The organism is Actinocorallia populi, assembly GCF_002995495.1.
Classification (GTDB): domain Bacteria; phylum Actinomycetota; class Actinomycetes; order Streptosporangiales; family Streptosporangiaceae; genus Actinocorallia; species Actinocorallia populi.
On sequence record NZ_PVZV01000001.1, the window covers coordinates 501,050 to 554,883 of the forward strand.

At 71.2% G+C, this 53,834-nt stretch carries 58 protein-coding genes, 2 tRNA genes and 1 pseudogene (2 of these 61 running past the window's edge); 25 read left to right on the forward strand and 36 right to left on the reverse strand.

Annotated features, from left to right (window positions below; translation table 11 throughout):
* The 3 genes from C2865_RS40460 to C2865_RS02515 form a co-directional block, all read right to left on the reverse strand.
* Positions 1 to 163 carry the 5' portion of a serine/threonine-protein kinase gene (locus C2865_RS40460; protein WP_232835303.1) on the reverse strand. It extends 1,286 nt beyond the left edge of the window, so 163 of the gene's 1,449 nt are visible here — the first part of the coding sequence; it begins with the start codon at positions 161 to 163; the stop codon falls past the left edge of the window.
* A 152-nt stretch (positions 164 to 315) separates the two neighbouring features.
* Positions 316 to 492: a hypothetical protein gene (locus tag C2865_RS39870; RefSeq protein ID WP_198652833.1), complete on the reverse strand. Its 177-nt coding sequence runs from the start codon at positions 490 to 492 to the stop codon at positions 316 to 318.
* Positions 493 to 578: 86 nt separating this feature from the next.
* Positions 579 to 1,310, reverse strand: coding sequence for a phosphotransferase family protein (locus C2865_RS02515; protein WP_157963528.1), 732 nt, complete (start codon positions 1,308 to 1,310; stop codon positions 579 to 581).
* Positions 1,311 to 1,458: 148 nt separating this feature from the next.
* Between C2865_RS02515 and C2865_RS02520 the strand changes: the two genes are divergently transcribed.
* Positions 1,459 to 2,544 carry a helix-turn-helix transcriptional regulator gene (locus tag C2865_RS02520; RefSeq protein WP_106396630.1) on the forward strand — a complete coding sequence of 362 codons (1,086 nt, stop codon included), beginning with the start codon at positions 1,459 to 1,461 and terminating at the stop codon, positions 2,542 to 2,544.
* A 7-nt stretch (positions 2,545 to 2,551) separates the two neighbouring features.
* Here the strand turns inward: C2865_RS02520 and C2865_RS02525 are convergent, their stop codons facing one another.
* The 4 genes from C2865_RS02525 to C2865_RS02540 are packed head-to-tail and all read right to left on the reverse strand — an operon-like array spanning position 2,552 to position 6,253.
* A complete protein-coding gene (locus tag C2865_RS02525; protein WP_232835304.1) occupies positions 2,552 to 3,787 on the reverse strand; it encodes an ABC transporter permease in 1,236 nt (411 codons plus the stop codon).
* The gene (locus C2865_RS02530) at positions 3,784 to 4,503 is read right to left on the reverse strand and encodes an ABC transporter ATP-binding protein (RefSeq protein ID WP_106396631.1); all 720 of its coding nucleotides are present in this window, start codon (positions 4,501 to 4,503) and stop codon (positions 3,784 to 3,786) included. The genes C2865_RS02525 and C2865_RS02530 overlap by 4 nt, the downstream gene beginning before the upstream one ends.
* Entirely contained in the window at positions 4,500 to 5,699 is a 1,200-nt protein-coding gene (locus tag C2865_RS02535) for a peptidoglycan-binding protein (protein WP_106396632.1), read from the reverse strand. Before C2865_RS02535 ends, C2865_RS02530 begins: the two co-directional genes overlap by 4 nt.
* A 38-nt stretch (positions 5,700 to 5,737) precedes the next feature.
* Positions 5,738 to 6,253: a hypothetical protein gene (locus C2865_RS02540; protein ID WP_106396633.1), complete on the reverse strand. Its 516-nt coding sequence runs from the start codon at positions 6,251 to 6,253 to the stop codon at positions 5,738 to 5,740.
* A 164-nt stretch (positions 6,254 to 6,417) separates the two neighbouring features.
* On the opposite strand from C2865_RS02540, the gene C2865_RS02545 reads away from it, so the two are divergent.
* Positions 6,418 to 7,071: a response regulator transcription factor gene (locus tag C2865_RS02545; protein WP_106396634.1), complete on the forward strand. Its 654-nt coding sequence runs from the start codon at positions 6,418 to 6,420 to the stop codon at positions 7,069 to 7,071.
* Between the two features lie 6 nt (positions 7,072 to 7,077).
* The gene (locus C2865_RS02550) at positions 7,078 to 8,241 is read left to right on the forward strand and encodes a sensor histidine kinase (RefSeq protein ID WP_106396635.1); all 1,164 of its coding nucleotides are present in this window, start codon (positions 7,078 to 7,080) and stop codon (positions 8,239 to 8,241) included.
* 75 nt (positions 8,242 to 8,316) lie between these two features.
* Here C2865_RS02550 and C2865_RS02555 read toward each other — a convergent pair whose 3' ends face one another.
* Complete coding sequence (locus C2865_RS02555; RefSeq protein WP_106396636.1) at positions 8,317 to 8,883, reverse strand: TetR/AcrR family transcriptional regulator; 567 nt, start codon at positions 8,881 to 8,883, stop codon at positions 8,317 to 8,319.
* 258 nt (positions 8,884 to 9,141) lie between these two features.
* Between C2865_RS02555 and C2865_RS02560 the strand changes: the two genes are divergently transcribed.
* A complete protein-coding gene (locus tag C2865_RS02560; RefSeq protein WP_106397445.1) occupies positions 9,142 to 10,080 on the forward strand; it encodes a MerR family transcriptional regulator in 939 nt (312 codons plus the stop codon).
* 280 nt (positions 10,081 to 10,360) lie between these two features.
* Here C2865_RS02560 and leuC read toward each other — a convergent pair whose 3' ends face one another.
* The 4 genes from leuC to C2865_RS02580 form a co-directional block, all read right to left on the reverse strand.
* The gene (gene leuC, locus C2865_RS02565) at positions 10,361 to 11,761 is read right to left on the reverse strand and encodes a 3-isopropylmalate dehydratase large subunit (RefSeq protein WP_106396637.1); all 1,401 of its coding nucleotides are present in this window, start codon (positions 11,759 to 11,761) and stop codon (positions 10,361 to 10,363) included.
* A gap of 144 nt (positions 11,762 to 11,905) precedes the next feature.
* Complete coding sequence (locus tag C2865_RS02570) at positions 11,906 to 13,729, reverse strand: ABC transporter ATP-binding protein (protein WP_106396638.1); 1,824 nt, start codon at positions 13,727 to 13,729, stop codon at positions 11,906 to 11,908.
* The gene (locus C2865_RS02575; protein ID WP_106396639.1) at positions 13,726 to 15,459 is read right to left on the reverse strand and encodes an ABC transporter ATP-binding protein; all 1,734 of its coding nucleotides are present in this window, start codon (positions 15,457 to 15,459) and stop codon (positions 13,726 to 13,728) included. Before C2865_RS02575 ends, C2865_RS02570 begins: the two co-directional genes overlap by 4 nt.
* A gap of 15 nt (positions 15,460 to 15,474) precedes the next feature.
* A complete protein-coding gene (locus tag C2865_RS02580; RefSeq protein ID WP_106396640.1) occupies positions 15,475 to 16,044 on the reverse strand; it encodes an NADPH-dependent FMN reductase in 570 nt (189 codons plus the stop codon).
* Positions 16,045 to 16,202: 158 nt separating this feature from the next.
* Here C2865_RS02580 and C2865_RS02585 point away from each other — a divergent pair, with 158 nt between their 5' ends.
* A complete protein-coding gene (locus C2865_RS02585; RefSeq protein ID WP_106396641.1) occupies positions 16,203 to 17,012 on the forward strand; it encodes an NmrA family NAD(P)-binding protein in 810 nt (269 codons plus the stop codon).
* Positions 17,013 to 17,018: 6 nt separating this feature from the next.
* Here C2865_RS02585 and C2865_RS02590 read toward each other — a convergent pair whose 3' ends face one another.
* The 3 genes from C2865_RS02590 to C2865_RS02600 all read right to left on the reverse strand — a co-directional run bounded on the left by C2865_RS02590 (position 17,019) and on the right by C2865_RS02600 (position 19,374).
* Positions 17,019 to 17,594 (reverse strand): P-loop nucleotide/nucleoside kinase family protein, encoded by a 576-nt coding sequence (locus C2865_RS02590; RefSeq protein ID WP_106396642.1) that lies wholly within the window; start codon positions 17,592 to 17,594, stop codon positions 17,019 to 17,021.
* Between the two features lie 56 nt (positions 17,595 to 17,650).
* Positions 17,651 to 18,586 carry a L,D-transpeptidase gene (locus C2865_RS02595; RefSeq protein WP_106396643.1) on the reverse strand — a complete coding sequence of 312 codons (936 nt, stop codon included), beginning with the start codon at positions 18,584 to 18,586 and terminating at the stop codon, positions 17,651 to 17,653.
* Between the two features lie 281 nt (positions 18,587 to 18,867).
* The gene (locus C2865_RS02600) at positions 18,868 to 19,374 is read right to left on the reverse strand and encodes a DinB family protein (RefSeq protein WP_106397446.1); all 507 of its coding nucleotides are present in this window, start codon (positions 19,372 to 19,374) and stop codon (positions 18,868 to 18,870) included.
* A 210-nt stretch (positions 19,375 to 19,584) separates the two neighbouring features.
* Between C2865_RS02600 and C2865_RS02605 the strand changes: the two genes are divergently transcribed.
* The 4 genes from C2865_RS02605 to C2865_RS02620 all read left to right on the forward strand — a co-directional run bounded on the left by C2865_RS02605 (position 19,585) and on the right by C2865_RS02620 (position 24,222).
* Positions 19,585 to 20,733 (forward strand): serine hydrolase domain-containing protein, encoded by a 1,149-nt coding sequence (locus tag C2865_RS02605; RefSeq protein ID WP_106396644.1) that lies wholly within the window; start codon positions 19,585 to 19,587, stop codon positions 20,731 to 20,733.
* Positions 20,734 to 20,752: 19 nt separating this feature from the next.
* Positions 20,753 to 21,169, forward strand: a complete 417-nt coding sequence (locus C2865_RS02610; RefSeq protein ID WP_106396645.1) for a VOC family protein — start codon at positions 20,753 to 20,755, stop codon at positions 21,167 to 21,169.
* Between the two features lie 475 nt (positions 21,170 to 21,644).
* Positions 21,645 to 22,481, forward strand: coding sequence for a VIT1/CCC1 transporter family protein (locus C2865_RS02615; protein WP_106396646.1), 837 nt, complete (start codon positions 21,645 to 21,647; stop codon positions 22,479 to 22,481).
* A gap of 136 nt (positions 22,482 to 22,617) precedes the next feature.
* Entirely contained in the window at positions 22,618 to 24,222 is a 1,605-nt protein-coding gene (locus C2865_RS02620) for an acyl-CoA synthetase (protein ID WP_106396647.1), read from the forward strand.
* 33 nt (positions 24,223 to 24,255) lie between these two features.
* On the opposite strand, the gene C2865_RS02625 is transcribed toward C2865_RS02620, so the two are convergent.
* Positions 24,256 to 25,170, reverse strand: coding sequence for an SDR family NAD(P)-dependent oxidoreductase (locus C2865_RS02625; protein WP_106396648.1), 915 nt, complete (start codon positions 25,168 to 25,170; stop codon positions 24,256 to 24,258).
* A 140-nt stretch (positions 25,171 to 25,310) separates the two neighbouring features.
* Between C2865_RS02625 and C2865_RS02630 the strand changes: the two genes are divergently transcribed.
* Positions 25,311 to 26,174: a helix-turn-helix transcriptional regulator gene (locus C2865_RS02630; protein WP_106396649.1), complete on the forward strand. Its 864-nt coding sequence runs from the start codon at positions 25,311 to 25,313 to the stop codon at positions 26,172 to 26,174.
* A 37-nt stretch (positions 26,175 to 26,211) separates the two neighbouring features.
* Here C2865_RS02630 and C2865_RS02635 read toward each other — a convergent pair whose 3' ends face one another.
* A complete protein-coding gene (locus C2865_RS02635) occupies positions 26,212 to 26,703 on the reverse strand; it encodes a hypothetical protein (RefSeq protein WP_106396650.1) in 492 nt (163 codons plus the stop codon).
* A gap of 224 nt (positions 26,704 to 26,927) precedes the next feature.
* Between C2865_RS02635 and C2865_RS40465 the strand changes: the two are divergent.
* Positions 26,928 to 27,068, forward strand: a pseudogene (locus C2865_RS40465) (helix-turn-helix domain-containing protein); the annotation flags it as partial.
* Here C2865_RS40465 and C2865_RS40470 read toward each other — a convergent pair.
* Positions 27,033 to 27,308, reverse strand: a complete 276-nt coding sequence (locus tag C2865_RS40470) for a hypothetical protein (protein ID WP_232835434.1) — start codon at positions 27,306 to 27,308, stop codon at positions 27,033 to 27,035. The pseudogene C2865_RS40465 and the gene C2865_RS40470 sit on opposite strands and share 36 nt — an antisense overlap.
* A gap of 27 nt (positions 27,309 to 27,335) precedes the next feature.
* On the opposite strand from C2865_RS40470, the gene C2865_RS02640 reads away from it, so the two are divergent.
* Entirely contained in the window at positions 27,336 to 28,118 is a 783-nt protein-coding gene (locus C2865_RS02640; protein WP_232835435.1) for a hypothetical protein, read from the forward strand.
* A gap of 59 nt (positions 28,119 to 28,177) precedes the next feature.
* Positions 28,178 to 28,648, forward strand: coding sequence for a hypothetical protein (locus C2865_RS02645; RefSeq protein ID WP_106396652.1), 471 nt, complete (start codon positions 28,178 to 28,180; stop codon positions 28,646 to 28,648).
* A gap of 123 nt (positions 28,649 to 28,771) precedes the next feature.
* Here C2865_RS02645 and C2865_RS02650 read toward each other — a convergent pair whose 3' ends face one another.
* The 3 genes from C2865_RS02650 to C2865_RS02660 form a co-directional block, all read right to left on the reverse strand.
* Positions 28,772 to 29,590, reverse strand: a complete 819-nt coding sequence (locus C2865_RS02650; RefSeq protein WP_106396653.1) for an NmrA family NAD(P)-binding protein — start codon at positions 29,588 to 29,590, stop codon at positions 28,772 to 28,774.
* Between the two features lie 203 nt (positions 29,591 to 29,793).
* A complete protein-coding gene (locus tag C2865_RS02655) occupies positions 29,794 to 30,777 on the reverse strand; it encodes a hypothetical protein (RefSeq protein WP_157963529.1) in 984 nt (327 codons plus the stop codon).
* On the reverse strand, positions 30,774 to 31,295 hold the full coding sequence (locus C2865_RS02660) for a SigE family RNA polymerase sigma factor (RefSeq protein ID WP_106396655.1): 522 nt from the start codon (positions 31,293 to 31,295) through the stop codon (positions 30,774 to 30,776). The genes C2865_RS02655 and C2865_RS02660 overlap by 4 nt, the downstream gene beginning before the upstream one ends.
* A 349-nt stretch (positions 31,296 to 31,644) precedes the next feature.
* Here C2865_RS02660 and C2865_RS02665 point away from each other — a divergent pair, with 349 nt between their 5' ends.
* Entirely contained in the window at positions 31,645 to 32,421 is a 777-nt protein-coding gene (locus C2865_RS02665; protein WP_198652835.1) for a protein kinase, read from the forward strand.
* 91 nt (positions 32,422 to 32,512) lie between these two features.
* On the opposite strand, the gene C2865_RS02670 is transcribed toward C2865_RS02665, so the two are convergent.
* The 3 genes from C2865_RS02670 to C2865_RS02680 form a co-directional block, all read right to left on the reverse strand.
* Positions 32,513 to 32,601 (reverse strand) — tRNA-Ser (locus tag C2865_RS02670).
* Positions 32,602 to 32,657: 56 nt separating this feature from the next.
* Positions 32,658 to 33,053, reverse strand: coding sequence for a hypothetical protein (locus C2865_RS02675; RefSeq protein WP_106396657.1), 396 nt, complete (start codon positions 33,051 to 33,053; stop codon positions 32,658 to 32,660).
* A gap of 39 nt (positions 33,054 to 33,092) precedes the next feature.
* Entirely contained in the window at positions 33,093 to 33,635 is a 543-nt protein-coding gene (locus C2865_RS02680) for a SigE family RNA polymerase sigma factor (protein ID WP_106396658.1), read from the reverse strand.
* 323 nt (positions 33,636 to 33,958) lie between these two features.
* Between C2865_RS02680 and C2865_RS02685 the strand changes: the two genes are divergently transcribed.
* Both C2865_RS02685 and C2865_RS02690 read left to right on the forward strand, forming a co-directional pair.
* Positions 33,959 to 34,816 carry a hypothetical protein gene (locus C2865_RS02685; RefSeq protein WP_106397447.1) on the forward strand — a complete coding sequence of 286 codons (858 nt, stop codon included), beginning with the start codon at positions 33,959 to 33,961 and terminating at the stop codon, positions 34,814 to 34,816.
* Positions 34,813 to 35,568: a hypothetical protein gene (locus C2865_RS02690; protein WP_106396659.1), complete on the forward strand. Its 756-nt coding sequence runs from the start codon at positions 34,813 to 34,815 to the stop codon at positions 35,566 to 35,568. Before C2865_RS02685 ends, C2865_RS02690 begins: the two co-directional genes overlap by 4 nt.
* 124 nt (positions 35,569 to 35,692) lie before the next feature.
* On the opposite strand, the gene C2865_RS02695 is transcribed toward C2865_RS02690, so the two are convergent.
* On the reverse strand, positions 35,693 to 36,889 hold the full coding sequence (locus C2865_RS02695; RefSeq protein ID WP_198652837.1) for an ATP-binding protein: 1,197 nt from the start codon (positions 36,887 to 36,889) through the stop codon (positions 35,693 to 35,695).
* Positions 36,890 to 37,092: 203 nt separating this feature from the next.
* On the opposite strand from C2865_RS02695, the gene C2865_RS02700 reads away from it, so the two are divergent.
* On the forward strand, positions 37,093 to 37,545 hold the full coding sequence (locus C2865_RS02700; RefSeq protein ID WP_106396661.1) for a MarR family winged helix-turn-helix transcriptional regulator: 453 nt from the start codon (positions 37,093 to 37,095) through the stop codon (positions 37,543 to 37,545).
* A 130-nt stretch (positions 37,546 to 37,675) separates the two neighbouring features.
* Here the strand turns inward: C2865_RS02700 and C2865_RS02705 are convergent, their stop codons facing one another.
* A complete protein-coding gene (locus C2865_RS02705; protein WP_106396662.1) occupies positions 37,676 to 38,062 on the reverse strand; it encodes a hypothetical protein in 387 nt (128 codons plus the stop codon).
* Positions 38,063 to 38,330: 268 nt separating this feature from the next.
* Here C2865_RS02705 and C2865_RS02710 point away from each other — a divergent pair, with 268 nt between their 5' ends.
* The 4 genes from C2865_RS02710 (at position 38,331) to C2865_RS02725 (ending at position 40,079) form a co-directional block, all read left to right on the forward strand.
* Entirely contained in the window at positions 38,331 to 38,807 is a 477-nt protein-coding gene (locus C2865_RS02710) for a M15 family metallopeptidase (RefSeq protein ID WP_232835305.1), read from the forward strand.
* 260 nt (positions 38,808 to 39,067) lie between these two features.
* Positions 39,068 to 39,313 carry an RNA polymerase subunit sigma-70 gene (locus tag C2865_RS02715; RefSeq protein ID WP_106396663.1) on the forward strand — a complete coding sequence of 82 codons (246 nt, stop codon included), beginning with the start codon at positions 39,068 to 39,070 and terminating at the stop codon, positions 39,311 to 39,313.
* Between the two features lie 2 nt (positions 39,314 to 39,315).
* On the forward strand, positions 39,316 to 39,849 hold the full coding sequence (locus tag C2865_RS02720; protein ID WP_106396664.1) for a Clp protease N-terminal domain-containing protein: 534 nt from the start codon (positions 39,316 to 39,318) through the stop codon (positions 39,847 to 39,849).
* A gap of 50 nt (positions 39,850 to 39,899) precedes the next feature.
* Positions 39,900 to 40,079 carry a hypothetical protein gene (locus tag C2865_RS02725; RefSeq protein WP_106396665.1) on the forward strand — a complete coding sequence of 60 codons (180 nt, stop codon included), beginning with the start codon at positions 39,900 to 39,902 and terminating at the stop codon, positions 40,077 to 40,079.
* A 1-nt stretch (position 40,080) separates the two neighbouring features.
* On the opposite strand, the gene C2865_RS02730 is transcribed toward C2865_RS02725, so the two are convergent.
* Positions 40,081 to 40,167, reverse strand: a tRNA-Ser gene (locus C2865_RS02730).
* A gap of 63 nt (positions 40,168 to 40,230) precedes the next feature.
* Between C2865_RS02730 and C2865_RS02735 the strand changes: the two genes are divergently transcribed.
* Positions 40,231 to 41,196, forward strand: a complete 966-nt coding sequence (locus C2865_RS02735) for an NAD(P)H-quinone oxidoreductase (RefSeq protein WP_106396666.1) — start codon at positions 40,231 to 40,233, stop codon at positions 41,194 to 41,196.
* A complete protein-coding gene (locus C2865_RS02740) occupies positions 41,193 to 41,711 on the forward strand; it encodes a bacterial proteasome activator family protein (RefSeq protein WP_106396667.1) in 519 nt (172 codons plus the stop codon). The genes C2865_RS02735 and C2865_RS02740 overlap by 4 nt, the downstream gene beginning before the upstream one ends.
* A gap of 72 nt (positions 41,712 to 41,783) precedes the next feature.
* Here C2865_RS02740 and C2865_RS02745 read toward each other — a convergent pair whose 3' ends face one another.
* Entirely contained in the window at positions 41,784 to 42,620 is an 837-nt protein-coding gene (locus C2865_RS02745) for a tyrosine-protein phosphatase (protein ID WP_106396668.1), read from the reverse strand.
* 76 nt (positions 42,621 to 42,696) lie between these two features.
* Here C2865_RS02745 and C2865_RS02750 point away from each other — a divergent pair, with 76 nt between their 5' ends.
* Positions 42,697 to 43,500, forward strand: a complete 804-nt coding sequence (locus C2865_RS02750) for a Cof-type HAD-IIB family hydrolase (protein ID WP_106396669.1) — start codon at positions 42,697 to 42,699, stop codon at positions 43,498 to 43,500.
* A 50-nt stretch (positions 43,501 to 43,550) separates the two neighbouring features.
* Here C2865_RS02750 and C2865_RS02755 read toward each other — a convergent pair whose 3' ends face one another.
* The 8 genes from C2865_RS02755 to C2865_RS02790 all read right to left on the reverse strand — a co-directional run bounded on the left by C2865_RS02755 (position 43,551) and on the right by C2865_RS02790 (position 52,150).
* Entirely contained in the window at positions 43,551 to 43,886 is a 336-nt protein-coding gene (locus C2865_RS02755) for a cupin domain-containing protein (protein ID WP_106396670.1), read from the reverse strand.
* A gap of 254 nt (positions 43,887 to 44,140) precedes the next feature.
* Positions 44,141 to 45,340: a Cmx/CmrA family chloramphenicol efflux MFS transporter gene (locus C2865_RS02760; protein WP_106396671.1), complete on the reverse strand. Its 1,200-nt coding sequence runs from the start codon at positions 45,338 to 45,340 to the stop codon at positions 44,141 to 44,143.
* Between the two features lie 565 nt (positions 45,341 to 45,905).
* A complete protein-coding gene (gene serS / locus C2865_RS02765; protein WP_106396672.1) occupies positions 45,906 to 47,162 on the reverse strand; it encodes a serine--tRNA ligase in 1,257 nt (418 codons plus the stop codon).
* A 319-nt stretch (positions 47,163 to 47,481) separates the two neighbouring features.
* Positions 47,482 to 48,465, reverse strand: coding sequence for a hypothetical protein (locus C2865_RS02770; RefSeq protein ID WP_106396673.1), 984 nt, complete (start codon positions 48,463 to 48,465; stop codon positions 47,482 to 47,484).
* Positions 48,466 to 48,687: 222 nt separating this feature from the next.
* Positions 48,688 to 49,443 (reverse strand): enoyl-CoA hydratase/isomerase family protein, encoded by a 756-nt coding sequence (locus C2865_RS02775; protein ID WP_106396674.1) that lies wholly within the window; start codon positions 49,441 to 49,443, stop codon positions 48,688 to 48,690.
* 39 nt (positions 49,444 to 49,482) lie between these two features.
* On the reverse strand, positions 49,483 to 50,397 hold the full coding sequence (gene pheA, locus C2865_RS02780) for a prephenate dehydratase (RefSeq protein ID WP_106396675.1): 915 nt from the start codon (positions 50,395 to 50,397) through the stop codon (positions 49,483 to 49,485).
* A gap of 32 nt (positions 50,398 to 50,429) precedes the next feature.
* The gene (locus C2865_RS02785) at positions 50,430 to 50,870 is read right to left on the reverse strand and encodes a DUF4446 family protein (protein ID WP_106396676.1); all 441 of its coding nucleotides are present in this window, start codon (positions 50,868 to 50,870) and stop codon (positions 50,430 to 50,432) included.
* On the reverse strand, positions 50,870 to 52,150 hold the full coding sequence (locus tag C2865_RS02790; RefSeq protein WP_106396677.1) for a glycosyltransferase 87 family protein: 1,281 nt from the start codon (positions 52,148 to 52,150) through the stop codon (positions 50,870 to 50,872). The genes C2865_RS02785 and C2865_RS02790 overlap by 1 nt, the downstream gene beginning before the upstream one ends.
* A gap of 71 nt (positions 52,151 to 52,221) precedes the next feature.
* Here C2865_RS02790 and C2865_RS02795 point away from each other — a divergent pair, with 71 nt between their 5' ends.
* A protein-coding gene (locus tag C2865_RS02795; protein WP_157963530.1) for a hypothetical protein crosses the window boundary here: on the forward strand, positions 52,222 to 53,834 show its 5' portion. The gene runs 535 nt beyond the window's last position; the window shows 1,613 of its 2,148 coding nt (coding positions 1–1,613); its start codon is at positions 52,222 to 52,224; the stop codon falls past the right edge of the window.

Consider the following 53,834-nt stretch of genomic DNA (forward strand, 5'->3'; position numbering starts at 1 on the left):
CGTGCGCGTAGTCCGGCCGGATGACCTTGATGGCGAGCCTGCGCCCGCTCCGCGTGGCGCCCAGGAACACCTGCCCCATGCCCCCGGCGCCGAGCCGTGCCGCGATCCGGTACCCGCCGATCTCCCGCGGATCCCCTGCCTCCAGAGGCTGAAAAGGCACCACGGCAGGGAGCCTATTGCAGGAGATATCAGAAAAAGGATCTTTATCCGAAAGCGGACTCTGACGGTCCGCGCCCGGCCAGGGACGGGCGAAGGCGAGGACGGCGTTGTGCCCCCGAAGCCGACCACATCGGCCAGGACCGGCCGGAGGGGTGTTCAGTCGCTGCCGGTGAGGTCCTCGCGGTTCAGGTCGGCGTCCTTCATGGCCTCCTTGAGCTTGGCGCCCATCTCCGTCTCCTCCTTCGGCCTGGGGCGGCGGGCCTGCTCGTCGGGCTGGGGGAGGACCTGGTCGGTGTCGTGGGTCTTGGGGGCGTTCTCTTCCGGCGTGGACATCGGGTGTCAGCTCCCTGTTTCGGATGCGAGTGTCGTTTGGGACATACCCGAATAAGGGTGACGAAACAGGAAAAGAGTGACGATCTTTAAGGGGTTGACCGGGAGTTGCCCGCGGGGCGCACGACCGCCCCGGCCTGGGGCAGGAGGGACTTGAGGGCCGGGCCGCGGGAGTCCATCCAGGAGCAGAGGTCGGCGAAGACGGCCTCCGCCGCCACGCGGCCCGCGGCGTGGTGATCGTCGCGGGCCCGGCGGAAGCGGGCTCCGAGCTCGTCGACGACCGCGGCGGGGTCGTCCCAGCCGTAGGCGGCGCAGAACAGGGCGACGCGGCGGGCCTGCTCGTCGAGGTCGAAGAGCGGCTCGGCCACGGCCGCGAAGCACCAGACGGCGTGGCCGAGATCGGACAGGCGGGTGCCGGGGGCCAGGGTGTCGTCCCAGTCGATGAGGCCCACCGCCTCCCCGCCGGCGAACACCGTGTTGTGCGGGCCGAGGTCGCCGTGGCAGACGACCTCGCCGTCCCCGGCCACCGGGGTGCCGGCCGTGGCGTCGTGGAAGGCCCTGATCAGGCGGGCGGCCGAGGCGATCTGCGCGTCCGCGAGCCGCGCGGCGTCCGGGATCGCCTCGCCCGGCAGGAAGGTGAGGATCTCCCGGTCGTGCTCGTCGGTGCCCAGAAAGCGCGGCGACCCGGCGAATCCGGCGCGCTCCAGGTGGAGCAGCACCTCGCGGGTGTAGGGGCCTGTCGCGTGGGCGGGCCTGCGCACCGTGTCCCCCACCCGGACCAGGCCCAGGGTCTCGCCGCCGCTCAGGGTCTGCTCGCTCATCCCGCCCACCCAACACTCCGCCGCACGGGCCGGGCAAGGGAAGTGATCCAAGAGTGATCAACTTCCGCCGGCGCGGCGGGCTGACAGGCACTTGACCGTATTTTCCGTTTCTGAGATTTCCCGTCAACCCCGGCCTACTGTGGCGTACATGCGACTCGATCTCGCGGCGTTCGAGCAGAGCCTCGCCGCCCAGCACACCGTGCTGGACGTGCTCAAGACGACCTGTTCCCACCTGCTGGACCGGGTGCCCGCCGACGTGTGGTGCTCCGTGCTGCTCGATCCGGCCACGCTCCTGGACGTCGGCGGGTACGTCGAGGCGGGCTTCCCGCCGGAGTACGTGATGAAGATCTTCGAGATCGAGCACTTCGCCGCCGACGAGCCCGGCGACCTGCGCGACCTGGCCGCCGGGTCGGCCACCTCCCGGCTGCTCAGCCGGGCCATGGGCGGGCGGATCGAGGACAGCGCCTTCTACCAGGCGATCCTGCGGCCGCAGGGCCTCGGCGACGAACTGCGCGTCGTCCTGCGCGACGGCCCCTTCCTCTGGGGCGTGCTGGTGTGGTGCCGCGCCGAGGGGGGAGCACCGTTCACCCCGGCGGAGGAGGAGGTCGCCGTCCGCCTCGGCGCCGCCGCCACCGACGCGCTGCGGCGCGTCCTCCTCCTGCACGGCGTCGACACCGGCGCCGTCCCCGACGCCCCGGGCCGCCTCGTCGTCGGCGTCGACGGCGCCGTCCGCTCGGCGAGCCCGACGGCGCGCGCCTGGCTGGACGTCCTGGAGGCCGACGAGGATCACGACCGGCAGTTGCGGGGCACGATCGACGCCGCGCTCTTCTCCGGCGCGGCGCGGGCCGCGATCCGCGTCCGCGACGGAGGCCGCCTGTCCGTCCGGGCGTGGTCGACGCGCCTGCAGGACGACGATCAGGTCGTCGCCGTCTCCCTCGGCCCCGCCCCGACGGGCGCGCCGAGCGCCGTCGTCCTCAGCGCGTACGGCCTGACCGGCCAGGAGGAGGAGATCGCCCGGCGCACCCTGCGCGGCTACGCGCCGGAACGCATCGCCGAGCACCTCCGCCTCCCTCCCGAGACCGTCGAACGGCACCTGGCGAGCGTCCTGCGCAAGACCGGCCTGGAGAACCGGCAGGCCTTCATCGCGGACATCCTCTGCCGCCACTACCTGCCCTTCTTCGGCCGGGACCCGCTGACCACCGACGGCCGCCGGCTCCCCGAAACATCCGGCTGAACCCCGGTCAGACGCTCCGCAGCGCCTCCGTCGGGGAGAGGCGGGCGGCCCGGACGGCGGGCAGCAGGCCGGCCAGGGCGCCGATGAGCAGAGCCGAGGCGATGCCCCCGGCCCAGGCCTCCACGGGGATGACGACGGCCCAGCCCCTGCTCCCGGCGTAGAGGGCCGTCGCCAGGGCGCCCGCGGCGACGCCCGCCGCTCCGCCGAGCAGGGCCAGCACGATCGCCTCGGCGAGGAACTGGGTGCGGATCTGGCCCCGGGTCGCGCCGAGGGCGCGGCGCAGGCCGATCTCGGAGCGGCGCTCCAGCACCGAGATGATCATGATGTTGGCGACGCCCACCGCGCCGACGATCAGCGCCACCGCGCCGAGCCCGAGGAACAGGCTGTTGAAGGCGCCCTCGGCGGCGGCCCGCGCGGTCAGCGCGTCCGACGGCTGGCTGACGTCGACCTCGTTGGCGGCCTCCGGGTTGGCCGTCTGCGCGAGCACCGCCTGCACGTCGGCGACCCTGCCGGTCTCCGCCCGTACGTACACCTTGCTCGGCGGTCCGGTCACCGCTTCCCCCCGCACCACGCTGGTGTGCTCGAGGAGCTCCTGCGCGGCCGGATACCCGACCAGGGCGCTGGCGTCGACCTCGCTCGCCAGCACGGACGGCTCCAAAATCCCCGCTACGTAGAACCAGCGGCCGCCCAGCCAGACCCGCTGGCCCGGGTGCACGCCGGTGATCCCCATCCGGGCGGCCGCGGTCGCGCCGAGCACGGTGACCGGCGCGCGCATCGTCGCCTCGTCGAGCCACCGGCCCTGCGCGATCCCGGTGGCGAGCACCTCCGGCAGGTTCAGGCTGGCGGCCTGCACCTTGAGCGCGTTGGTCTTCATCTCCGGGACCAGTGGGCTGCGGTAGACCTTGGCGTCCTCGACGATCCCGGTGTGCGCGACCGCCTCGACGCCCCCGAGCCGCCCGAGGCGGTCCGGGGCCTGCCTGGGCAGCTGCGCCACGGCGCCGCTGAAGGACTGCCCGTTGGACGCCGTCAGCAGGTTGGTGCCCAGCCGGTCGATCTCGGCGAGCAGGCCCGCCTGCGAGGAGGACGACAGGCCGAGCACCGCGACGATCGCCGCGACGCCGATCGCGATGCCCAGACCCGACAGGGCCGCCCGCAACTTGCGCGACCGGATGCCGATGCCCGCCAGCCGGAGCTGGTCGGCCGCGCGCAGCCGGGGCGGGGCGGTCGTGTCCGTGCCGTTCACGGCCTCCCCTCCCCGGCGGGCGAGGCGCTGTCGGAGACGATCCCGCCGTCGAGCACGTCCACCCGGCGGGGCAGCCGCGCCGCCAGCTCGCCGTCATGGGTGATGACGATGATCGTCGCGCCGCCCTCGTGCAGCTCGTGGAGCAGCTCCACGATGGACGCCCCCGTCGCGCTGTCGAGATTGCCGGTCGGTTCGTCCGCCAGCACGATCGCCGGCCTGCCGACGAGGGCGCGGGCGATCGCCACCCGCTGCCGCTCGCCGCCGGACATCCTGCCCGGCCTGAACCCCGCGCGGTGGGAGAGCCCGACGCGGTCGAGCGCCTCGCGTGCCCGTTCGCGCCGCTCCTTCGCCGCGACGCCCGCGTACAGCAGCCCGTCGGCGACGTTCTCCAGCGCGGTCGAGTAGGCGGCCAGGAAGAACTGCTGGAAGACGAAACCGATGTTCCGCGCCCGCAGCGCCGCCAGCCGCCGGTCGTCGAGCCCGGCGATGTCGACGCCGCCGACCCGGACGGTCCCGGCGCTGGGCCGGTCCAGGGTCCCCATGACGTGCAGGAGCGTCGTCTTCCCCGAGCCGGACGGCCCCGCGATCGCGACCAGCTCGCCCTTCCGCACGGTCAGGTCCACCCCGCGCAGCGCGGAGACCGGCGGTCGCGACCCGTACAGTTTGGTGACGCCCGCCAGCTCCAGGACGGCATCCGCTTCCCTCGGCGCGCTCATGAGGCCGGCACCACCACTCGGTCTCCGGGCGCGAGACCGCCTTCGACCTGCACGACGCCGCCCGCGTCGTCGAAGAGCCCCAGGGTCACCGGCACCATCTCCTTCGCCCCGGACGGGCCGACCCGCTCGACCGCGTACCCGTTCCCCGCGACGCCGACGATCGCGGTCACCGGAACGGTCAGCGCGTCCTCGACGCCGTCCACGGTGATCTCCACCTGGACGGGCGCCTCGTCGAGGCCTCCGGCGTCCTCGGGTTCGTCGAGCTCGATGTGGACGGGGAGTTCCGCGTTCGACGCGCCGGACTGCGAGGTCTGCTCGTCCTCGTTCCCGGCGGTCGACCGGGCGACGGCGCCGATCCGGGTGACCTTCCCCTTCGTCGTCTTGTTACTGGGAAGGGTGATCTGCACCTTGTCCCCGACCTCGACACCCGTCTGCTGGGACGCGCTCAGCGCGACCGTCACCTGGCGTCCCGTCCCGGTGGCCTCCAGCACGGGCGCGTCGGGCACGGCGGCCGTCCCGGCCTTGACGAGGGTGCCGCTCACCCGCAGCGGGCCGGGCAGCGCGACCACGTCGCCCACCTCCAGGACCCCGGTCACCTCGGCGCCAACGTCGTCCTGGAACTCCTCCAGCGCCAGCTCGGTCCGGTAGCCGAAGTAGTTCGCATCCTCGTCGATCTCCCCCTCGTCGGCATAACCGAGCTCCAGGAGCCCGTTGTTGAGCTGGCGGACGTCCCAGCCGTAGTCGCCCTGCGAGAGCGACCGGTAGAAGGGCCGGTTCGCGCACAACAACGCCACCGGGTCGTCATCGACCGTGTAGAGGCGCTTCCCGCACCTGATGACGTCACCGGCGCTCGGCAGCCGCGTGTACGAACCGGCGGCCTTGTTGATCGCGGTGTGCGGCGATCCGTCCGGACGCGCCTTGTAGGTCAACGTCCCGTGGGTGTTGACCTGCGCGGACAGCGGGCCCCTGCGGACCTCCGCCGTCGCCGTGTCCGCCCCTACGGCGGAGGCGACGGGTTCCTCACCGCCGAACGACCCGCCGTTCAACGCGGCGGCGCCCACCGCGACGGCCGCGGCGACCACGAGGCCGCCGCCCAGGAACCGCCACCGGGGCCTGCGGCGCCGGCGCGGCGCCCTTTCCTCCTCGCGGGCGGCGGCAGCCGTTTCCTCACCGGTCGCCGGGATGTGCGTGTCCATCTCAGATCACCGTTCTCTCGGAGGTCATCGGGCTTCCGTCAGCTCCCGCCGCCCGGCATGCGGGCCTTGCACGCCTCCTCGGCCTGCTTGAACGCCGGGGATTCCGGGTCGAAACCCATGTCCGGGCTGATCCGGATCCGGCCGCCGTCAGGGTCGGGGAAGTTCGGGACGCCGTTCTCCCGCATGCAGGAGACGTACTTGAGCATCTGCTCCTGCATCTTGGGATCGCCGCCGTCCGGGCCCGTACCGCCCGGCGCCAGGTCCTGGCACTTCTTCTGGGCGGCATCGAACGCGCTGCCCTCCATGGCGCCGCCCTCACCGGGACCGCGCTTGATCGTGAACCGTCCGTCCACCGGGTCGGGGAAGTCGGGGACGCCGTTCTCGCGCATGCACTGGGCGTACTTGACGCCCTGGTCCTCGCCCTGCGAGGTGCCGCCGTCACCCGCGTTCCGCGGGGCGGCCCGGTCGGCGCCGTCATCGCCGCAACCGCTGAGCACGAGCCCCAGGAACAGGGCCATGGCCGGCAGGAGGCGGGAGGTCTTCAGGATCGGCATCACGTGGTCTCCTTGATCGGAATCGCTCCGTGGAGGTTTCTACGCGGCGGCCGGTCACAGGCCGGTCCGCCCGGCCATGACCCCGCTGTGACCGGGGGCTGTGACCGCGCTGCGACCGCCTCTCGGGCAGTCTGTCGGGGAGGAGAGCGGCGAAGGGCGGGGCGATGCGGGTCCTGGTGGTCGAGGACCAGGTGGAACTGGCCGACTCGGTGGCGCGGGTGCTGCGCCGCGAGGGCATGGCCGTGGACGTGGCGTACGACGGCGCGGACGCGCTGGAACGGGCGGTCACCGTCGACTACGACGTGGTCGTCCTGGACCGCGACCTGCCGGGCATCCACGGCGACGACGTCTGCCGCTCGCTCGTCGGGCGGGCGTCCGGGACGCGGGTGCTGATGCTCACCGCCTCCGCCACGATCGGCGACCGGGTCGAGGGCCTCAACCTGGGCGCGGACGACTACCTGCCCAAGCCCTTCGCCTACGCGGAGCTGATCGCCCGGATCCGCGCGGTCGGCCGCCGCCCGCCCGTCGCGACCCCGCCCGTCCTGACGCACGGCGACCTGGCGCTCGACCCGGCCAGGCGGGTGGTGTTCCGGGGCGGGGTGCGGCTGGCGCTCAGCCCGAAGGAGTTCTCCCTGCTGGAGTACCTGCTGGCGGCGCGGGGCCGGGCGGTGCCGGCCGAGGAGCTGCTCGAACGGGTCTGGGACGAGGCGGCCGACCCGTTCACCACGACCGTCAAGTCGACCGTCAACCGGCTGCGGCAGAAACTCGGCGAACCCGCGCTCATCGAGACCGTCCCCCGCGGCGGCTACCGGATCTGAGGCATCATGCGCGTCTCCGTCCGCACCCGGCTCACCCTGCTCCACGCGGTGCTGTTCACCGTCTCGGGCGCGGTCCTGCTCGGCATCCTCTACCTGCTGGTGCTCCGCTCCCGCCGACCCTTCAGAATCCTCCTCAACAGGCCGCCGGCCGAGCTGGAACCGTTCCCGACGCTGCCCTCCCTGCCGTCGATCGCCGCGCAGCAGGCCGAGCACGACGCGCAGCGCCAGGAGGAGCTGACGCAGCTGCTCACCCAGTCCGGGATCGCGCTGGCGATCACGGCGGTGCTCTCGCTCGTGCTGAGCTGGGTGCTCGCGGGACGCATCCTGCGCCCGCTGCGCGCCATGACCGCGACCGTCCAGCGGATCTCGGCCCGCAACCTGCACGAGCGGCTCGCCGCCGACGGCCCCGCCGACGAGCTGAAGGACCTGTCCGACACGATCGACGGGCTGCTCGTCCGGCTGGAGGCCGCGCTGGACGCGCACAAGCGTTTCGTCGCCAACGCCGCGCACGAGCTGCGCACCCCGCTCACCCTCGAACACGCCCTGATCGAGGAGACGCTGCTGGACCGGGAGGCCGGCGTCCCCGAGTTCCGCGCGTCGTTCGAACGCGTCCTGGAGATCTGCCGCCAGCAGGGCAGACTGCTGGAATCGCTGCTCACCCTGACCACCGGCGAACGCGGCCTCGACCGCAAGGAACCCGTCGATCTCGCCGACCGCGCCGAACGCGCCCTGCTCCCGGCCCGTCTGGAGGCCGAGCGGCGCGGCCTGCGCCTGGACGCCCGGCTCGCCGCCGCACCGGTCTCCGGCGATCCCGAACTGGTCGAGCGGCTCGTCGCCAACCTCCTGGACAACGCCGTCGCCTACAACGTCCCCGACGGCCGGGTGCGGATCACGACCGGGACCAGGGACGGCAGGGCGCTCGTGACCGTCGTCAACACCGGCGCCCCCGTGCCCCCCGACCGCGTCGGCCTGCTCTTCGAACCCTTCCAGCGCCTCGACCGCGCCCGCGGCCGGGACGGCCACCACGGCCTCGGCCTGTCGATCGTCCGCGCCATCGCCGCCGCCCACGACGCGACCGCCGCCGCGCGGGCCCGCCCGGACGGCGGCCTGTCCGTGGAGGTCTCCTTCCCGGCGACCCCTCCCGCGAGCCGACCGTCCTGGTCGGCCTGACCACCCTGGTCGACCTGACCGGTTGGCACGTCCGGCACGTCCGGTGCGCCGGGCACGTTCGGTGTGCGTCCGGGCTCAGACGAGGCGGTCGACCAGAGAGTGCATCTGGTCGCGGAAGTACCGGCGGGTGTCGGGGTCGTCCGCGCGCCGCTGCTCTCCGGCCCGGTCCGGCAGCCCGCCGTGCACGAAACCGCGCGCCGACCACATGAGCAGCCAGCCGAGGAACCGGAGGTCGAGGTCCAGCCGCACGCCCTCCCACGCCTGGGCGGTCAGCACCGTCAGCAGCGGAGGCACGAACTCCTCCTCGGGAAAGGTGAGGTCCACCGCGTCCTTGAGCGCCCGCTGCTCCCACAGCCCCGGGACCTCCGGGTGGCTGAAGACGAAGTCGAGAAAGGCGTCCACAAGGTGATGCAGCCCCGCCACGTCGTGCGGAGTCTCCTTCATCGCCTCCTGCAGGTGGGCCAGATCCCTGTCGGAGAACCGGGCGATCACGGCGCGGTAGATCTTCTCCTTCCCCTCCCGCATCAGGGAGGACTCCTGGCTTCCCCGCCCCACGGCGGCGGCGATCAGCTCGAGGTCCGTCCCGTCGTATCCCAGCTCCGCGAACAGCCTCCCCGCCGTCTCCAGAACCCGCTCGTCCATTTCCTTCGTCCAAGGGTCCACAGCACCCCTCCGCTCTTCACCCCTTCAACACCGCCCCGGCGCCCGTTTCCTCCGGCGCGAAATCAAAAGAACGCCCCATTTGAGTCATGTCCCGGTACGGGCCGAATCCCGCTACCGCCCACCCGCACGCCGGAAAAGAATCGGTGGGCCGGTCTCCCGCGCCCTCCTCTCCGCCTGAACAGGTGCCGGAAAAATGGACTTGAGTCTCCAGTGAGGGGAGAGCCCAGGGTGGAGGACATGGACGGCGAGCACCTGTACACGATCGGAGAGCTGGCCCGGCGGACCGGGCTGACGGTCAAGACGATCCGGTTCTACTCCGACAGCGGTGTGGTGCCGCCGGCCGACCGCAGTCCCGCCGGCTACCGGCTCTACGGCCTGGACGCCCTGGCGCGCCTGGACCTGGTGCGGACGCTGCGCGAACTCGGGTTCGACCTGGCGACGGTCCGGCGGGTGCTGGACCGCCGGGTCTCGGTACCCGAGATCGCCGCGGCGCACGCCGAGGCCCTGGACGTGCAGATCCGCACGTTGCGCACGCGCAGGGCGGTGCTGAGGACGGTGGCCCGACGCGGGTCCGACCCCGAGGAGATGAAACTGATGCACAGACTGGCCCGGTTGTCCGCCGAGGAACGCGAGCGGATCATCCACGAGTTCGTCGACGAGGCCTTCGCGGACCTCGACGCCAACCCCGAGTTCGTGGCGATGCTGCGCTCGGCCGTGCCGGAACTGCCCGACGACCCCGCCCCCGAGCAGGTCGAGGCCTGGGTGGAGCTGGCCGAACTCGTCCAGGACCCCGGCTTCCGCGCCTCCGTCCGGCGCATGGCCGAACACCAGGCCGCCGCCCGCGCCGAAGGCGACCGGACCGGCCTCCACCACGAGCTCACCGAGCAGATCCGCGAACGCGTCACATCCGCCCGCGCCTCCGGCATCGACCCCGCCTCCGCCGCGGCCCGCGCTCCCCTCGCCGAGATCATCGCCCTCTACGGCGCCACCTTCGGCAAGCCCGACTCCCCCGAGTACCGCGCCGACCTCCTGACCCGCGTGGAAACCGCCAACGACCCCCGTACCGAGCGCTACTTCCAGCTCCTCGCCACCATCAACGGCCGCCCCCCGGTCCCCACCCTGGTCCCCGTCTTCGACTGGCTCGTCCAAGCCCTCCGCCACCACCCCGCCCCGTAACCCCGGAGCGGCGGAATCCCACCCCGAAGCGTCCCGAAACCGTAGAACCGACCCCGCCGCCCTCCGGAGTCGCGGAGCCCGCGAAGCATCCCGGAGCGGCGGGGCCTCCACCTCGTAGCCGTGGAGCGCCTCGGAGCGGCAGAGCCGCTGCTTCGCGGCATTCCCGGAGCGGTAGAGCCTTCGTGCCGCGGTGCCGCGGTGCCGCGGAACCGTGGAGGCTCTGCTTCGCCGCTCCTTTTCGTCACGGGCGGGTGCTCGGACGGCGGGTGGTGCCGGCCGGTCAGGCGGGGAGGTCGGAGGGGGCGGAGAGGCGGCCGGTGACGGCGGTGGCGGCGGCCACCTGGGGGGAGACGAGGTGGGTGCGGGCGCCTTTGCCCTGGCGGCCTTCGAAGTTGCGGTTGGAGGTGGAGGCGCTGCGGTGGCCGGCGGGGAGCTTGTCGGGATTCATGCCCTGGCACATGGAGCAGCCGGGGTGGCGCCACTCGGCGCCCGCGGCGGTGAAGACGCGGTCCAGGCCCTCCTGTTCGGCCTGGAGCTTGATCTTGACGGAGCCGGGGACGACCAGCATGCGGACGTGGTCGGCGACGCGGCGGCCGCGCAGGAGGGCGGCGGCGGCGCGGAGGTCCTCGATGCGGCCGTTGGTGCAGGAGCCGAGGAAGACCGTGTCGATCCGGATGTCCTTCAGAGGGGTGCCGGGGGCCAGGTCCATGTAGGCGAGCGCCTTCTCGGCGGCGTCGCGTTCGGCCGGGTCGGAGAGGTCCGCCGGGTCGGGGACGTTCGCGTGGAGGGGGACGCCCTGGGCGGGATTGGTGCCCCATGTCGCGAACGGGGTCAGGGAGGCGGCGTCGATGACGACCTCCCGGTCGAAGACGGCGTCGCCGTCGGTGCGCAACGTCTTCCAGTACGCCAGTGCCTCGTCCCACGCGGCGCCTTCGGGAGCGTGCGGGCGTCCCCGGAGGTAGGCGAAGGTCGTCTCGTCGGGGGCGATCATCCCGGCACGTGCGCCCGCTTCGACGGACATGTTGCAGACCGTCATGCGGCCTTCCATCGACAGGGTGCGGATCGCCTCGCCGCGGTACTCGATGACGTGGCCCTGGCCGCCGCCGGTGCCGATCTCGGCGATGACCGCCAGGATGACGTCCTTGGCCGTGACGCCCGGTCCGAGCTCACCCTCGACCGTCACGGACATCGTCCTGAAGGGCGTTCCGGAGAGCGTCTGGGTGGCCAGGACGTGCTGGACCTCGCTGGTCCCGATGCCGAAGGCCAGCGCGCCGAACGCGCCGAGGGTGGCGGTGTGCGAGTCGCCGCAGACGATCGCCATGCCGGGCTGGACCAGGCCGAGCTGCGGCGCCATGACGTGCACGATGCCCTGGTCGGGATCCTTCAGCGAGTGGATGCGGATCCCTGACCCGGCGCAGTTGGCGCGGAGCGTCTCCAGCTGGACGCGGGAGAGCGGGTCGGCGATGACGTCGACGTCGTCGGTGGGGACGTTGTGGTCCTCCGTCGCGATCGTCAGGTCGGGCCGCCGCACGGGCAGGCCCGCCGTGCGCAGCCCTTCGAAGGCCTGCGGGCTGCTCACCTCGTGCAGGAGATGGAGGTCGATGTAGACCAGGTCGGGTCGTCCCGCGGCGCGGTGGACGACGTGCCGTTCCCAGATCTTGTGTGCGAGGGTCTGGCCCACGGGCTTCCTCCTGCCGAGGTGTCTCATGGAATGAGACGCCGGTCCCGGATCGCGGCCATCTTACGAGAAAAGTCTGATCTTTGATAGAGAGGCTTCGACCCCGCTTGCCCTCCTTGAAGGACGAGCGGGGATCGAAGCCTCTGATCAATGGATGGCAGGGGCGAACTGGGCGTGGTGCAGCGCGGCGTAGGCACCATTGCGGGCGAGAAGCTCCGCGTGGGAGCCCTGCTCGACGACACGGCCGGAGTCCAGGACGAGGATGAGGTCGGCTTCCCGGATCGTGGACAGCCGGTGCGCGATGACGAAGCTGGTGCGGCCCCGGCGCAGCTCGTTCATCGCCCGCTGGACGAGCAGCTCGGTGCGGGTGTCGACGGAGCTGGTCGCCTCGTCGAGGATGAGGATCTGCGGGTCGGCCAGGAAGGCGCGGGCGATCGTGATCAGCTGCCGCTCCCCCGAGCTGACCCCGGACGCCTCGTCGTCCAGCACGGTGTCGTACCCGTCGGCGAGGGTCGCGGCGAAGCGGTCGACGTGCGCGGCGCGGGCGGCCCGCTCGATCTGCTCCCGTGTCGCGTCCTCCTTCCCGTAGGCGATGTTCTCGGCGATCGTGCCCTGGAAGAGCCAGGCGTCCTGCAGCACCATCCCGGTGGCCGAGCGCAGCTCCCGCCGCGGCATCCCCGCCACGTCGGCCCCGTCCAGCGTGATGCGTCCGGCGTCCGGCTCGTAGAACCGCATCAGCAGGTTGACCAGGGTCGTCTTCCCCGCCCCCGTCGGCCCGACGATCGCCACGGTCCGCCCCGGCTCGGCCACCAGCGACACGTTCTCCAGCAGCGGCCTGCCCGGCTCGTAACCGAACGAGACGCCCTGGAACTCCACCCTGCCCCGCACCTTTGCGGACCGGCCCGACCCCTCGGGATCGGGGGACTGCTCCGGTTCGTCGAGGAGGGTGAAGACGCGTTCGGCGGAGGCCAGGCCGGACTGGAGGAGGTTGACCAGGCCGGCCACCTGGCTCACGCCCTGGGTGGCCTGCTGGGAGTACTGGATGAAGGCCTGGACGTCGCCGAGCGTCAGCGAGCCGGACGCCACGCGGTAGGCGCCGACGACCGCGATCAGCAGGAATCCGACGTTGCCCAGCAGCATCGTCGCCGGGCGGGCCAGGCCCGAGACGAACTGCGCCTTGAAGGACGCCTGGTAGAGGCCCTCGTTGTACTCGGCGAAGCGCCGGGCCGCCTCCTCGCTCCGGCCGGACAGGCGGACGACCGCGTGCCCGGTGAACACCTCCTCCACATGTCCGTTGAGCTTGCCCGTCGTCCCCCACTGTTCCAGGAACCGGGGCTTGGCGCGCCGGGCCATCCACCGGGCTGTGGACAACGACACCGGGATCGCCACGAGGGTGATGACGCTCAGCAGGGGCGAGATCCAGAACATCATCGCCAGCACGCCGACCAGGGTCAGCACCGAGTTGAGCATCTGGCCGAGGGTCTGGGAGAGCGTCTGGGAGAGGTTGTCGATGTCGTTGGTGACGCGGCTGAGCAGGTCTCCGCGCGGCTGCTCGTCGAAGTAGCCCAGCGGAAGGCGGGGGAGTTTGGCCTGCGCCTGGTCGCGCAACCGGTACATCGAGCGCTGCACCAGCCTGCTCAGCACCCGCCCCTGGACCAGCAGGAAGAAGGACGACACCAGGTAGAGGGCCACAAGCCAGAACAGCACGTCGCGGATGCCCGCGAAATCCATCGAACGGCCGCCGGTCACCCCGTCGTAGATGAGGTCGGTGGCCTGGCCCAGGACCTTCGGAGCCGCCACCGCGCATACGACGCCGGCCAGGGTGGAGAGCACGGCCAGTGTGATCAGTCTGCTCTCGGGGCGCAGCAGCTCCAGCAAACGGCGGCCGGTACGCGCCGCATCGCGGGACTTCTCGGCGGGCGCGTTCAGGAAAGCCGCCGGACCGCGGAAGACGGGCTCCTTGTCGGTCATGCCGCCTCGCTCTCGGTCAGCTGGGACAGGACGATCTCGCGGTAAGTGGAATTGCCGGCCATCAACTCGTGATGGGTGCCCGTACCGACGACCGTGCCGCGGTCCAGAACGACGATCCGGTCGGCGTGACGGATCGTGTTGACGCGCTGCGCGACGATCAGGATCGTCGCACCGGACGTGTACTCGGGTAGAGCCGCACGCAATGCGGCGTCCGTGGCGTAGTCGAGTGCGGAGAAGGAGTCGTCGAAGAGGTAGACGTCGGGCCGGGCGACGAGCGTGCGCGCAATCGCCAGCCGCTGTCTCTGCCCTCCGGAGAAGTTTCCCCCACCCTGGCTGACGGGTGCGCTCAGCTTTTCGGGGAGTTCTTCCACGAATTCTCGGGCTTGGGCGACCTCCAGTGCCTGCCAGAGTTCGTCGTCGGTCGCGTCCGGATGTCCGTAACGCAGGTTGGAGGCGATGGTCCCGGAGAACAGGAAGGGCTTCTGCAGGATGTAGCCGACTGTTCTGGAGAGCAAAGATGGGTCGAGTTCCCTGACGTCGACGCCGCCGACGAGCACGTTGCCGGCCGTCGCATCGAACAGCCTCGGGATGAGGTCGAGCAGGGTCGTCTTACCGCTTCCCGTGCTGCCCACGATCGCGATGACCTCGCCCGGCTCGGCCACCAGATCGATGTCGTGCAGGACCGGCTGTTCCGCTCCGGGATAGCCGAAACCCACTCCACGCAGCTCCACACGTCCCCGTACCGGGAGCTTCCGAACGGGCCGGACGGGCGGTACGACGCTCGAGGAGGTGTCGAGCACCTCGCGGATGCGCTGTGCGGAGACCTCCGCACGCGGCATCGTCAGCACCATGAAGGCCGCGAACATCACCGCCATCAAGATCATCATCAGGTAGGAGAGGAAGGCCATCAGCGAGCCGACGCCCATCTCCCCGGCGTCCACCCGGCGGGCGCCGAACCAGAGCACTCCTACGCTGAAGAGGTTCGCGATCAGCATGAGCAGGGGGAACATCATCGCGATGAGGAAACCGACGCGTGTAGAGACGCCGCGCAGCCGCCGGTTGGTGCGGCGGAACCGCGCCCGTTCCACGTCCTCCTTCACGAACGCTCGGACGACCCGTACGCCGGTGATCTGTTCACGCAGGATTCGGTTGATGACGTCGAGGTACTCCTGCATCCGGCCGTAGAGCGGTCGCATGCGCCGCAGGACCACCGCGAAGACGGCGGCCATCGCGGGCAGGGCGAGCAGCAGCACCAGGGTCAGCGACACGTTCTCGCGCAGCGCCATGACGATGCCGCCCACGCCCATGATGGGCGCGGTGACGAGCATGGTGAACGTCAGCAGCGCCACCATCTGCACCTGCTGGACGTCGTTCGTCACCCGGGTGATGAGCGACGGCGTGCCGAACCGTCCCACTTCCCGTCCCGAGAACGACTGGACCTTCGCGAAAAGGTCGGCGCGCAGGTCCCGTCCGACGGCCATCGCGGCGCGGGAGGCGTAGTAGGTGGCTCCGATGGAGCCGACGGCACCCGCCAGGGTCACCGCCAGCATCACCAGGCCGAGTTCGAGGATCCTTCCGGTGTCCCCGGCGACCACGCCTTCGTCGACGATGTCGGCGTTGAGGGCGGGCAGGAAGAGCATGCCGAGGACGGTCAATATTTGCAGCAGCAGGATCAGGACGAGATCGCGCCGGTAGGGGCGCAGGTGCTCGCGGAGCAACCGGACCAGCATCGGTCTCCCCTCCCGTCAGCTGCCGTAGGGGGTGCGTCGCTTGGCCTCGCGCAGGGCGTCCGCCCACCAGACGAGCTGGTCCAGCATCGTCTTCGCGGCCTGGTTGCAGCCGTCGGGGCTGGTGGGGAAGCTCCCGTCCTCGCCGACGTGGCCCCACACGTTGTGAAAGCTCACGTTGTCCCGGACGGAGACCATGTGCAGTTCGGCGAAGATCTGCCGGAGCTGCTCGACGGCGCGCAGCCCGCCGGACATGCCGCCGTAGGAGACGAAGCCGACGGGCTTGGCCTGCCATTCCTGGTGGAAGGAGTCGATGGCCGACTTCAGGGGAGCGGGGAAGCTGTGGTTGTACTCGGGCGTCACGACCACGAACGCGTCCGCGTCCGCGAAGCGCGGCCTCGCGGCGGCGACGGCGGGTGCCCTGCCGTCCAGCGCCTCCGGCAGCTTCAGCTCCGCCACGTCCAGGACGTCCACCTTCACGTCCCCGCGCGCTTCGGCCTGCTCGACGAACCACCGCGCGACCCTCGGGGACATCCGCCCCTCGCGGTTGCTTCCCAGCAGGACGGCGAGCTTGATCGGTCCGGTCATCGTTCTTCTCCCATCGGTGAAAGTGCGATCACCGGCAGGTTAGAAGTTGAAGTTCACTTGAAGTCAAAGTTCTTGCGGCAATGCGGATCGCGCAACGGAGCGCTTGACCTCAACTGAACTTCACCTTCCACGATGGGCTTCGACGAGAGGAGATCACGATGATCCTGATCACCGGAGCCACGGGGAACGTCGGCCGGCATGTGGCCGCCCACCTGAAGGACATGAAGCCCCGCCGGCTGTCCCGCTCGGCGAGCGGTCCCGGAGCCGTCGCCGGAGAACTGACCGACCTGGCGCTGATGGAGAAGGCGCTGGACGGCGTGGACCGCGTCTTCCTGCTGTGGCCCCTGGCACCCCCCTCCCTGGCCGAACCGCTGGTGGAGCTGCTGTCCCGGCGGGTGAGGCGTGTCGTCTTCCTGTCCACCCTGACCGTCGGGCTGGGCCTGGACGACGACATCACCCGCACCCACGCCGAGCTGGAGCGGATGATCGACGCGTCCGGTCTGGAGCGCACGTTCATCCGGGCGGGCGGGTTCGCCACCAACCTGCTGTGGGAGGCCGACGCCGTCAGGTCGGGCACCGTCCGCAAACCCTTCGGCGCGGCAGGCCGCTCCCTCGTGCACGAACACGACCTGGGGGCGGTCGCGGCCCGAGCCCTGCGCGACGACGCCTACGCCGGTGCCGAACTGGTCGTCACAGGGCCGGAGGTCGTGACGCAGCGGCGGCAGATCGAGCTCATCGCGGAGGCCACCGGGCGTCCGGTCCGCTGGGAGGAGCTCTCCCGGGAGGCGGCCCTCGCCCAGATGATCGGCGAAGGCTGGGATTCGGCCATGGCGGAGAACCTGCTGAACTACCACGGCTCACTGGTCGAAGCGCCTGAGCCTGTCACCTCCACGGTCGAGGAGGTGACAGGAGTACCGGCGCTCTCCTTCCGGCAGTGGGCACGGGACCACGCGGACGCCTTCCGGTGATCCGTCTCAGCGCCATCTGGAGAGGAGGGCGTCGATCTGCTCCGGGAGAGGTGCGCTCTCCAGGCGGTTGTCCAGTTCGAAATGGGGGACCGGAGGCGGGACGTCCGGCTGCATGCGCTTGATGAAGGCGTCGAAGGCCGCGAGTTTTCCCGTGTCCCGCGCGAGGTTCCTCGACGCAAGGCGGGTGCGCAGGGTCGTCGCGTCCGTGCGGATCCAGATGAGCCGCACGGGTGCGCCGCCCAGCTCCTCCTGCCAGGTCTTCCACCTTCGCGGGTCGCGGATCTGGCCGGTGAAGGGGCCGCTGAGCAGCACAGGGCAGCCGTGGGAACGAATTTCGCGGGCGGTGGCCGTCAGCCCCGCGTACTCGTGGCTCTTGATGTTCTCGTCGTACCAGGGGCCTTCGCGCTCCCCCGGATCGCGTGACGCGGCGGCGAGCGTCGCCGCGACGAAGTGGCCGTACAGCGTGTCCTTGTCCAGGAGGGCCGGCACCGGGCGGAGACGCTCCAGGAGCAGTGAGCAGGTCGTCGTCTTGCCGCTTCCTGGCGGGCCGGCCACGATCCAGACGGGTGCCGAGTCGTTCATCAGGCCACGTTATGACGACGAAGGGCCCGGCTTCCGCCGGGCCCTTCGGTGCCGTATCAGGTGTGGACGGACTGCTTCAGGGCGCCGCCCGCCACCCACTTCTTCCACGGGATCTGGAAGTAACCCCAGCCGTTGTTCCAGTCCAGCTTCCGCTTCGTGCCCGTGATGATGACCTTGTCACCGCGGTACGACCAGTTCATGAACCACTTCGCGTCCTTGCCGGGGGAGCGGACGCAGCCGTGGCTGCAGTTGCGGCGGCCGAGGCAGGACGGGTCGGACATGTTCTGGTGGATGTACTCGCCGCTGGCACTGATGCGCGTCGCCCACGGGATCATCTCGTCGTAGTAGCCGGGGTCGCCCTTCTTCTTGCCCGGAGAGATCATCCGCTCCAGCTTGCTGTGCGCCATCACCAGGTGCACCCCGCTGGTGGTGATGAGGACGTCCACACCGTTCTTCCGCTCGCCGCCGGAGCCCAGGCTCACCGGCCAGGAGCGCACCAGCTTGCCGTTCCGGTAGGCCCTGGCGCGGTACTTCTTCGAGTTGATCTTCACGACGTGCGAGTCGCCGACCCGGAACGACATGCTGCCGTTCTTCATGCCGACGACCTTGTTGCCGGCCTTGACGCCCTTCAGCTCGGCCCGGACGGTCACCGTCTGGTTCGGCTTCCACTCCGTCTTCGGCCGGAAGATCGCCAGTGACGTCCCGCGCGAGCTCGTCGTCCAGAACCAGGCGCCCTCGGTCGGCTTGGTCGACTCCACGACCAGCGCCTGCTCCACCGCCTTCTTGTTGCGGATCTTCTGGTTGAACCGCAACATGATCGGCATCCCGGTGCCGACCTTCTCGCCCCGCCTCGGGGTGATGTCGTCGATGGAGAGCCTCCGGGCCTTCGCCCGCTCCGCCCCTTCGTCCGCCACCGGTGCGGCGGCCGCCCCGCCGGCCAGTCCCGTCACCAACATCAAAGAGCACAACCCGAGCAGGGCGACGCCACGCATGTTCTCTTCTCCAGGGGTTTCGCGCGCCGGAAGTATGCCCCCATACCCCGACAATCACTAACGAGCAGATCAAAAACACTACTCGCCACCAGCCCCGATACTCGTGGAGGTCCCCCCAGAATCCATCAGATCCTCACCCACCTGACTCACAACCGTGACACCGAAGACGGAACTTCTGCGGCCGGCCCGCGAGCGCACCGCCGCGGCCTCCCGGGGAACGGAGACCGCGGCGGGCGCCGCCCGCGGCCCGGCGCGGGCCTGCGCCGGGAGCCCGGGAGCGCCTACTCGCCGGTGACCCCGTCGATGCACTCGCGCAGCAGGTCGGCGTGGCCGTTGTGCCGGGCGTACTCCTCGATCATGTGCGTGAGGACATAACGCAGGGAGAAGACGCGACCCGTCCGGTGCACGCCGGTGACGTCGAGGGACTCCGCGGACGCCAGGATCGCCCTGGAGCTCGCGCACTCCTCCCGCCAGACGGCGAACGCCTCCTCCACGTCGGCGTCCTCGACGCCGAAACCCGAGACCCGCGGCGACCCCGTCCCCCACCGCAACCGCACCCCGTCCCCCGCGATCACGTTCCGGAACCATCCGCGCTCGACCTCGGCCAGGTGCCGCACCAGCCCCAGCAGCGACAACTCCGAGGGCGGGACGGCCTTCCGCCTGAGCTGCTCGCCCGTCAGCCCCGCGCACTTCAACGCCAGCGTGTCCCGCTGGAACTCCAGGAACCCGGCCAGCGTCGCCAGCTCGTCCGCCGCCCGAGGCCGCTCGGTACGTTGCTCAACATCCATGGACAGATCATCACAATTCTCCACGAATCTGCCCACTCGTTTGCGGGAGAGCCGCCTGGCGCCATCCGGCCACCTCCCCGCCTCCTTCCGCGACGCGCGGTCGGCGTCGGACCTCACCGCGCCCGCCCGCATCGCCGGCGATCACGCCTCTGAGCTGCCCTTTCCTCACACGGACCGTGTTCTGTCAGACCCGCTGGGTAGCGTCGGGGCATGGTGATCGACGGAGAACGGCTCCGCAGCGCGGTCGGCGCGCACGTCGCGGCCGGGACGGTGCCCGGGGCCGTGCTGGCCGTCGCCGCGGGCGGCCGGACGTACGCCGCGGCCGTGGGGGAGATGCGCGGTGACGCGGTGGTGCGCCTCTCGTCCATGACCAAACCGCTGATGGCCGCGCTGACCCTGATGCTCGCCGAGGACGGCCTGCTGTCGACCGGGGACGGGATCGAGCGCTGGATCCCGGAACTGGCGGACCGGCGCGTCCTGCGGCGCCCGGACGGGGCGCTCGACGACACCGTGCCCGCCGAACGCCCGATCACCGTGGACGACCTGCTCACGATGCGGATGGGACTCGGCCTGCACTTCGACGGGCCGTGCCCCGTCCTGGAGGAGGCGTCGGCCCTCGGCGTCGGCGTCGGGCCGCCGGACCCGGCGTGCCCGCTCACCCCCGATGAGTGGATCGCACGTTTCGCCCGGCTGCCGCTGATGTACCAGCCCGGCACGGAATGGACCTACGACCTGGCCTTCGGCGTCCTGGGCGTCCTGCTCGCCCGCGCCGCACGGCGACCGCTGGACGTCCTGCTCCACGACCGCCTCCTGCGCCCCCTCGGCATGACCGACACCGGCTTCACCGTCCCCGAGCACGCCCGGGACCGCCTGGTCCCCTGCCTCACCCCCGACGAACGGGGCGGGCTCGTCACGTTCGACGGGACGGACGGCAGCCGGTGGAACACTCCGCCCGCCTTCCCCGACGCGCGCGGCGGCCTGGTCTCCACCGCCTCCGACTACCTGCGCTTCGCCCGGATGCTGCTCGACGACGGCAGGGCCGCCGACGGCACGCGCCTGCTCTCACCGGCGTCCATCACGGCCATGACCACCGACCACCTCGATCCCCCGCCCCGCTCCGCCACCGCCCGGGCACTCCTCCAGGGCAGCGGCTGGGGCCACGGCGTGGAGGTCGTCACCCCCCGCCACGGCACCGGCGCCCGCACCCGCCGTTACGGCTGGGGCGGCGGCCTGGGCACCGTCTGGTACTCCTTCCCCGAGCGTGATGCCGCCGCCGTCCTGCTCACCCAGTGCATCCCCCCGCCCGGCCCCCTGATCGACGCCTTCCTGTCCGCCCTGTACCGCGCGCTCGACGCCTGACCCCCTGGGAGACAAGCCCATGGAATACAAGCTGGAACTCGTCCTCGTCCCCGTCACGGACGTCGACCGCACCAAGGCCTTCTACGCCGAGAAGCTCGGCTTCGACGTCGACCTGGACGTCGAGAGGGGCGAGGACTTCCGCGTGGTCCAGTTCACCCCGCCGGGCTCGTCCTGCTCCCTGTCGATCGGCAGGGGCATCACCCAGGCCGCCCCCGGCTCCGTCCAGGGGCTCCACCTCGTCGTCACCGACATCGAGGCCGCCCACGCCGACCTCACCTCCCGCGGCGCACCCGTCAGCGAGATCTTCCACTTCGGGCAGGACGGACGCACCCCCGGCCCCGCCCCCGACCGCGCCGACTACGGTTCCTTCCTGTCCATCGACGATCCCGACGGCAACACCTTCCTCGTCCAGGAAGTGGGCCACAAGCCCCGGTGACCGGAGCGGAAGAAAGCCGAGAATTTCGCCTCCGGCGCCATTCGGCACTGCGGACCGGACGTCCCTCGCCCTCATTCGACTCGGCGAGGGGCGAGCACGGTGATTCCGGAGGAACCGCCCGGCGAAAGGGGCCGAAGGCGCGGTCCGGAATGCCCTGCGAGGTGGGAGTCCAGGGGTGCCGACCCTGAAAGTGACGGAGCCCACAAAAGGCTGGGAGCCCCCGCGGAAAGCAATTTAGGGCAGCCTTGCCTTACTGATGAACGGTCTTCTGAATTCTTCCGGAAAGGGGAATGGGGAGCGCGGACGGAATGTTGTCATCACTGATGGACGACGGCCTCGGGGGAACACCGGCTCCCGTCGTCGGCCGCCCGTCCATATGACATCGAGAACCGTTATCGCGCATTCCGGCGCCTCGACGCGGAGGCGCCACCGGACGAACGCGTCCGGGGCTTCACGAAGGAGACCCGCAGTCATCATGAGGGAGTCTGCCGCACTCAAGGACCGTCCCGACACGACCGAGACCACCCCCCGGCCCGGCCTCCGTACAGACGACCCGGAACTCTACGCAGACGGCTTCCAGTACCGCGCGGACGGTCCGGAGTCCCGTACCGGCGACGCGGAGCCGCGCACGGGCGGCCTCGAGCGCAAGCTCAACGCCCTGCGCGCGGGCGTCCTGGGGGCGAACGACGGCATCGTGTCCACCGCGGCCGTCGTCGTCGGCGTCGCCGGGGCCACCTCCTCCAGTCAGCCGATCCTCCTGGCCGGGCTCGCGGCCTCGATCGGCGGCGCCGTGTCGATGGCGCTCGGCGAGTACGTCTCCGTGCACAGCCAGCGGGACAGCCAGCGCCACCTCATCGAGGAGGAGCGCCGCGCCCTGGCCGCCGACCCCGACACCGAGCTGCGGGCCCTGGTCCGCTCCTACGAGCACCGCGGCCTCTCCTCGGCGACCGCCCGCCAGGTGGCACGGGAGCTGTACGCGCACGACCCGCTGGAGGCCCAGCTGCGCGAGCGGCACAACCTCGACCCGGACGACGTCACCAGCCCCTGGCACGCCGCGATCGCCTCGTTCGTCGCCTTCGCGATCGGCGCCCTCCTGCCGCTCCTGGCGATCCTCCTGCCCGCGCCCCACCTGCGCGTCCCGATCGCCTTCGCCGCCACCCTCACCGGCCTGGCCCTGGCCGGCTCGCTGGCCGCCCTGATCGGCGGCGGCTCCTGGCTGCGCGCGGCGTTCCGCGTGACCGCGGGCGGCGCCCTGGCCCTGGCCGCCACCTACCTCACCGGCGCCCTCCTGGGCACCACCGGCATCGTGTGACGGCGCGTCCCGTCGCCCGGCGGAACGCGCACGTTTCCAGCAGGTGCGGGACGTCGGGGCGGCGGATGGGCGCAGCGGGACGGAATGCCGTTCGGTGTGGGCGTTAGCGCCCCGTTCCCGTGGGGAGGATCAGCGCATGGAGCAACAATTCACCCCTGGAACGGTCGAGTTGATCGACGGAGCGCGGCGGCATGCGGTGGGGGATCTGCTGCGCCGGACGGCGTTGCGGTATCCGGAGAAGACGGCGATCGTCGCGGGCGGGCGGCGGGTGGGGTTCGCCGAGTTCGATCTGGCGGTGACGCGGTGCGCCAACGCGCTGGCCGCGCGCGGGCTGGGCAAGGGCGACCGGCTGGCGTTGCTGAGCCACAACTCGTGGCAGTTCGCCGTGCTGGTCTTCGCCACGGCGCGGCTGGGCGTCGTGCTGGTGCCGGTCAACTTCATGCTCGGCGCGGAGGAGGTCGCGTTCATCCTCTCCCACTCCGGGGCGAGCGGGATCGTCGCCGAGGACGCGCTCGTCCCCACGGCGGACGAGGCGGTCGCCCTCGCCGGGCTCTCCGGCGGGGTGCGCGGCCGGATCGTCCTGTCGGGCGCCGCCGTGTCCGGGGACTGGGAGGACGTCGACTCCTGGATCGACGCCGGGGACGAGACGCCGGTCGACGTCCTGGTCGCCGACGACGACCCGCTGCGGCTGATGTACACCTCCGGCACGGAGTCGCGGCCCAAGGGCGTGCTGCTGTCCAGCCGGTCGCTGATCAGCCAGTACGTCTCCTGCGCGATCGACGGCGGGATGAGCGCCGACGACGTCGAGGTCCACGCGCTGCCGATGTACCACTGCGCGCAGCTGGACTGCTTCTTCTCCGTCGACGTCCACCTGGGCGCCACCAGCGTCATCCTGCCCTCCCCCGACCCGGCCGCGCTGCTGGCCGCCGTCGAGGCCGAGAAGGCCACCAAGCTGTTCTGCCCGCCGACGGTGTGGATCTCGCTGCTGCGCCACCCCGACTTCGGCACCCGTGACCTGTCGAGCCTGCGCAAGGGCTACTACGGCGCCTCCCCGATGCCCGTCGAGATCCTGCGCGAGCTGCGGGAGCGGCTGCCCGGCGTGCGCCTGTGGAACTTCTACGGGCAGACCGAGATGTCCCCGCTGGCCACCATCCTGCAGCCGCACGAGCAGCTCCCGCACGCCGGCTCGGCCGGCCGCGCCGCGCTCAACGTGGAGACCCGCGTCGTCGACGACGAGGACCGCCCGCTGCCGCCCGGCGAGGTGGGGGAGATCGTGCACCGCAGCCCCCACGCGTCCCTGGGCTACTACAACGACGAGGCCAAGACCGCCGAGGCCTTCCGCAACGGCTGGTTCCACTCCGGCGACCTGGGCGTGATCGACGCCGACGGCTACCTGACCGTCGTCGACCGCAAGAAGGACATGATCAAGACCGGTGGCGAGAACGTCGCCTCCCGCGAGGTCGAAGAGGCCCTCTACCGCCTCGAAGGCGTCGCCGAGGTGGCGGTCTTCGGCATCGGCCACCCCCGCTGGATCGAAGCCGTCACCGCCGTCATCGTCCCCAAATCCGGCACCGGCCTCACCGCCGAGGCCGTCCACGCCCACGCCCGCGAGGTCCTCGCCTCCTACAAACGCCCCAAGTACGTCGTCCTCGCCGAAGCCCTCCCCAAGAACCCGAGCGGCAAGATCCTCAAAAAGGACCTCCGGATCCAGCACGCGAAACTGGCCTCGGAAGACGCCTGACGACGGCTCCCCCACCGCTCCCGCGGGCGCGGGTCAGGTGGCGTGAGCCTCGGTGAACCGTTCGACGGCCTCCCAGAGTTCGTGTTCGCGCCGCGGGTCGTAGGACTCCTCCGACGACCTGACCACGGCACCGCGGTCGACGTAGGACCCGCTCGGTGCCTTGGTCGTGCCGAGGACGACGTCGGCGAGGTACCGGCCCGCGGCGCTGCGGCTGGTCGCGAAGGGCGTGAGGGTCAGCAGCGGCATGACGTAGCGCATCGCGAACCGGGCGACGGGGCCCGAGTCGCGGGCGAGGCCGGTGCCCGGAACGAACGCCGGGTTGTAGGCGACGGCGTCGACGCCCTCCGGCAGGCGGCGCGCGTACTCGTGCACGAGGTGGATGGCGGCCAGCTTGCTCGTCGAGTACGCGGTGAGCCCGGCGGCCGCGGTGTCCGGCTCGGGAAAGGCGCCTGGACGTGCGAGGGTCTCCGGGGACTGCCAGAGAGGGCCGGGCACCATGCCCAGGTTGTGCTTGAAGTCGCCGAAATGCGTGTCGCTGACGGTGATCGTGATCTGTGCGGGAGCGGCGAAACGGTCCTGGAGCAGGCGGACGAACAGGTGGTTGGCGAGCACGTTGACCGTGAAGGTCGCCTCGAACCCCTCGGGCCCCTCGGTGAGCGCGTTCGTGTACTGCACACCCGCGTTGCCCACGAAACCGCGCAGCGGCGGCAGGTCGCCCCGATCGAGGCGTTCCCGGATCTCGGCGGCGGCCGTCCGCACGCTCGCGAGCGAACCGAGATCCGCCGCGACGTACGAGACGCCCGTGCCGAGCTCACCCGACATCTGCGCGACGGCGGATTCCCGCGCGACGACGAGAAGCTGCACGTCCGGTGACCTGCGCAGGATGTGTTCCGCGGCGACGCGGCCTATCCCGCGACTCGCGCCCGTCATCACGATGGTGGAGCGCATGGCAGTTCCTCCAGTAATCGAGCGCCCGAAGCGGCGCACCACCACGTTCGCCGCTCCCGCCACCGCTAACCAGTGCCGTGTCCGTCCCTGGGATCAGCGATACCCAGGCTCATCCGGCTCCGGACGACGAGAATGGCACCATGGCCACTTCCCGTTCCGGTTTCGGCGCACTGCTACGTGCCTGGCGTGACCGTCTCTCCCCCGCTGACGCAGGTTTCACCGCGATGGCCGGCCGCCGCGCCCCGGGACTACGCCGCGAAGAGCTCGCGCAGTTGTCCGGGCTCTCCGTCGACTACGTCCTGCGGCTGGAGCAGGGCCGCGCGACGCACCCCTCGTCCCAGGTCGTCGGCGCTCTCGCCCGCGCCCTCCAACTCTCCCGAACCGAACGGGACCAGCTGTACCGAAGCGCCGGGCTGCTCCCTCCGCAGGACGGAACGGTCAGCACGCATGTGCCTCCTGGCGTTCAACGGCTCGCCGCCCGCCTCGGAGACTTCCCCATTGGGGTGTTCACCGCCGACTGGTCCCTCGTGTGGTGGAACTCCATGTGGAGCGCCCTGTACGGCGACCCGTCCGCCCTCCCCGCCGCCCGGAGGAACCTCGCCCGCGTCCTGTTCGGCAACGGAGCCCTGCTGCCCGTCCGCTCCGAACGCGGACAGGACGCCTTCGCGTCGTCGATCGTCGCCGACCTCAAGGAAGCCGTGTCCCGGTACCCCGCGGACACCCGGCTCACCCATCTCGTCCAGGACCTCCGGGAGACGTCCGGAGTCTTCGCCCACCTGTGGAACACGGAGACGGCGGCGGCCCAGCACGCCACCGACCGCAAGACGATCCGGCACCCGGAGATCGGCGACATCCTGCTCGACTGCGACGTCCTCATCGTCCCAGGAGTCGACCTCCGCATGGTCACCTACACGGCGGCCGCCGGAAGCAGCGACGCGGGGAAACTCGACCTCCTCCGCGTCACCGGCGCCACCCCGACGGCGAGCCCTGCGGCCCTGCCGTGATCGCGGCATGTCCGGTGCCGCCGTCTCGCCGAGGGCGTCAGCTTTCCTGCATGTAGTACCGGTACCAAGGGCCGTCCAGGTGCCAGAAGCGGAGGCTTTCGGCACCTTCTCCCAGTGGGGGAATGGTGGAGGCGCCGTCAGGGGCGTAGATGAATCCCTCGTGAGAGAAGATCCAGCCGGTTCCCGAGACCTGCATCAGCACCGCGGTGCCCTCCCGGACCGGTTCCTCGACGTGGTACGGCCCGACCCGTCCGGCCTTGCCGTTCTCGGCCATCCGCTGGAGATCATCACGAATGAGGACGAGCGTCGCCCGCTCCGGCAGGCTCGTGAAGACCAGCCCCACCGCGCCCGTGAGAAGCAACACGGGTACCGCCGTCCAAGCCGTCCGCCGCCTCCACCCGCAGGCCAGGACGACCGTCGCGGTTCCCGAGAACAGCACCCCCACCACCGCCAGCTGCATGATCCCGTTCATGAACGTCACGCTGCTGTAGAGCACCACCACGCTCGTGAACGCGGCCAGCACGGTCATTGCCAGAACCGTTCCTCGCATTTGGTTCTCCTTCCTCGGGAAGGCGAGCGCATCGAGCTCTCGTCCACTCCCTTATCCGCTCGAACCGTGGACGGAGTTCAGGGCGCCAGGTCCCTGATCCGCCCGCCGGGAAGCCCGCCCGGTAAAGCTTCCGAGCGGCACCTGACGGGGGCGGGAACGGCTCGTAGCCTGAAGGAGGAACGCCTCGAGAGCCGGAGTCGCGCATGTCCGATGCCAGGCCTGAACCCGTAGGAGTCCGCATCGCCCGAGCCCGGAAACAACGCGGGCTGACACAACACGGACTCGCCCAACGAACGGCTTACTCCCGTTCACACATCGCCCAGGTCGAAGCCGGCCACAAAGTCGCCACACCCGCGTTCATCGCAGCCACCGCCGGAGCACTCGGCGTCGACCCCGCCGACCTCTACGGACAGCCGTTCCATCTCCCCGACCGGGCCGAACGGGTCCACTCCGCCATCGCGGACCTCCGCAGGTCTCTGGTCACGGTCGAAGTCCCTCCGGAGTTGGCGGCTCCGCCCCGTCCGCTGAGCGAACTGCTCTCCGAGCTGGCCGCACTCCGACAGCTCCAGGAGCTCTCCCGGCATTCGCAGATCGGAACACGGCTGCCCGCCTTGCTGGAGGAACTCTCCTGGCACGCCCATGAAACCGGCGCGCCCAGTGCATGGAGGGCCGTGTTCCGCGCCTGCGAGGTCGGCGCAGATCTGTGCCGCAAGCTGGGCTACCACGACCTGGCCGTCAACAGCCTCGAAGCTTCCCGCGAAGCCGCACGTCACGTCCAGGATCCGAACCTGCCGCTGCTGATACCGATCCGGCGCTCTCTGCTCCTCAGCGCCATCGGACTTCCGCAACCGGCTCTGGCACTGCTGGGAAAGGCCATCCGAGCCATCGACCACAGCCGGAAAGACGCTCGTGAGGTGTTCGGCACCGCGCTGCTACGCAGTGCGGTCGTCGCCGCCAGAGCAGGCGACCGAACCGCATGGGACTACTACGGACAGGCGGCGGAGGTTCGAAGAGCCGCCCGAGACGAGTCCGGGACACACCATGGAGTGACCACGGGCTTCACCCCGGGAAACGTCGCGATCCACGGCGCCGCGGTGGCCATCGAACTGGGTGACCTCGACGAGGCCACCAGACGGGACCGGCAGATCACCGAACAGACGCTGGCCTCGCTGATCCCGGAGCGGCGCGCGCACCACGAAGTGGACATGGCACGCGTCCACGTGGAGACCGGCGCCTACGACAAGGCCATGAAACGTATCCTCCAAGCCGAACGCGCGGCCCCGCAGATGACCCGCTTCCATCCCTCGGCCCGCACCGTGGTCGCCCACCTCGTGGACGTTCGCCGCACCCTCCCCGAACCCCTCCGCGGCCTCAAGGCCCGCATGAACGTCTAAGCCGCCGATTGTTCCAACCGGGAACACCACGGACGGTCATCGCCGCGAACGTATGCGTCATGAGAACGCTCGACGAACTGCGGCAGGGCTGGCCGGACTGGAGTGTCTGGGTGACCGGCTCCACCTGGGTCGCCACCCGGCGCGTCCCCAGGCCCGAGGCCCCGCCGGACTTCTACTGCCCGCACGGAGAACCCTCGGCCACCCTCATCGAGGACGGCCCCGACGAACTGCGGGCCGCCCTGGAGGGGCAGGCGGCGGTCGAGGAGGCCATCGCGAACGCCCGCACCGTGGACCACGACCAGCGGCACCCTCTCGGCCCCGGCTGCCCCCTGGGGTGCCTGGGGCTGAAGGTGCAGACGGAACGGGCGCTGCTCGCGCACTGGGTCTTCGGAGGCCGCTACGTGCCCACGGTCGCCGACCTGGTGGCGCTGCGCGAGAGCGGCGACCTGGACCACGTGCCCGGCATCGGACGCGGCCGGCTCGTCGAGATCACGGCCAGGCTCAAGGAGCTCGCCCCGGACCGCCCATGACGCCCGCCGTCCGGTCGTAAGGCGGTGCCCACGCATCGGACAATCCGTGACACCGGTGGTCGCGCGACCCGCCAAGGCGGTCGTCCCTTGGCGGGTCGCGCGAACCGGATCGGCGGGGAGCGGCTAACGGAAGGCTTCGGCGTTCTCCTGCGCCCATTGCGCGAAGGTGCGGGCCGGGCGTCCGAGGAGCCGCTCGACGGTGTCCGTCACGGTGTACGCCTCCTTGGGCGGGTCGGCGTACCAGCCGACGACGTGGTCGATGGCCTCCTGGGAGGCGCCCGCCTGACGCATCCGCTCACGTGCCTGCTGCTCGGTCAGCTCCACGAACCGGATGTCGCGGCCCAGGGCCCGTCCCAGAATGGCCGCCTTCTGCGGCATGTCCAGGACCTCGGGCCCGGTCAGCACGTACTCCCTGCCGGTGTGGCCGTCCTCCGTCAGCGTCCTGGCGGCCACGGCGCCGATGTCCGCCTCATGGATCATGTTGCTGAGGGTGCCGCCGAACGGCTCGCGCACCACGCCTTCGGTCCTGACGGAGTCGACCCAGTTGAGGGCGTTGGACATGAACTCCTGCGGCTGGAGAGCGGTCCACGGCAGCCCCTCGGCCGCCACCGCCTTCTCGACCGGCCCCGGTTCGCCGCTCCACAACATCGTCACCTGCCGGACGCCCCCCTCGGCGGCCAGCCTCGCGATCCGCGGCCCCGTACGCAACGCGGCGCCGTCCCCGCCGTCGAACGTGATCAGGTGCAGGGCGGTCACGCCTTCCAGCGCGGGCGCCAGGCCGTCGGGAACCGCGAGGTCGCCGACCGCCACTTCCGCGCCGCGGGGCAGCCGGGCCCTGGCGGGGTCACGGGTCAGGGCCCGGACCCGGTGCCCTTCCCTGAGCAGCTCTTCGACCGCATGGCGGCCCACGTTCCCGGCGGCCCCCGTGACCAGGATGGTCATGGCGATCCCTTCCTCGTCGGATATCACCGCGACCCTAAAACTTGAAGTTCACTCGAAGTCAAGATCAACTCATTCGGAACCCGCGAAGCCGTTCCCCTGAGCGGCGGCGAACCAGTCGGTCGCCGCCGCTCAGGGGAACGTCCGTAAGAGACCTACCGGTCAGGAGCCGCCGGGCGCCGGACCGTTCGCCTCTGGAACAGGCCTCAGTAGATCGGGATGCCGTAGGCGGCGCCGGCGGGGAGGTGCCTGCCCGTGAGGAGTCTGTGCAGGGACTGTTCGGTGTAGAGGTCGGGGGTGTCAGGGGCGGAGAGCTTCACGGGGGTGCCGTAGGCGCTGAAGACGATCTTGAAGTTGACGGATGTGGCGGACTTGGCGTCGGGGTAGGTCAGCGTCACGTCGAGTGCTCGGACGTCGCCCTCGGAGTCGATGTCGACGGTGCCGCTGCTCGACTCGCGGCCGAACCACTTCTTGACGGCCGGGGTGGTGAAGGAGTAGCGCTCGCCCGTCCATCCCGGGCCGCCGGCGGGGCCCTCCTCCTTGACCTGGTCCGCCTTGCGGATGGCGTCCAGCTCGCCCTGCGGGTCCTGGGCGAAGGACCGGGTCGAGGAACCGAAGCCCCAGGTGACGTGGTCCATCGGCAGTTTCAGCCAGGCGTTCTCGCCGAGGGGCACCATGACGGGCTTCCAGCCCTTCGGCACCTTCGGGAACTTCCCGTCCTTGTCGGGGGACCGCATGCCCCTGGAACTCTGCATGGACTCGGGCAGCTTCTGGTACCCGGTGTCCCCGAGCATGATGATCCGGCCGCCGTCCGGCGCCTCGAGGTGGCCCGAGTCGCTGCCGGGGTCGAAGTCTCCCGTCAACGGGAACGGGTCCCCGCCGGGAGAGGCCTGCGTGACCATCTCGACGTGGTAGGGCTTGCCCTCGTTGCGGGCGACGGCCTCCAGGACCGTCGCCTGGGCGCTCTGCGGCGTCCAGACCACGGTCAGCGCGACGGCGGCGCCCGCGGCGACCGCCCCCGCGGTCAGGCCGGCGAGGACGCCACGACGACGGGCCGGACGCCGGCGGACGGGCAGGTCCAGGCCGTCCAGCAGGTCGATGCCCGGGGGCCGGTCCTCGCCGGCGACGGTGAGCAGGTGCTTGAGTTCGGCCATGCCGTACTCCTCGTTCTCGTCAGGAGACACTGTCACCGCTCCACACCTCCGCGCTCCGTTCCTTCGTTGACAACGACCAGCAGGTCTTTCGGAAGCGACGCGCGTAGCGCCGCCAGCCCCCGGTGGGCGTGCGTCTTCACCGAGCCGACCGAGATCCGCATCAGCTCGGCCGTCTGCGCCTCCGACAGGTCCTCGAAGTAGCGCAGCACGAGCGCCGTCCGCTGGCGCGGCGGAAGCGACCGCAACGCCTGCCTGACCACCTCGGCGACCGCGTGCCGGTCCGCGGCGTCGTCCGCCGACCCGCGGTCGGGGATCTCCGCCAGCGGTGTCTCCCGCCGCCAGCGCGCCCGCCACCAGCTCCGCCGCGTGTTCACCATGATCCGGCGCAGGTAGGCGTCCGGCTCTGTCCCGGTGTCCAGCCGTTCCCACACCCGGTACAGCTCCGTCAGCGCGGCCTGGGTCAGATCCTGTGCCGCCTGCCAGTCGCCGGTGAGCAGAACCGCGGTGTGCAGATGCCGGTCGCCCCGGCGCCGCACGAAGTCGACGAAGTCCACGCACTCTCCTTCAGGCAGGTCCCCGACCGGGAACCGGTGCCCGCAAACACGCGGCGAACCCCACCAAAGGTTGACATGAACCCCGCGTCCGCCTGAGGGAGGGGGAGGATCTCCTCCCTACCGGGCGCCCGTGCTCGCCCTGCGCGTTCTCCACCCCCATGAGCGTGGGAAACATCTGCGAGGCCACGCTCGCCGGTATCCTGCACAGCCCCGCCGAGAACCGAGCCGACGCCGCCGCCCACGCTGCGCGGCCCGAACGACGAAGGCGGCGGCTCCGACGACGAAGGCCGCCCGGGCTTCCCCGGCGACGACCGCGACCACGGGAACCGACGACGAGATGAGCGGTGACGTGCCTGAGCCCGCGTGCCTGGACCTGATCCGCCCGCACACCGGGCGCGTCACCGATGTGCGGCCCGCCCGCGGCAACAGCTCGGCCACCACCGTGCTGATCGACGGCGAGCGGGGGTCGTTCTTCATCAAGGCGGTCCCCAACCGGCGAGGCTGTCGCCGGGAGTCCCTCCTGCGCGAGGCCGCCATCAACCCCTACGTCGCACCCGCCTTCTCCCCGGTGATGCGCTGGCAGGCCGAAGACGAGAACTGGATCGTGCTGGGATTCGATCAGATCGACGCCCGGCCCTGCGCCTTCGAGCCCGGCTCGGCCGACCTGCCCGCGGTCGCCGGTCTCCTCGACCGGATCGCCGCGGTCCCCCTGCCGGACATCGCCCGCGACTGGCCGGAGACCCGGTGGAACGCCCACGCCACCGACGCCGAAACCGCCCTCCTCCGAGGCGATGCGCTGCTGTACACCGACATCCACCCCAGCAACGTCCTCATCGGCGACGACCGCACGTGGGCGATCGACTGGGCGTGGCCCACCCGCGGCGCCGCGTTCATCGCCCCGGCGCTCTTCGCCGTCCAGCTCATCGCCGCCGGCCACACCCCGAAGTCCGCGCAGGACCGGGCCGCCGACTGCACCGCCTGGCGCACCGCCGATCCGCGCGCCGTCGACGCGTTCGCGACCGTGAACGCCCGGCTGTGGCAGGACCGCGCCTGCCGATGGCCCGAAGCCTGGCTTCGGGCGATGGCCGACGCGACCCGGCAGTGGGCCGCCCACCGCGGCCTCTGACGGAGAGCAAACAGAGCGGAGCGGGCGCGACCGGGTGCCGGAAAACGGTCAGGCCCTCCGCACGTCGCCGTGCGGAGGGCCTGACCAGGGGCGGAGGTGGCGAGATTTGAACTCGCGATGGGCGTGAACCCAAACCGCATTAGCAGTGCGGCGCCATAGACCGTACTAGGCGACACCTCCAAGGCCCGTAAGAGCCAGTGCAAGGGTACCGGTAGTCGGGTGGTGCGGCAAAGCGGTTAGCCCTCGACGGGACCGCAGTGTTTTTCGAACGAGCCCGCGGCGGTGGCGAGCCTGCCGCTGGCTTCGAGGGCTTCGGGGCCGCCGCTGGGATCGCCGGAGCTCTGGGCCTTGGCGAGCTGGTCGAGGGCGTCGGCGACCTGGGTGCCGGCGGTCTTGACGTTGTCGTCGGAGGAGGAGTCCGCGGCGGAGCGGATCTTGGTGGCGGCATCAGAGTAGATCTTGGTGAAGTCGCCGTCGCCGGTGCCGTTCTCCTCGGCCTGGAGGGTGCCGATGGACTTGATCGCTTCCTTCATCCGGTCGCAGCTGGCCTGCTTGTCGACGCCGTCGCCGCCTCCGCAGCCCACCGCCGCGGGCAGCAGCGCGACGGCCAGGAGAACAGATCTGAGACGCATGGAGACTCCAAGTGAGAGGCACCGTCGGGTGCCATGACCTTAGTGGCCGGGCGGCAGGGCGGGGTACCCCCGGGGCCGGGGGACGGGAAAGTCGTGTCCGAGGTCGGCGTCGCCGCGGAGCCTGGTCACGGCGCGGGAGGCCGTCGACTTCACGGTGCCGACGCTGACGCCGAGCCGTTCGGCGATCTCCGCGTCGGAGAGGTCGGCGTAGTAGCGCAGGACGAGCGTCGTCCGCTGGCGGTCGGGGAGGCGGCGCAGGGCGCGGTGCAGGCAGTCGCGCAGTTCGCTGCGGCGGGTGCAGTCCTCCACGGGGGAGTCGGGCGGGTCCGCGGACGGGTGGATCTCCAGTCTGCGGCGGCGCCACCAGGAGATCCGGATGTTGACCATCGCGCGGCGGACGTACCCGTCGAGGGCGGCGCGGTCGTGGATGCGGTCCCACGCCAGGTAGGTCTGGACGAGTGCGGTCTGCAGGAGGTCCTCGGCCTCCGTCGGGTCCGCGGTGAGCCCCCGTGCGATGCGCAGAAGGGCGGGACCGCGGCGAATCACATAGTCGGCGAACTCCTTATGTACCGGATTATCCATAATAATCCCCGCCTCCAAGAGCCGGCTCTCAGCCGTACCCTGACACGAAGATCGTCATTACGGTTTCCAGTAATTCCCAATTTCGGGTCAACCAAGTACGAAGAAACTGTATCCGAGAGTGAAAAACCCATCCGCAGAACAGCGAGTTATGGACAAATTGGTCGACATTTGGCCTGCGGCGGGTAACTGTTGACAACACCGTGTGGGGCAGACTTGACAGCAGGGGGTGAAGAAGGGTGTCAACGCACCGACGCCGCAGATGGAGGTCCGCGGTCCTGGGCGCTCCCGAGCGGCTCCTGCCGGCCGGCGAACCCCCGTTGCCCGTGATCGAAGGACGCGTCGTCGACTCCAGCCCCCACCTGCTCGTCCTGTGGGCGAAACCGGCCGGGGGAGGCACCGGACACCGCGAGTACCGGGTGCCCATGTCCGACAAGACCTCCGTCTGGCACGGCGGGCGCGCCGGACACGAGGCGCTGCGGCCCGGCCGGGACGCCGTCGTGCGTCCCACCGCCGACGGCCTGGCCGCCGACCGGATCTGGGTCGAGATCACCCGGGTCAACGGGACGATCCTCTCGGTCACCCAGAAACGCGAACGGCGGGGCCTCCTGCACCTGGTCGAGGTCGACCAGGGCCCGCACCGGCCGCACATCCGGGTCGCCATCCCGCCGGAGAGCCTCGGCAAGGTCCTCGTGCGGCACCCGCTCCTGCTCCCCGGCCAGCTGTTCGACGTGATCGCCCGCAAGACGGGGGAGGAGCCGGTGGCCGTCCAGCCCGGCAGCGCCCAGCCCGCACCCCTGACCTCCCCTCCGCCCGGCCCCGAAGGAGGCGTGTTGCGGGGAACCGCCACCTGGTACCCCGCCCCCGGGCGCGGCGCCGCCTACCCCCGGCTCGAGGCGCTGGGCGACTCAGGCGGCTGCCCCGACGCCCCCGACCCCTGCGCCCAGCTGCCCTACCTGTCACTGGGCAGCGCCCTGGAGGTGCGCAACGACTGCACCGGCCGCGGGGCCGACCTCGACGTCGTCGAATGCGGCTGCAACGCGGCGCTGTTCTGCGACCGGTGCGTGGAGTGCGGCACCTCCCCCCGCGGCCGGCTGGTGGAGCTCACCAGGGCCAGCTTCGTCGAACTCGGGGGAGATCTGGATGTCGGCTGCTTCAACGTGTCCGTGGCGGTGAACCGGTGACGCTCATCCTGCTCGAGACCCAGCTGCTGGTCGTCATCTTCATGTTCGCGCTGGCCGTCCTCGGCAAGCTGCACGCGCCCAAGGACCGGCTCAAGGTCCTGGCGATCCTCGTCGAGTGCGCGTTGTGCGTCCTGCTCCTGGTCTCGGCCCACCTGCTGGTGCGGCTGGCGACCGCCATGCTCCTGATCTCGGCGACCTGGGTGCTGGACGAGCTGCGCGTCCTGCGCCCCGGCCAGGGCTGCGGCTGCTTCGGGGTGCTCAGCACCGTCCCGGTCACTGCGATGACGGTCCTGCGCACCGGGCTGCTGGGGCTGGCCGCGGCCGCCGCCGTCCCGGTGCAGCGCGCCGGCCTGGAGGTCCTGCTGGACCTGCCGGGCTGGCGCTCCATGGTGTTCCTGGCCGAGGTCGGCCTGATCGCGGCGCTCTCCCCGGAGATCTCGACGGCGGTGCGGCGGCGGCCCGTCCCCTGCGAGCGCCGGGCCGTCCCGCTGCGCGAGACCTTCGCCGTCCTGCACGCCAGCGAGCCCTGGCGCCGGTACGGGCTCGCCCGCAGGTCCGAGCCGGCGGAGGTCTGGCGGGAGGCGTGCTGGCGGTTCCTGGTCTACCCGCTGGAGGACGGAGGCGAGGTCGTCTTCGCGGTCTCGCTGGCCGACGGGCAGGTGCGCGCGGCCACGGCGGACGAGGAGCTCACCGCCCCGGTGGCCGAGCAGGACGATCTTCAGCCGTCTAACGCCCTCTTGACCAGACACTAGAGAGCCGTAGATTCCCCTGGCCAGCGGATTCTACGGCTCTCTAGCAGGAACACTAGAAACCCTTAGACAACACTTGCCATGACCGTCTACGGCTTTCTAGCACCAGAGCTAGAGAGCCGAAGATTCACGCAGGCTGCTCCCGCAGGAACCTCCCGAAGTGCGGCACGGTGAACGCCACCGTGCCGCGTTCGGCGCTGAAGATCAGCCCCTTCTTGATCAGCCCGTCCCGGGCCGGGGACAGGCTGGACGGCTTGCGCCCCAGCTCGTCGGCGACGGACGCGGTGGCGACCGGCTCGTCCCCCAGCACGGCCATCGCCCGCATGTAGTCGCGCTCGGCGGGGGTGGCCCGCTCGTAGCGACTGCCGAAGAAGCCGACGGCCAGCTCGCTCTCGGCCTCCGGCGCGGCGACCTTGATGTCGTGCTCGGTGATCGGCGAGGTGGGCGCCAGGTCCCAGACGACCTTGGCGTAGGCCTGGACGAAGTACGGGTAGCCGTCGGCGGCCTCGTACAGGGCGTCCAGCGCCTCGGGGGTGAAGGTGACCTCCTCGCGCTCGGCGGGGGCGAGCAGCGCGTGGTCGGCGGCGTCCCGGTCGAGGCGGTCGATCCTGGCGTAGCGGAAGAGCCGTTCGGAGTAGGACTTGCTGGCGCTCAGCACCGCGGGGAGGTGCGGCAGGCCCGCCCCCACCACGATCAGCGGCCCGCCCGTCTGGGACAGCTCGTGGCAGGCGGCGCACAGCGCGGACACGTCGTCGGGCGGCACGTCCTGCATCTCGTCGACGAACAGGCCGATGCCGACGCCGAGGTCGGTGGCGACCGAGGCGGCGTCGACGAACAGCTCGGTGAGGTCGATCTCCAGGTCGCCGGAGTCGGCGCGGCCCCGCGCGGCGGGCACGTTGATGCCGGGCTGCCAGCGGTGCGCGGGCGCCTTGGCGGCCCGCCCGGCCTGCGGCGGCTCGGCCTGGGCGAAGGCCTTGAGCACGCCGAGGAACTTCTCGATGCGGTCGGGTGCGCGGTGGCGGGGCGCCAGCTCCCGGATCGCGGTGTGCAGGGCTGCGGCGACCGACCGCCGGATCGACTGCTCCGGCCTGGCCTCGATCTTGCCGGTGCCCCAGAGCCGCTGGATCGCCATGGAGCGGAAGGTGTTGAGCAGGACGGTCTTGCCCACCCCGCGCAGACCGGTGATGATCATGCTGCGTTCCGGGCGGCCCCTGGCCACCCGTTCCAGCACCACCTCGAACTGGCGCAGCTCGCGGTCGCGTCCGGCGAGCTCCGGAGGTCGCTGGCCCGCGCCGGGCGCGTAGGGATTGCGTACGGGGTCCACGGTCTCGGACTCTATGAGGGCGTATAGCTGCGGCCGTAGATTTCCGTAGAAACACTTACGGCGTGTCGCCATAAGGGTCACAATTACCCCCAATCCGTACGCTCGAAGATGCGTTCGACTGATCGCTACGTTAGCGCACATGTGTTCGAGCTGTCAGCAGCACCGGGGAAAACCCCGCGGGTCGGCATGGGTAGGCTCTGGGCATGGACGAACCCCGCTGGCTGGACGCTGCCGAGCAGGGCCACTGGCGCGCGTACCTGGAGGGCAGCTCCCGGTTGTGGGAGCGGCTCGACCGCGACCTCAAGGCCTCCCACGGGCTGACCATGCCGGAGTACGAGATCCTGGTCCGCCTCTCGGAGGCACCCGACCGCCGGCTCCGCATGGCCGAACTGGCCGTCATGGCCTACCAGTCCCGCAGCCGGCTCTCCCACACCTGCTCCCGGCTGGAGAACAAGGGCCTGGTCCGGCGGGAGGCCTGCCCTGACGACAAGCGCGGCATCAACGCCGTCCTCACCGACGAGGGCTTCGCGGTCCTGGAACTGGCGGCCCGCGACCACGTGCGCACGGTGCGCGCCCACTTCATCGGCCTCGTCTCCCCCGAGGAGCTCGAGGTCATCGGCAAGGCCTTCACCCGCGTCGCCGCCCAGGCCGACTGACCGCCGCCCGCCGGTCTCCACCGCCGGTACCGTCGGCCTTCGCCCGCGCCGGCCGACCACCGCGCGGTCCGGTCTCCACCCGGCCCGACCGCCGCGCGTCCGGCCTCCGCCCGCACCGGACGGCCCGCGCTCACCCCAGCCCGGTGGCGAATCCCAGTGACAGCAGGGTGAGCACCACCCAGCCGAGCATCATGCCGAACCCGTACGGGCGCCCGTTCCTGCCCACGCCCCAGACCAGGAACGAGCCGAAGCCGAAGGCGACCACGACGAGCACCACCGCCTGCACGCCCGTGCCCGCGCCGCTGTTGTGCATCGGCGCCCACATGACGATGAGGTTGATCAGCGCGTAGGCGAGGAACCCCGCGGCACCGCGCACGACCTCCCCGGTACCCGGGGGGTCGCCGAGGAAGTCGGGCCAGCTCAGCCCCAGCCCGTCCTGGGCCGATCGGGCCGAGGGGGCCTCCTGCATCTCGAACAGCTCGTCGGAGAGAGTCGGCCGTTCGTCCGGCTCGGTCATGGGCGATCCTGAGGTCATGGACGGTTCACGGGCTTTTTCGATAGTCGCTCTGGGGGCCCTCCTCCTCGCGGGAACGGCCGCATGTGGCCAGGACGAGGAGGGCGGCGAGCCGACCGGGACCCAGACCCGATCGCCCCGGCAGGCACCCGCGGAGACGCCTTCTCCCACGGAGCCTGCGGAGTTCAGGTCCGAGATCAGCAAGGTCACCGCGGAGCAGTTGCGCCATTCCTGGCGCGAGGGCTGCCCGGTTCCGCTGTCCGGGCTGCGCATGATCACCATGACTTACTGGGGGTTCGATAACAAAGCACACGAGGGAGGCAAGCTGGTCATCAATGCCAAGGTAGCCCAAAAGATCGCCGGGGTCTTCGAAAAGCTCTACGAGGACCGCTACCCCATCCACAAGATGGTCCCGGTCGACGAGTACAAGGGCAGCGACTTCGACTCGATCGAGGCCAACAACACCTCGGCGTTCAACTGCCGCCAGGCCACCGGCTCGTCCAACTGGTCGCGCCACGCCTACGGCATGGCCGTGGACATCAACCCGTGCCAGAACCCGTACGTCTCCACCAGCGGGGAGATCGCCCACCCGAGCTGCAAGAAGTACTACCGCACCCGCGACCCCGAGGCCCCGGGCGTCATCACGGCCGGGGACGACGTCGTGAAGGCGTTCCAGAGCATCGGCTGGAAGTGGGGCGGCTACTGGGAGGGCACCAAGGACTACCAGCACTTCTCCGACAGCCGCTGAGGGCCGTCCCGCCCTGATGGTGCCGTACGGCCGCAGCGGGGGCGCGGACACCACTGCGGCCGTACGGGGTTCTGGCGAGGCTCGGGGGCCGCCCTCGGGCGGTCGGGCGTGCCGTGAAGAAGCCTCCGTACTCCGAAGAATTACCCTCCCGGACGCCGCCAGGTGGCCCGATTCCCAGAACTCGTCCTGGACCGGCCTCGTTTTCCGTATTTTCGTCAACCAGGGTTGACATGGCCGAGCCGTCAACCTAAGTTGACATCATGACGGATGGAGAACAGCTCGCCCGCGAGGCGGGCAGCCGGGACCCGGCGGTGGGGCTGCGCGCGGTGCGGGCGCTCCGGGAACTGGCCGACCGGCTGGAGGCCCTTCAGGTCGGCAACGCCCGATCGCTGGGCTGGTCCTGGCAGGAGGTCGCCGACGCGCTCGGCGTCAGCCGCCAGGCCGTGCACAAGAAGCACCGGAGCACCGAACCTTCCCTCTTCACCAGGCTCGGAAAGGACACCTGAAGATGTTCGAACGTTTCACCGGGAGCGCCAGGGCCGCGGTCGTCCAGGCCCAGCAGGAGGCCAGGGCACTGGGCCACGACCGGATCGAGGCCGGCCACCTCCTGCTCGCCCTGACCTCGGTGGAGGGCGGCGCCGCGCGGACGCTGGACGCCTGCCTCCCCGGCCTCGACGGGCTGCGCGCCCGCGTCCGCACCGAGATCGACGGGCTCGACCCCGACGTGCTGGCCTCGATCGGCGTCGACCTGTCGGCCGTCCGCCGTGCCGCCGAGTCCGCCTTCGGGGAGGGCGCGCTCGACCGCGGGCGCAAGGGGAGGCGGGGGCACCTGCGCTTCACCCGCGAGGCCAAGAAAGTGCTGGAGCTCGCCCTGCGGGTGGCGATCCACAACGGGCACCGGTTCATCAGCGACGGGCACATCCTGATCGCCCTGCTCATGCTGCCCGAAAGCGCCCCCGTCCGGGCACTCCTGCACGCCGGGGCCGACCTGGCCGCCGTGAAAAGCACCGCACTTCAGGAAATAGCTTCTGAAGCTGCTTGAAAATTATACGAATAGTTACAATTGCCGACTTCTTGGATACGCTCCGAGATATGGCAGAGAACGAACAGGATCCCGCCGGGAACACTCAGCAGTTCCGCTCGTTCGCCCAGCGGGAGGGCGGCGAGCCCGACCCGGACTCCCGGACCGACATGCCCGCCGGCCTCTTCCTGGCCGTGATCTCCCTGGCCGCGCTCATCGCGGTCGTGGGAGCGATCATGCTGATCGTCTGAGCGGAGGGTGTGGGATTCGAACCCACGGGACCCGTGAAGGCCCGGGCGCTTTCAAGGCGCCTGCACTCGTCCACTATGCGAACCCTCCAGTGCGCACACCACGATAGCGGGCGCGGCCCGCTACCGCGCCCGCTATCGGTAGCGTGAGGCCATGCATGCGATCTCCATCCTCGAACCCGGCGGCCCGGAGGTGCTCTCCTGGCTGAAGGTGCCCGATCCGGTGCCCGGACCTGGCGAGGTGCTCGTCGACGTGGCCGCCGGCGCGGTCAACCGGGCCGACGTCCTCCAGCGGCTCGGCTTCTACCCGCCGCCCGAGGACGCCCCGGCGTACCCGGGCCTGGAGGCCTCGGGCACAATCAGCGCGGTGGGCGAGGGCGTGCGCGGTTGGACGGTCGGCGACGAGGTGTGCGCCCTGCTCAGCGGCGGAGGCTACGCCGAGCGGGTCGCGGTGGCGCAGGAACTGCTGCTGCCCGTGCCCGCGGGCGTGTCCTTGGTCGAGGCCGCGGCCCTGCCCGAGGTGGTCTGCACCGTCTGGTCGAACGTCTTCATGCTCGCCGACCTGCGCCCCGGGGAGCGTTTCCTGGTGCACGGCGGCGGCAGCGGCATCGGCACCATGGCCATCCAGATCGCCAAGCAGCGCGGCGCCGAGGTGACCTGCACCGTCGGCACCGACGAGAAGGCGCGGCGGTGCGTCGAGCTGGGCGCCGACCACACGGTCAACTACCGCACCGAGGACTTCGTCCAGGCCGGGGAGTTCGACGTCATCCTCGACAACATGGGCGCCAGGTACCTGGACCGCAACATCTCCGCGCTGGCCCCCGGCGGCCGGCTGGTGGTGATCGGGATGCAGGGCGGCACCAAGGCGGAGCTGGACCTCGGCAGACTGCTGGGCAAACGCGCCTCGGTTCACGCAACCTCGCTGCGGGCCCGCCCGTTGGAGGAGAGGGCGGCGATCGTCGCCTCCGTACGGGAGAACGTGTGGCCGCTGCTGGAGGCCGGGACGGTCCGGCCGGTGATCGACCGGGTGCTTCCCATGCCGCAGGCGGGGGAGGCTCACCGGATCATGGAGAGCAGCGGGCATTTCGGCAAGATCTTGTTGAAGACTGGGGAGTCATGAGCGAACAGCAGGAACCGCAGATGTTCATCGTCGGACCCGGGGACCCGTCCTCCGGCAAGGCCGACAAGGACGAGGACGGCCCGCGCTCCCTCACCGACATGGTCGAGCAGCCGGCCAAGGTGATGCGGATCGGCGGCATGATCCGGCAGCTGCTCGAGGAGGTGAAGGCGGCGCCGCTGGACGAGGCGAGCCGGACCCGGCTGCGCGAGATCCACACCTCCTCGATCAAGGAGTTGGAGGACGGGCTCGCCCCCGAGCTGGTGGAGGAGCTGGAGCGGCTGTCGCTGCCGTTCGCCTCCGAGGTGCCCAGCGAGTCCGAGCTGCGGATCGCCCAGGCCCAGCTCGTCGGCTGGCTGGAGGGCCTGTTCCACGGCATCCAGACCACCCTCGTCGCCCAGCAGATGGCGGCCCGCGCCCAGCTGGAGCAGATGCGCAGGGCGCTGCCCGCCGGCCTCATCCCCGGCGGAGCCCAGCAGCAGGAGGAGGAGCACCGCGCCAACGGCCCCTACCTGTAGGGGCCTCCGCCGACGGCGTCGGCCGGAAGCCCGCCGCGGGCTTCCGGCCGACGCCGTCCAGGCCGTTCCCGGCTACTTCAGGAGGCGCTTGCGCAGCGCCTTCTTCTCCGCCGGCTTGATGCCGAGTCCCTTGCTGAGGTACTTGTCGAAGCCGCCGTACCGCTTCTTGACCTCAGCGAACCAGGCGTCGAGGAACGACCGCTGGACGTACAGCGCGGGTTTGATCAGCTTCGGGTCGACGTCCTCCTTCTGGAGGTACTCGATGAGCTCCTTGTTGTAGGCCTCGAGTTCCTGGTTGGAGCGCAGGTAGTCGCGGTAGACGGTCGACCGGTCGACGCCGACGGCCAGCAGCAGGATCGCCGACATGACGCCCGTGCGGTCCTTGCCGGAGGTGCAGTGGAAGAGCACCGGCTTGTCGGCCCTGGCCACGGCGCGGAACGTCCGGGCGAACTCCTTGCGGGCCTTGGGGTCGGTGGCCAGCCGCCGGTAGGCCTTGTGCATGGCGGTGATCGCGGGATTGAGCGACGGCGTGGCCAGGATCCCGGCCAGCTCGCCGAACTCGACGGGCGACTTCTGGCGCTTCACCCCGCTGGGGAGCCGGTAGTTCCCCTCGTTCCCGATCTCGCTGCGGGTACGGAAGTCGACGACGCGGGTGATGCCCTTCTTCTTGAGCACGGACATGCCCTCGGAGGTCGCCTTGACCAGGCTCCCCGAACGGTAGACCCGGCCGTAGCGCACCGTCCTGCCGTCCAGGCCGCGGTAGCCGCCGAGATCGCGGACGTTGTGGGCGCCTTGGACATGGACCACGCGGGGAGGCTCCGCGGGCTGGGCGGAAGCCGGGATCGCGGGCAGGCCCGCGATCAGCAGGGAGGACGCCACGAGGGGCAGCGCCAGGACACCAGATCTCATGAAAAGGTACTCTCACAGCACAGGAGGCACTTTGGTCTCACAAATATGGCCGAATCCGGGCAGACTTAGGGTCGCTATGCCGAAACTCATCGCGACCGATCTCGACGGCACGCTGGTCCGCTCGGACGGCACGGTGTCCGAACGCACCGTCGCCGCCGTCGCCCGCGCCGAGGAGGCCGGGATCCCCGTGGTCATGGTCACCGGCCGCCCGCCCCGCTGGATGCACGGCATCGCCCGGCAGCTCGGCCACCGCGGCCAGGCGATCTGCGCCAACGGAGCGGTGCTCTACGACCTGCACACCGAGACGATCGTCAGCCGCCGGACGATCGAGTCCGGGCTCCTCGCCGAGATCGTGGGCCGGCTGCGCGCCGTCCTGCCGGAGCTGGGGTTCGCCGTCGAGTACGGCGAGGGGTTCCTCTTCGAGTCCGACTACAACCTCGGCCGGTGGGACGCCCGGAGCTGGGGCGGCGAGGCCGTCGACGACGACGCCGCGCTGACCGCCCGCCCCGCCACCAAGCTGCTGGCCCTCCATCCGCCCACCGACATGGAGGAACTGCTGCTGCGGGCCCACGAGGCGATCGGCGAACTCGTCACGATCACCCATTCCTCGGGACGCGCCCTCCTGGAGATCAGCGCCCTGGGGGTCACCAAGGCCAGCGCCCTGTCGGACTACTGCGCGGAGCGTTCGCTGACCCCCGCCGACGTCATCGCCTTCGGCGACATGCCCAACGACCTGCCCATGCTGACCTGGGCCGGCCACGCCTACGCCATGGGCAACGCCCACCGGGACGTCCTGGCCGCCGTACCGCTGCACACCGCCTCCAACGACCAGGACGGCGTCGCCCAGGTCCTGGAGTCCCTCCTCGACGCCTCCGCCTGACCCCGGCCCCCCGCCGACCCGGCCGCCCTCGACCGGCGGCCGGCGGCGGATCAGGCGGGACGCGCGCGTGAGCCGTACGCCGGACCGAACACCACCAGCAGCGCCAGGTCCTCGCTCACCTCGTCGAACCGGTGCTCCTCGCCCGCCGGCACGAAGATGACCGAGCCGGGGCCCACCTCGGCCGTGCCGCCCGGCGTCACGATCCTGGCCCGTCCCGCGGTGACCACGTAGACCTCGTCTTCGGTGTGCGGACTCTGTCCGTCGCGGCCCCCGGCCGGTATGCAGTACGTTCCCACCGACAGATCCGGCGTCCTCAGGTGCTCCGCCCAGTCGCCGGCCGCTCCGGCGGGCTCCGTCCACACTCCCGCGCCTTCGATGATCCGCATCGCGAAACCCTAACCGAGGGGCGCTTTCGCGGGAACGCCCGCCGCGGGCCGAGGCGCGCGTGCTGCCCGCCTCGACGGGCCAGGGCGGAGACGAACGACCAGAGCCCCGAACGGGCCGTCCTGGACCAGCGGCTCGCACCGGCTTTCCTCCGCGGCGCCCTCTGTCCCGAGGGCACCGGTCGGTCCGCGGCGCTCTCTTGGATCGTTCTGCGAAGCCGCTGGTCCGCCCCATGGGCGGACCAGCGGCTTCTCGTCTAGCGGCCGTCGCCGGTCGGCGCCTCCCGGTACCTCGGTTTTCCCGGTGAGCGCTGCTCAAGGCCCTGGCGGAAGGCCAGAGCGAGGAGGAGCGCGACCGCGACCAGGCCGCCGCCGGTCCAGACGGGGCCCAGTTCGGCCGCGCCGGTGTTCAGCGCGGCGGCGGCGAGAACGGGACCGGCGGCGGCACCGACGTTGAGCGCCGCGGTGGCGTAGGAGCCCGCCATGGTCGGTGCTCCGGCGGCCTCGTACAGCACCCGGGTGATCAGCGTGCTTCCGAGGGCGAAGGAGAGGGCTCCCTGGGTGAAGGCGAGGACCGCCAGGGCGACCGGGCTGGACGCGGTGAGTCCCAGGACCGCCCAGCCGCCGAGCAGCAGCGGCCCGCCGACCGCCACGACGGCGCCTGGCCGCCGGTCGGAGAACCGCCCGGCGACGTTCACGCCGACGAAGGACCCCAGGCCGAACAGCACCAGCACGACGGGGACCCACAGCGGCCCCAGCCCGGCGACATCGGTGACGACCGGGGCGAGGAACGTGAAGACGCCGAACGTGGCGGCGTTGACCAGCGCGCCCAGGAGGAGCGCCAGGACCAGACGCGGACGCCGCAGTTGGGCGAGTTCCCCGCGCAGGTCCACCGGCTCCCCCGGACACCCCCCGCCGGCGGGGACACCGCGCACGACGCCGAGCGCCGAGGGCACGCACAACATCGCCACCACCCAGAAGGTGGCGCGCCAGCCGAGCAGCTCCCCCAGCAGGGCGCCTCCGGGGACCCCCACGATGGTGGCGGCCGTGGTCCCCGCCAGCAGGACGGCCAGAGCCCGCCCCTTCCGGTCGGCCGGGACCAGCTCGGCGGCCGTGGCGAGCGCGACCGCCAGGAACCCGGCGTTGGCGACCGCCGCGACGACCCGGGTGGCGAGCAGAACCGTGAAACCGCCGGTGACCGCGCCGAGAACGTGCGCGGCCAGGAACAGACCGAGGAGCACCAGCAGGCCGGACCGCCGCGGCCACCGCCGCGCGAGCCCCGCCATGAGCGGGGCGCCCACGACCATTCCGACGGCGAACGCCGAGGTGAGCAGCCCCGCCGACGCGACCGGGACACCGAGGTCCGCGGCGATGTCCGGCAGCAGCCCGGCGAGCATGAACTCCGACGTGCCCATGGCGAAGACCGCCACGGCGAGCAGATAGAGAGGCAGAGGCATCGAGACTCCGAGGTGATGAGGTCAGAGGAGACGTCTCGTCACCGCGGTCAGCGCCCGACCGCGCCCGCCCTCCGCCACCGGGCGAAGGAACGGGACCGTTCAGTGGTTCAGTGGTTCAGGGGGCTGACGGGTGACCGAAAGCCCCCACCCTGGACGCCTCTGGGCTCGACATGCCCGACACGATACCCAGCCGCCCCGCCCCGCGCACCCCGGCCCCGCCCTGCCAAGGAAGTCCGACCCGGCCACGGGGTCCGGCCCGGCCACGGCTCCCAACCGACCACGGGGTCCGGCCCTGTCACGGGTCCACCCGACCACAGGAGTCCGGACCGGCCACGAGGGACCGGCCCGGCCATGGGGTCCCGCACGGCCACGGAGGTCCGGACCGCCGCAGGCGGTCCGCGAGCGGGCGTCCACGTGGCGGACGAGCGGACGGGGCTCGCGACCGGCGAACGCGTCGTTCCTCCCCCGGTCGTCGGCGGCGCGCCGGGCACCGGGCCGGACGCGGCTCAGGCCCGTCACGGGTCGGTCGTGACGGGCCTGAGCCGGTTTCGGGCGGGTGGTGCGGTCAGCGGACGGGTTCGAGGACCTCGCGGCCGAGGTACTTCTGGAGCGCCTGGGGGACGCGGACGGAGCCGTCCGCCTGCTGGTGGTTCTCCAGGATGGCGACGATCCAGCGGGTGGTGGCCAGGGTGCCGTTGAGGGTGGCCGCGGGCTGGGTCCTGCCCTCGGCGTCGCGGTGGCGGATCGACAGGCGGCGGGCCTGGAAGGTGGTGCAGTTGGAGGTGCTGGTCAGTTCGCGGTAGGCGTTCTGGGTGGGGACCCAGGCCTCGCAGTCGTACTTGCGGGCGGCGCTCGTGCCCAGGTCTCCGGCGGCCACGTCGATGACGCGGTAGGGGAGCTCGGCCTTGGCGAGCATCTCGCGCTCCCAGGCCAGGAGGCGCAGGTGCTCGGCATGGGCGTCGGCGGGGTCCACGTAGCTGAACATCTCCACCTTCTCGAACTGGTGGACGCGGATGATCCCGCGGGTGTCCTTGCCGTAGGAGCCCGCCTCGCGGCGGAAGCAGCTCGACCAGCCCGCGTAGCGCCGGGGGAGGTCGGGGACGATCTCGTTCATGTGGTAGCCGGCCAGAGCCACCTCGGACGTGCCCACGAGGTACAGGTCGTCGGCGGGGAGGTGGTAGACCTCGGCGGAGTGGTTGCCGAGGAAGCCGGTGCCCTCCATCGTCTCGGGCTTGACCAGGACCGGGACGTACATGGGGGTGAAGCCGGCCGCCACGGCCTGCTCCATCGCCAGGTTGAGCAGGGCCAGCTGCAGCTGCATGCCCACGCCGGTGAGGTAGTAGAAGCGCGAGCCGGAGACCTTGGCTCCGCGCTCCATGTCGATGGCGCCGAGCTTCTCGCCGAGCTCCAGGTGGTCGCGGGGTTCGAAGTCGAAGGCCGGAATCGTGCCGACCTCCTCCAGGACCACGTAGTCGTCCTCGCCGCCGGCCGGGGCGCCCTCCTCCACCAGGTTGGGGACGGTGCGCAGGACCATGTCGAGCTCCCCGGCGAGGGTGTCGGCCTCGGCCTCGGCCTCCTTCACCTGCTGGGCCATCTCCTTGGCCTTGGCCAGCAGCGCCTGCTTCTCTTCGCCCTGGGCCCGCGAGACCAGCTTGCCGGAGCTCTTCTGCTCCGCGCGCAGCTGCTCGAACCTGGTCAGGGCGGCGCGACGCCGCTCGTCCAGGTCGAGCAGGACGTCGACGACGGCCACGTCCTCGCCCCGGGCGCGCTGGGAGGCGCGCAGCCGGTCGGGATCTTCTCGAAGCGCTCGCAGGTCAATCACACACCCGAGGTTATCGTTCCCGGCGACCTCGACGCCGCCCGATATCCCCAAGGCGACGCGTGCCCGACGGCACGCCGCCCGCGGCTGAACGCGCGCTGACGCGCACCGAACGTTCCCCAAGGCGACGCGTGCCCGACGGCACGCCGCCCGCGGCTGAACGCGCGCTGACCCGCACCGAACGTTCCCCAAGGCGACGCGCACGCGGTGGTACGCCGCTTGCGGGGGCGGGGAAGAGGGAAGGCCGTCTCCCGCGCCGGAGACGGCCTTCCACGATCAATCAATATGGCGGCTTTTCAGCCTTGTGGCATGAAGCGTCCGGTCAGCGGACGTTGACGAACCAGGTGCGGCTGCTGTCGCTGAGGTGGGAGCCGTTGCCCTGGTAGACGACCTTCCAGCGGCCGTCGCGCTTGACGGTGAAGCGCTTGCTGAACTCGCCCTTCTTGTTCACCCAGGCCCAGCCCTGCAGGCGCCACTTCTTGGAGCCGCTGACGCGCTGGTAGACGCCGACCTTGACCCCGCCGTAGGCGCCCCAGGCACCGTCCACCTTGCGCTCGAGCTCGCCGTGGACGCGGATCTTGCCCTTGTAACGCACGCTCTTGGCGGAGGTTCCCGAGACGCTGGTGCGGTAGCGGGAGTCGACCCAGACCTCGCGCTCGGCCTGCAGCCAGCCGTCGGCGACCAGGTTGGGCTTGAGGACGACCTTCCAGGTGCCGTCCTGGCCGACGGTCGGCGTGAAGCGGAACCGGCCCTTGTTGTCGCTGGTCGTCGAGGAGACGTAGGACCAGTTGTTGCCGTCGCCGGTGAACAGCAGGTCGAGGCCCGCCCCCGTGAGCCTCTCGTCGCCGGAGACGGCGATGCGGTTGGTCCGCCCCGTGATGGTCAGCGTCTTGTTCTGCTCGATCGGCCGCGGCGAGGCGCTGAACCCGTCGACGAACGTGCGGTACTGCAGCGCGTAGTAGGCGGTGGCCGCGGCGGACTCGTCGTAGGAGTCGGAGCCGAGGTACTCCGCGGTGAACGTGCCGCTCTTGGGCACGCGGAACTCCGCGATGTACAGGCCGTCGGAGTTGGTCCTGACGATCTTCCGCTTGCCCGCCACGTTGAGCAGGACGTCGCGCCCGCCGAGGGCGCTCCCGCTGGAGCGGGTCAGCTTGCCGCTGACGGTGACCTCGTCACCGATGTGGGCGGGGGCGCGGTCGGTACGGATAGTGATCTTGGTCGCCACCGCGGCGTGGGCCGGGGAGGCGTAGGCGAGACCGCCCACGACCAGGGCCAGGCCGGTGGCTACGCCGGTGATTCTCCGCAACGGGTCCTCCGGGGGGTACGGGTGCCCGGTGATCGGACACATCTGGCAGATGTTGCGTGATCACCGTTTATACCAGGATTCTCAAAGTTTCCCAGGAACCCATGCAACCTTTTCCACCACTCAGGTGTCGGGTTGGACCCACCACAGTGGGAGTTTCGGCACGTCAAACTAGGACTCCGGGCATGGCCTCAGAGTTGGCCCGGAGTCGGAAATTTCTCAGAATTACTTCCGAGTCCAGGTGAATCGGGCAGGCCGTCGCTCCAGGAACGCGGCGATCCCCTCGGCGGAGTCCTCGCCCTCCACCGAGCCGCGCATCCAGCCGTCCACCCGCTCCTCGGTCAGGGAGCCGTCGACGACGCCGTCGACGATGTCCTTGGCCGCCTCCAGGCTGAACTGCGAGCGCGACAGCAGGGTCTCCACGAAGGCGTCCACCCGGGCGCCGACGTCCTCGGCGGTCTCGTCGAGGAAGCCGATGCGCAGCGCGTGCTCGGCCGTGACGAGTTCGGCGGAGTAGAGCAGGTACTTGGCCGACGCCGGGCCGACCAGCCCGGTCAGCCGTCCGATCGCGGTCGGCGGGTAGACGATGCCGATCTTCGCCGGGGTGATCGCGAACCGCGCCCCGTGCTCGGCGAACCGCACGTCGCAGGCGGCGGCCAGCTGGCAGCCGCCCCCGACGCAGAACCCGCGGATCGCGGCGACCGTCGGCGCGGGGAAGGCGGCGAGCGCCTCCTCCGCCCGGGACGACAGGTTGGCACCGCCCCTGCGGTTGATGTCCGCCAGTTCGGAGATGTCGGCTCCGGCGCAGAAGTCGGCCCCGGCCCCGGTCAGCACCAGGACGCGCACGGCGGGGTCCTTGGCCAGGGGCGCCAGCAGGTCCGGCAGCTCCCGCCACATCCGGGCCGTCATGGCGTTCCGCTTGGCGGGGTTGTCGATGGTCACCGTCGCGACGCCGTCGCGAACCGCACACTCCAGGCCCATGACCCAGAGCTTACCTATGGGTAACTTCAACGGCTCCGGTCAGCCCCTGACCCGCGCCAGCCACTCGGCCGCGGCGGCGAAGTCCGCGTCGCCGGTGCCCCGCCGGACCTGCGGGGGCGTCCCGTCGGCCGCCGCGTAGCTGCCGACGAACCGCACGTCGGCGCACACCCGCCGCAGGCCCATCAGCGCCTCCCCCACCCGGGCGTCGGCGACGTGCCCCTCGAAGTCCATCCAGAACAGGTAGGAGCCCAGGCCCGCGCCGGTCGGCCGCGACTGGATGAGGGTCAGGTTGATCCCCCGGACGAAGAACTCCTGGAGGATCTCCAGCAGGGCTCCCGCGTGGTCGTCCCTGATGTAGGCGACGGCCGTCGTCTTGTCCCGGCCGGTGGGAGCGGGCGGCGGGCAGGGCCGGGCGAGCTCCACGAACCGCGTGACGGCGCCCTCGACGTCGTGGACGGAGGTGGCCAGCACCTCCAGCCCGAACCGGGCCGCCGCGAAGGATCCCGCCAGCGCCGCGTCGTACAGCCCGTCCGCGACGTGCTGGGCGGCCTCCGCGTTGGACGTGGAGGCCCGCCATTCGGCGTCCGGCACGTTGGCGGCCAGCCAGCGGCGGCACTGCGGCTGGGCGTGCGGGTGGGAGGCGACCGTCTTGATGTCCCCCAGGCCCGTGCCGGGACGCACCAGCAGCGCGAACTCCACCGGAAGGTGGATCTCGCTGATGATCTGCAGCTGCTCCCCGGTGGCCAGCTCGTCCAGGGTGGTCGGCACCGAGCCCTCGACGGAGTTCTCCAGGGCGACCACCGCCCGGTCGACGGAGCCGACGCGCAGGGCGTCGAGCGCGGCCGGGACCGTGGCGAAGGGCAGCCTTTCGGCCCGCTCCGCTCCGGGAAGCGTCAGCAGCGCGGCTTCGGTGAACGTCCCCTCGGGACCCAGGTAGGCGTAACGGTCCGGCATGAAACAGAAGGGTAACCGAGAGGAGCCGCTGCTCAGCTGTGAACGGGGTGCCCGAAGTCGGGAAGCGGATCGTCCAGGTCCACGACCGGGCCCTTGCCCAGGCGCGCGGCGCGCAGCGCCCGCTCCTCCTCCGGCGAGAGCATCGTGAGGCCCTGGCCGTCCTGGACGACCTTGGCGTAGGTACGGGTCTCGGTACGGCCGTTGATCGAGGTGAGGATGACGCCGTCGCCCACGGAGTTGAGCAGCGCGAGGGAGAAGGACAACCGTCCCGACATCTCCTGCAGCGCGTCGTACTGGACGATCGCCAGGTCTCGGTAGGCCTGCTTGTCGACCCCGGTGGCGACCTGCATCTGCTTGCGCAGGATGCCGGCGCACTCCTCGACGACCTGGCTCATCCGCCGGTGTGCGACCAGCGCCATGGCGAGCCCCGCGATTCCGGCGAGGGCCCCGATGACGGCCACGGTGATGAGCATCACGAGGTGAACATACCCATCGATGCACCGGTATGCGCCTCATCCTGATGATCTGCCGGTGTTTCCCGCCACATTTCGCTCACCAACCAGCTTCCCAAGACGAACAACAGAGCGACCGCGCCCAGCCCGTAAGAGCTCTGCATGATCCTACCGACGGCCTGTTCCCAGAGCGGCTTGGCGGGCTGGATATGGCTTGTTCCCCACCAGGGGATGGAGAGCACATAGAAAAGCCACACTCCGGCCGCGGCGGCGCACCGTCTCAGGTTCCCGCCGTCCCCCGCCAGAGCCCCGATCACCAGGACGATCCAGGCCAGGTGGTGGATCCAGGAGACCGGGGAGACGATCACCGCGAGCAGGCCCGTCACGGCGATCCCGGCCTGCTCGGCCGACCAGGAGTTCGCGGGCGAGAGCCGTCCGGAGGCGCCCAGCAGCGACAGCCTCCTCGCGTACCGGTAACCCGTCCAGACCAGCAGCGCCACAACCGCCAGCCACACCACGACGGTGACCGGGTCCGGCCAGTACATGCGCAGCAGGAAGCCGCGCACCGCCTGGTTGGCGGTGACGTAGTTGGAGCCGACCCTGTCTCCCTCCAGCAGCGCGCCGAACCAGAAGTCCAGCGAGTCGTGCGGCAGCAGGGAGAAGGTGAAGAGCGTGGCGCCCGCCGCGGTGAACAGCGTGTTGACCGCGGCCTCCCGGCGCCGGGTGACCAGGAAGTAGATGAGGAAGACCCCCGGCACCAGCTTGATCGCCATGGCCAGGCCCACCAGCAGCCCGCGCGGCCAGCGGGTGCGGGGCGCGGCGCAGTCCACGACGCACAGCGCGACGAGGAACAGGTCGACCTGCCCGAACCGGACCTGGTCGCGCAGCGGCATCGGGCACAGCAGCAGCGCCACCAGCACGCCCAGCACCAGCGGCGACCAGTCGCCGGCCCGGCGCAGCAGCGGCCGGAATCCGTACCGGACCGACAGCGCCAGCGCCGCGTAGATCAGCAGGACCATGACGACCTGCGCGATGGGCCACGACATCCAGGCCAGCGGAACGGCCAGCACCGCCGCGAACGGCGGGTAGGTGAAGGGCAGCAGCTGCGGCGGCTCGGTCACGAAGGCGTAGATCGGTTCCCCGTGCACGAGCGCGACGGCGGCCGTACGGTAGACGTCCAGGTCCACCAGTCTCTGGTCGGCGGGATTGGTGAGCCAGTTCACCGCCATCGGGGCCAGCACGGCGGCGGCGGCCGCAAGCCCCGCCACCGCGGCGAACACACGTCTCCCAGGTCCGACCATGGGACCATCCTGGCCTAATCCGACCACTAACCTGGGGGCGACCGTCTCGTAGAGCAGTAGTTGGAGGTCTCGTGGCCCGCAGGTGGCCCGCTGCCTGGGCGATGATCACCGTGCTGGTCACGGCGCTCATGGCCCTGTCCGCCCAGCCCGCGCAGGCCGAACCGGCCGGCCGTGTGGTGGTCGTCGGAGTGCCCGGCCTGCAGTGGAGCGACCTCTCCGCGGAGGGCACGCCCGCCCTGTGGCGGCTCACCGGCGAGGGAGCGGCGGCGGCGCTGTCCGTCCGGACCACCACCACCCGCACCTGCCCCGTCGACGGCTGGCTGACGGTCTCGGCGGGCCAGCGGGCGCGGCTCGCCAACGGCAGCTGCGCGCTCCCCACGCCCCCGCAGACCGCGGAGGGCGGCGCGACCGTCCCCGGCTGGAGCGAGATCGTCGCCGACAACGCCGACACCTCCTACGGGGCGAAGGCGGGCCTGCTCGGCGACGCCGTGCGCCGGGCGGGCGGCTGCACCCAGGCCGTGGGCCCCGGCGGCGCCTTCGCCGCGGCGGACTCCCAGGGCCGGGTGGACCGCTACGCCGCCGGCGAGAACGAGGTCACCGACTGGGCGGCCTGCGCGCTGACCGTCGTCGACATCGACGACGTGTCCCGCGCCTACGTCAAGGCCGGCGTGGACTCCAGCGGCGCCCAGGCCCCGGTCAGCGCCCGGGAGCGGGCCCGCGCCGCGTCCGCCGCCGACGCCCGGATCGCCCGGGTCGTCGGCGCCCAGCCCGCGGGCACGACCGTGCTGGTCGCCGGGCTCGCCGACACCACCGGCGTCCCGCACCTGCACGTCGCCCTGGCCTCCGGCGGCTTCGAGCGCGGCTACCTCACCAGCGCCGCCACCCGCAGGGACGGCCTGGTCACCCTGACGGACCTCACCGCGACCGCCCTGGACAGGCTCGGCATCGAGCGCCCCGCCGACGTCGTCGGCTCGGTCTGGAAGCCCGTGCCCTCCGGCGACACGGCCGCCGCCAAGGCCGAGACGCTGCACGACCAGGACCTCGCGGCGCAGGCCGTCCGCAAGCTGAGCAGCGGGTTCTTCGTCGTGCTGTTCACCGTGCAGCTGCTGCTCTACGGCTACGCCGCGATCGCGCTGCGCCGCAGCGGCGCCCGGGACCGCAGGCGCATCCTCGGCTGGACCAGGATCGGCGCGCTGGCGGGCGCGGCCACCCCGGCCGCCGCCTACCTGGCCGGGACGCTGCCCTGGTGGCGCGCCTCCTCGCCGGGCGTGATGCTCGTCGTCTGCGTGGCGGGGCTGGTCGCGCTGATCACCGCGCTGGCGCTGGCGGGCCCGTGGCGGCGCTCGATCACCGGCCCCGGGCTGGTGATCGCGGGCCTGACCGCCGCCGTCCTCGGCCTGGACGTCGTCACCGGGTCCAGCCTGCAGATCAACACCTTCATGGGCTACACCGCGCTGGTGGCGGGCCGGTTCTACGGCTTCGGGAACATGGCCTTCGCGCTCTTCGCCACCGCCTCGATCCTGACCGCCGCCTGGCTGGCCGAGCCCCTGCTGCGGGCGGGGCGGCGCCTGGCGGCGGTGGCGGTCGTGACGGCCATCGGCCTGACCGCGATGGTCGTCGACGGCCTGCCCGGCTGGGGCAGCGACTTCGGCGGCGTGATCGCGATCCTGGTGGGGACGGGCAC

Coding starts and splice junctions, on each gene's coding strand:
- C2865_RS02790 (WP_106396677.1), bottom strand. CDS start 52,150: ATGGTCGGACCTGGGAGACGTGTGTTCGCCGCGGTGGCGGGGCTTGCG.
- C2865_RS02745 (WP_106396668.1), bottom strand. CDS start 42,620: ATGAGATCTGGTGTCCTGGCGCTGCCCCTCGTGGCGTCCTCCCTGCTG.
- C2865_RS02675 (WP_106396657.1), bottom strand. CDS start 33,053: ATGCGTCTCAGATCTGTTCTCCTGGCCGTCGCGCTGCTGCCCGCGGCG.
- C2865_RS02595 (WP_106396643.1), bottom strand. CDS start 18,586: ATGCGTGGCGTCGCCCTGCTCGGGTTGTGCTCTTTGATGTTGGTGACG.
- C2865_RS02540 (WP_106396633.1), bottom strand. CDS start 6,253: ATGCCGATCCTGAAGACCTCCCGCCTCCTGCCGGCCATGGCCCTGTTC.
- C2865_RS02530 (WP_106396631.1), bottom strand. CDS start 4,503: ATGAGCGCGCCGAGGGAAGCGGATGCCGTCCTGGAGCTGGCGGGCGTC.
- C2865_RS02610 (WP_106396645.1), top strand. CDS start 20,753: ATGGAATACAAGCTGGAACTCGTCCTCGTCCCCGTCACGGACGTCGAC.
- C2865_RS02585 (WP_106396641.1), top strand. CDS start 16,203: ATGATCCTGATCACCGGAGCCACGGGGAACGTCGGCCGGCATGTGGCC.
- C2865_RS02720 (WP_106396664.1), top strand. CDS start 39,316: ATGTTCGAACGTTTCACCGGGAGCGCCAGGGCCGCGGTCGTCCAGGCC.
- C2865_RS02645 (WP_106396652.1), top strand. CDS start 28,178: ATGAGAACGCTCGACGAACTGCGGCAGGGCTGGCCGGACTGGAGTGTC.
- C2865_RS02650 (WP_106396653.1), bottom strand. CDS start 29,590: ATGACCATCCTGGTCACGGGGGCCGCCGGGAACGTGGGCCGCCATGCG.
- C2865_RS02630 (WP_106396649.1), top strand. CDS start 25,311: ATGGCCACTTCCCGTTCCGGTTTCGGCGCACTGCTACGTGCCTGGCGT.
- C2865_RS02760 (WP_106396671.1), bottom strand. CDS start 45,340: ATGCCTCTGCCTCTCTATCTGCTCGCCGTGGCGGTCTTCGCCATGGGC.
- C2865_RS02615 (WP_106396646.1), top strand. CDS start 21,645: ATGAGGGAGTCTGCCGCACTCAAGGACCGTCCCGACACGACCGAGACC.
- C2865_RS02755 (WP_106396670.1), bottom strand. CDS start 43,886: ATGCGGATCATCGAAGGCGCGGGAGTGTGGACGGAGCCCGCCGGAGCG.
- C2865_RS02560 (WP_106397445.1), top strand. CDS start 9,142: ATGGACGGCGAGCACCTGTACACGATCGGAGAGCTGGCCCGGCGGACC.
- C2865_RS02750 (WP_106396669.1), top strand. CDS start 42,697: ATGCCGAAACTCATCGCGACCGATCTCGACGGCACGCTGGTCCGCTCG.
- C2865_RS02545 (WP_106396634.1), top strand. CDS start 6,418: ATGCGGGTCCTGGTGGTCGAGGACCAGGTGGAACTGGCCGACTCGGTG.
- pheA (WP_106396675.1), bottom strand. CDS start 50,397: ATGCCGGACCGTTACGCCTACCTGGGTCCCGAGGGGACGTTCACCGAA.
- C2865_RS02725 (WP_106396665.1), top strand. CDS start 39,900: ATGGCAGAGAACGAACAGGATCCCGCCGGGAACACTCAGCAGTTCCGC.
- C2865_RS02520 (WP_106396630.1), top strand. CDS start 1,459: ATGCGACTCGATCTCGCGGCGTTCGAGCAGAGCCTCGCCGCCCAGCAC.
- C2865_RS02570 (WP_106396638.1), bottom strand. CDS start 13,729: ATGACCGACAAGGAGCCCGTCTTCCGCGGTCCGGCGGCTTTCCTGAAC.
- C2865_RS02775 (WP_106396674.1), bottom strand. CDS start 49,443: ATGGGCCTGGAGTGTGCGGTTCGCGACGGCGTCGCGACGGTGACCATC.
- C2865_RS40470 (WP_232835434.1), bottom strand. CDS start 27,308: ATGCCGGGAGAGCTCCTGGAGCTGTCGGAGTGCGGCCAGCTCGGAGAG.
- C2865_RS02740 (WP_106396667.1), top strand. CDS start 41,193: ATGAGCGAACAGCAGGAACCGCAGATGTTCATCGTCGGACCCGGGGAC.
- C2865_RS02590 (WP_106396642.1), bottom strand. CDS start 17,594: ATGAACGACTCGGCACCCGTCTGGATCGTGGCCGGCCCGCCAGGAAGC.
- C2865_RS02575 (WP_106396639.1), bottom strand. CDS start 15,459: ATGCTGGTCCGGTTGCTCCGCGAGCACCTGCGCCCCTACCGGCGCGAT.
- C2865_RS02735 (WP_106396666.1), top strand. CDS start 40,231: ATGCATGCGATCTCCATCCTCGAACCCGGCGGCCCGGAGGTGCTCTCC.
- C2865_RS02535 (WP_106396632.1), bottom strand. CDS start 5,699: ATGGACACGCACATCCCGGCGACCGGTGAGGAAACGGCTGCCGCCGCC.
- C2865_RS02710 (WP_232835305.1), top strand. CDS start 38,331: ATGATCACCATGACTTACTGGGGGTTCGATAACAAAGCACACGAGGGA.
- C2865_RS02600 (WP_106397446.1), bottom strand. CDS start 19,374: ATGGATGTTGAGCAACGTACCGAGCGGCCTCGGGCGGCGGACGAGCTG.
- C2865_RS02785 (WP_106396676.1), bottom strand. CDS start 50,870: ATGCTCATCACCGTGGCCGTCATCGGGGCCCTCGCCGGAATCGCGGGG.
- C2865_RS02580 (WP_106396640.1), bottom strand. CDS start 16,044: ATGACCGGACCGATCAAGCTCGCCGTCCTGCTGGGAAGCAACCGCGAG.
- C2865_RS02635 (WP_106396650.1), bottom strand. CDS start 26,703: ATGACCGTGCTGGCCGCGTTCACGAGCGTGGTGGTGCTCTACAGCAGC.
- C2865_RS02700 (WP_106396661.1), top strand. CDS start 37,093: ATGGACGAACCCCGCTGGCTGGACGCTGCCGAGCAGGGCCACTGGCGC.
- C2865_RS02515 (WP_157963528.1), bottom strand. CDS start 1,310: ATGAGCGAGCAGACCCTGAGCGGCGGCGAGACCCTGGGCCTGGTCCGG.
- C2865_RS02705 (WP_106396662.1), bottom strand. CDS start 38,062: ATGACCGAGCCGGACGAACGGCCGACTCTCTCCGACGAGCTGTTCGAG.
- C2865_RS02680 (WP_106396658.1), bottom strand. CDS start 33,635: ATGGATAATCCGGTACATAAGGAGTTCGCCGACTATGTGATTCGCCGC.
- C2865_RS02605 (WP_106396644.1), top strand. CDS start 19,585: ATGGTGATCGACGGAGAACGGCTCCGCAGCGCGGTCGGCGCGCACGTC.
- C2865_RS39870 (WP_198652833.1), bottom strand. CDS start 492: ATGTCCACGCCGGAAGAGAACGCCCCCAAGACCCACGACACCGACCAG.
- C2865_RS02555 (WP_106396636.1), bottom strand. CDS start 8,883: ATGGACGAGCGGGTTCTGGAGACGGCGGGGAGGCTGTTCGCGGAGCTG.
- C2865_RS02550 (WP_106396635.1), top strand. CDS start 7,078: ATGCGCGTCTCCGTCCGCACCCGGCTCACCCTGCTCCACGCGGTGCTG.
- C2865_RS02715 (WP_106396663.1), top strand. CDS start 39,068: ATGACGGATGGAGAACAGCTCGCCCGCGAGGCGGGCAGCCGGGACCCG.
- C2865_RS02625 (WP_106396648.1), bottom strand. CDS start 25,170: ATGCGCTCCACCATCGTGATGACGGGCGCGAGTCGCGGGATAGGCCGC.
- C2865_RS02620 (WP_106396647.1), top strand. CDS start 22,618: ATGGAGCAACAATTCACCCCTGGAACGGTCGAGTTGATCGACGGAGCG.